Raw genomic sequence first — 47,518 nt, 5'->3', positions numbered from 1 at the left:
ACTGACATTCATCGACACACTGTTGAGTTCTCAAAGAACACGCACACACCATCACTTCAACCAGGTTGAAAGCTCCGGGGCAAGGGTTACAATCTTAGCTTGTTCGCTCCAGGGAAGCAAGTTCCCGCTGAGCGTGAATGTCTCCGACTTCGTCCAACCGCGTTTCCCCGGCCTGTCGGTCGGGGTTGGTGTCCGTGTCGCTCTGACTTGGACAAAGTTACGCGAATGAAAACTGAGCGTCAAACGTGCAGGTCGCAGATGTTCGACAGGTTAAATCCGCTGGTAGCCCGCCCGGAGGCGGGCCACCATCGGCCACAGGAGCCCCGCAAGACAACTGTGACCCCACACACGTCAGTTTGGAAGGATTCTCACGCCGGCGAAGTTGCGCTTTCCGCGCCGGACGACCAACCAGCTGCCGTGAAGCAGATCGGATGCGGTGGGCTCCCAGTCGTCGGCCGACACCTTCTGGTTGTTCACCGAAGCACCGCCCTCTTTCACGGCGCGTCGAGCGGCCCCCTTGCTCTCGCACAAGCCGCTCGTCACGAGCAGATCGATGATCGTGCGCGGCTCCCCCGGTGCCAATTCGCTGACCGATGCTTCTTTCAGCGCCGCGGCTAGCGTCGACTCGTCGAGTTCCGCCAGCTCCGCCTTGCCGAACAACGCCTGACTGGCGAGCTCGACAGCACGGGTGTTGTGTTCCCCGTGAACCAAGGTCGTCATCTCCGCGGCAAGTCGCTTCTGCGCTTCTCGCGCATGCGGCCGCTCCGCTGTTGCAGTCTCCAGCTCCGCGAGTTCGTCCGCAGTCAGGAAGGTGAACCAGCGCAGGTACTTGATCACGTCGGCGTCGCCAGTGTTCACGAAGTACTGGTACCAGGCGTACGGGCTGGTCATCTCGGGGTCGAGCCACAAACTTCCGCCACCGGTCGACTTTCCGAACTTTTTGCCATCGGCCGAGGTCACCAGCGGAACCGTCATTGCATGAACGCTCTCACCGTCGACACGACGGTTGAGTTCGACGCCGGCAATGATGTTGCCCCACTGATCGGACCCGCCGACCTGCAGAGTGCAGCCGAGGTCGCGTCGCAAGTGCAGGTAGTCGTTGGCCTGGAGCAGCATGTAGCTGAACTCGGTGTACGACATCCCGTCCGACTCGAGACGACGCTTCACGGTGTCACGCGCAAGCATGACGTTCACGGAGAAGTGTTTGCCGACATCACGCAGGAAGTCGATGGCCGACATCTTGCCGGTCCAGTTCATGTTGTTCTCGATGACCGCGCTCGTCGGCGAATCGTCGAAATCCACGAATCGTTCGAGCTGACCACGGATGCGACCTGCCCAGTCCGCGACGGTATCGGCGGAGTTCATCGTCCGTTCCCCGACGTCACGGGGGTCTCCGATCAAGCCCGTTGCACCGCCGGCAAGAACGATCGGGCGGTTGCCGGCGCGCTGATACCGCTTGAGCGCGAGGAGCGGAACCAGGTGACCTGCGTGCAGGCTCGGTCCGGTCGGGTCGAAGCCCGCATACAACGTGACCGGTCCGGCCTCGAGATCTTTACGCAAAGCGTCGAGATCGGTTGATTGGGCGATCAGCCCGCGCCAGGTCAGTTCGTCGAGAATATTCTCAGTCACGGACTCGATCATCCCATCTTCACGAAATGACCGGCGCTCGCGGGCTTCGGCGATACGCGGACACCGCTCGCGAGTCCGGGATCCACAGGCGCCACGGAACCTCCGCCGCGGTACTGACCCCCACCCGCGGTCCACTGACCCATTCCTTCGACTCGCCCAATTCGAGCCGAATCCGCGAGGCAGGGTTGAACACGTCTGTTCCGTTGTCCGCCAACGTGATTGCGACAGAAGCACCGAGATTACCCGGCCCTCTGGCCCATTGGTGAGATGGTCGATCCGGCGATCTCCGAGCAGACACCACATCGTGACCGGCCTCGATTTCGGCCGCTCGGAGCAGAACACCACCCGCAACACCATCCGGGCCGTACGAGATGTTCATACAAAAGTGCATTCCATAGCTGCGGTAGACGTAGAGACGCCCCGCCCGCCCGAACATCACGCTGTTCCGCGGCGTTCTCCCCCGATACGAATGTGCTGCCGGATCCGGCCATGGCCCGTCCTTCTCCCCTCCGTACGCCTCGACCTCGACGATCCTCAGCGAGATGTCGTCGACGGTCAGGGTCGAGCCGAGAATTGTCAGGCCCGCTTCCAACGGGTTCTCCACATTTTCCAAGGTCTCGATGCTCACCCTTCGATTGTGCCCACGCCGTTGACTCATCGGTCGGCCGAGTCGCATAATTCAACAAGTGATGAATTATTGAAACGAGGCGAACCGTGACCACAACGCCGGCAATAGATATCCGCGGACTACGAGTCATTCGCGGCAAGCACGAAGTTCTTCACTCGCTTGACCTGCAGGTATCAGCAGGATCGATCACCGGACTGCTCGGCCCGTCCGGCTGCGGCAAGACAACCCTGATGCGCGCGATTGTCGGAACACAGATCGTCGAAAGTGGTGAGGTCAGAGTGCTGGGCGACCTCGCCGGTTCCGTTGCTCTTCGCCGCCGGGTCGGATATGTCACCCAATCCCCCAGCGTGTACGGCGACCTGACGGTCACTCGAAACGTCCAGTACTTCGGCGCTCTCTACGGCAAGTCCGGCGCCGACGTCGCAGCAGCGGTCGACGCCGTCGGATTGAGCCGATACGCCGACCAGACCGCCGGCGATCTGTCTGGTGGTCAACGCGGGCGAGTCTCGCTGGCTTGCGCGTTGGTGGCGTCACCTGATGTGTTGATCCTCGACGAACCCACCGTCGGCCTCGATCCGGTGCTTCGTGTCGAACTGTGGGAACGATTTGCCGACCTTGCCCGCAGCGGAACTACCCTGTTGGTCTCCAGCCACGTCATGGATGAGGCCGACCACTGCGCTGAACTGATCCTGATGCGAGACGGGCATCTCCTCGCTCAACTCACACCCGATGAATTGCGCGCCAAAACCAGATGTGAACGGCTAGAGGACGCCTTTCTCGAGCTGATTCGGACTTCACCCGTCGGAGGCGAAATATCATGAGCATCAGGATCTTCGGTGCTACGACCGTCCGCATTCTGCTTCAGCTCCGCCAGGACCATCGCACGGTGGCCATGATCTTGTTGGTCCCGTCGTTGTTGATGATCTTGCTGTATTTCCTCTACCAAGACGTACCCACGCCACCCGGCCAGGTTTCGCTCTTCCAACGAGTGGCGATCACGATGTTGGGAATCTTGCCGTTTGTGGTGATGTTCCTGGTCACGTCCATCGCCATGCAGCGCGAACGCAGTTCAGGAACCCTCGAACGCCTGCTCACCACTCCAATGGGCAAACTCGACCTTCTCGCCGGATACGGGGCGGCATTTTCGCTCTCCGCCGCCGCCCAGGCAGCCCTCGCGTGCGCGGTTGCTTTCGGATTCCTGGGACTCACCATCGCCGGCAGTCTTGCCTGGGTCATCGTCATTGCAGTTCTCGGCGCAATACTGGGCGTTGCGCTAGGCCTGTTGGCCAGAGCATTCGCGAAGACCGAGTTCCAAGCGGTGCAATTCATGCCGGTAGTTGTGGTTCCACAGCTCTTCCTCTGCGGACTCCTGGTGCCGCGCGACCAATTGCCGACCTGGCTCGAATGGATCAGCAACGTCCTCCCCTTGAGCTACGCCGTCGACGCACTTCAGCAAGTGTCAATGCATGCCGACGCGACGGGTCAGATGTGGCGTGATCTCGCCGTCATGGCGGGCTTCGCCGCCGCCGCGCTATCGCTGGCCGCGGCCACACTCGATCGCCGCACTCCATGACCGACAAGGACACGAGTCCGGTACCGATTCGTTCGGGGCGACGACCGGGCAAGTCGGAGACTCGCGCGCAGATCCTCGATTCGGCGCGACGGGCGTTCTCCCAGAACGGTTTTCGACGAACAACTGTTCGATCGATAGCTGCGGCCGCTGACGTCGATCCGGCCATGATTCATCATCATTTCGGAAGCAAGGAGCAGTTGTTCACCGCTGCGATCGCGCTACCGATCGATCCAGTCCAGGTATTGGGACCGGTTCACTCCTCTCCGACCGAAAATCTCGGCGAAAATCTACTCAGAGCAGTAATCGGGCTGTGGGAATCAGAACACCAGCCGGCGATTCTGGCGGCTTTTCGATCAGCCATTTCCGGCGACGGATCGCAGTTGATCCAGAGCTTTCTGCTCGATGTCGTATTGCGCGACATCATTCCGCGGGTGGACACACCACCTGGTACCGGCTTGATCAGAGCGGAATTGGTGGCCTCTCAGATGGCCGGACTGCTTGTCACGCGATATGTGCTCGGACTCGAACCGCTCGCATCATTGAGCGTTGACGCTTTGGTACCGCTGGTGGCTCCGAACCTCCAGCGGTACCTGACCGGTGAATTACCGATCTAGCCTTCAGCCCGCGCGAGCAACTTCTCGTGCTCGTCGTCCGCTACATCGCGTGCCTCGTCGATCAACAGAACGGGAATGCCGTTCTCGATCGGGTAGGCACGACGCAGGCGCGGGTTGTAGAGCAACTCGTCCCCGACCAGCAACAGCGGGCCTTTGTCCTGGGGGCAGGCCAAAATGCTGAGCAACGTCGAATCAATAGCCACGTGAGTCCTCTCGAACCGATCAAACAGAATGTCCTCAGGCTACCGTGCTCCGGTGCTCACCCTCGTCGGCATCAACTGCGCGGCGATTGCCTTGGTCAGCCGCTTGTACGACTGCGACTCGGAATCGAGGAACCAGGTCCGTGGCCCCGGCGCCGGCAATCCGGCCGCAGCCAACGCAGTGGAGCTCGGACGGTACGACGAACCCACCGGGATCTCGTCAACCACGTGCACGATATCCGGACGAGCGTCGAAAGCGATGCGCGAGAGGGCCTCTGCAAGCTCGGCAGAACGGAACTGCCGTCCCGGACGCCATGTCACGGCAGCGACCGCCAGCTGATGCGGCGCGTCACCGACTCCGTATGCGACGGCAAGATCCACCCGCGCCACACTCGACAACGCGTCGACGATCGGCTGGGTGAACACGGGACCGCGGAGCGTGGAAATGACCGTGTTCTTGTGGTCGATCAGCCAGTAGTCGCCGTCGGCGTCCCGGCGGAAGAGATTTTCGGTGGGAATCCACGAATCGCCGGCTTGGAAGAGACCTCGCATGGCTCCGCCCGAGAGATCGGCGGTGAATCCCGCGCGCCCGAGCAGCAATCCGACCTCGTCTTCGGCGCACTCACGGACAAATCCGTTTCCGTTCTCGAGGAGCCGACCACTCAGCGGGTCGTATGCCGCCAACCGCACCTGCGCGCTACCCGGCAGCGGGCGCCCCTTGGAACCAACTTTGGAGCCTGCAACATTGGCAAGAATCACGTCGCCTTCGGTCGACGCATAGAACTCGAGTACCTGCGCGGGGTCGAACGCCTCCGTTGTCCGCTTCCAGAGACCATGGGGCATGCCCGAACCGATGAACAGGCGGACCGGATGACTACCGTCGATGAGAAGAAGATCCTCGTCGAGTATCTCGCGCATCATCGACCACGTGTAACTCACGACCGTCACGCCGTAGCGGTGGATTTCCTCGACGAACCTCGCGGGGTTCAGTCCACGTGAGAGCGCAATGCGTGAGCCACCGGCCATGGCACCACCGATGGTCGCAAGCAGACTCGACGAATGATGGAGTGGCGCAAGGCAGTACACGGTGTCACCGCGATCGAGATCTGCCGCCGTAGCCGTGCCGAAGGCCGACAATGCCCACCGGTAGTTGGTGATCTGCTTGGCCTCGAGCACACCGCCGGATTCCGCAAAGATGATGAAGGCGAGTTCGCGGGCGACACCGGGATCCGGTCGGTACCACCCGGGCAGATTGACCTTCGTCGGATCGATTTGTTCGAGATCGATCACGTCGTGTGACGTATCCACCTCGAGGCCACGGGCATCGCCGCCGCCGAGCACCAGTACCGGCCGACCGGTAACCACTGCAGCATCGACGTTTTCCGGATCGGTGATGATCCGATCGACCGACCCCAGCTTGACCGCCGCCGTGATGTCGGAGCCTGGCGGAAGCATGACCGCGACGGCACCAAGTCGCGACAGGGCCGCGATGGCCGCGAGTGCGCTGGGACGGGTCTCCATCAGGACACCGACATGCGCTGCCGGACGCACTCCCACGGAGATCAATCCACGCACGACATTGTCGATACGCGCGTTGACCGCTTCATACGTGTGCACGCGATTGTCGAAGAGGAAGCACTCGCCGTTCGGCGCCTTTCGACGCTGCTCCGCCAGCAACTGGCTCAGCGAGATCTTGGTGTGCGGCTGAATCTGGTTGAGTCGAGCCAGACGTGGCAACGCTCGTGCCGCTTCTCCCGACAATTCGAAAGTGCCGCGCAACGCACCGGCGGCAAGGTCACTGATTCCCTTGGTGACTCCTGCACCTACTTCAGCGACCGAGGCGACGGTGTGGATGATCCGATTGCTGATCGACACACCGGTCTGGTCTTCGAGGTCGGCGCCGTAGACCATGTTCGCGATACGGTCCGGGAGGGGTCCACCCGTCTCGGTCCACTGTACGAATTCACCGGTGGTCGGCCAGGTGTGATTGGCCGCGGTGGAACCGACAACCAAACCGAAATGGCCTGCACGCAAGGTAGATTCGTAGACCTTCGCCCGCGGAGCGGCTTGACTGATGCCTCGAACCGCTTGCGGCTGGCCGATGTCGTCGACCTCACCGACGAATGCCAGGATGGGGCAGGTGATCTCGGCGAGCGAGACCAATTGATCCTTGATGACGAACCCACCTGTCATCATTCGGTTGTGCACGATGAACTGCTTGAGCAGTTCGGCTACCGCGGGCCCCGACCACGCGACCCAACCCTCGGTCGCGAGGAAGCGGCGTTGCTGCTCCCGCGGAAGCAACGCCTCACGGTCGTGCAGTTGAAGCAGAAAGTCGACGCGCATCTTCAGCGTCTTCACGGGATCGAGCAACTGGAACCCGGTACGGGCCATCCACCCGGTGACCGCCAGGCGATTGAAGACGTGATCGGCGAGGAAATCTGCACCCTTGGTTGCCAATCCCGCCGGGATGCCGAAGGGTAGCGCGGCGAGTGTGTCGACCGGACTGCCGAAGGTGATGACGCTGGCGATGTTTCGACTACGCCGATACGCGGCAGCCTGATAGGCGAACATGCCACCCTGCGAATAACCGGAGATGTGAACATCTTTTCCGGTGTGACGGTGGATGTGATCGACGATGTCGCTGAGAGCGATGATGTGATCGGCGAGGTTACGATCCCAACCGCCCTCTTCGGAGTCGGGCGAACCGAAATCGACGACCCAGGGATCAAGGCCCATCTCGTGCAGAATTCCCACAGCGCCCTGGTCACGGGTCACGTCGTACACGTTCGCCGACATCATCATCGGCGGGATCAGCAAGATCGGTGCGCCGACGGTTTCCGGGTCACTGTCCGGGAAGTAGCGCCGTAGCCGATACATCGCTGCGCGTTCGACGATCTCGAACGGCGACGTGGTCGCATCCGTTTCCAGCCCACCCAACCGGACGACCTCGAGGCCGTTTTGTGCTGTCGCAACCACCCGACGAATCGGGCCCAGCACAGACTTGGAATTCAATCCCACCATTTCACTCCCAAGTTACTCACCATGTGACGTCAGTCTCATTTTTCCCGCGCGCGACAAGCCTACTGACGGCGAATACGCGTACGCGGTCAGGGAGCAAATTCTGCTACCTGACCGCGTACGACCGAAGGACTACTGCCGAAAAGAGAGCGACAACACTCGTGACCGCGAGGTCACAGGGTCCATTCCCGCAGTGACTGCGCCACTGCTTTGACTCCGTCCAGCTGCTCGGCAACCCGCACCCCCGCAGTGCCGCCTCGCGCGTTGCGCGAAGCAATGGAACCCTCGACTGTCAGCACCTCACGAACAGCGGGTGTCAGCGCGCTGTCGACGCCGGCCAGTTCCTCGTCCGTGAGATCTTCGAGTCCGACGCCTCGCGCTTCGGCGACACGCACACACGCTCCAGCAGCCTCGTGTGCAACCCGGAACGGCACGCCCTGGCGCACCATCCACTCCGCGATGTCGGTGGCCAACGTGAACCCTGCCGGAGCAAGTTCCGCCATGCGCTCGGTGTGGAACTCGAGCGTCTGCACCAGACCGGTGATGGCCGGGAGCAGCATCTCGAGCTGCGCAACCGAGTCGAAAACCGGTTCCTTGTCCTCTTGCAGATCGCGGTTGTACGCCAGCGGCTGAGCCTTGAGCGTCGCCAGCAGGCCGGTGAGGTTACCGATCAAACGACCAGACTTACCGCGCGTGAGTTCCGAGACATCCGGATTCTTCTTCTGCGGCATGATCGACGAACCTGTCGACCACGCGTCGGCAAGCGTGATGTAGCCGAATTCCGGTGTGCTCCAGATAATGATCTCTTCCGCCATGCGTGAGAGATCGACACCGATCATCGCAAGCACGAACGCTGCCTCGGCCGCAAAATCACGCGAAGCGGTTGCGTCGATCGAGTTCTCGGCCGAGCTGTCGAACTTCAATTCCGCTGCAATGGCTTCGGGGTCGAGACCGAGCGAGGAACCGGCGAGTGCACCGGAACCGTACGGGGACACCGCAGCTCGCACGTCGAAGTCGCGAAGGCGCTGCACGTCCCGCAACAGTGGATGTGCGTGAGCGAGCAGGTGATGCGCCAACAGGACCGGCTGAGCCGCCTGCAGGTGCGTCTTGCCCGGCATCACGGCATCCGGATGCGCCCCGGCCTGAGTCGCCAATGCGTCGACCACGTCGAGAACTCCGGTGGAGATGCGGCGGACTGCATCGCGAAGCCACATGCGGAACAGCGTGGCCACCTGGTCGTTTCGCGAACGTCCAGCACGCAGGCGCCCACCGACCTCAGGCCCGACACGCTCGATCAGACCGCGCTCGAGTGCGCCGTGTACGTCCTCGTCCGACTCGCTGGGCCCGAAGGCGCCACTGGCAACATCTGCCGCCAGGCGGTCGAGACCGTCGAGCATTGTCACGAGGTCGGCTTCGCTGAGCAGGCCTGCCTTGTTCAGCACACGCGCATGCGCCTGCGACGCCCGCACGTCGTACGGAGCGAGGACCCAGTCGAAGTGAGTCGACTTGCTCAGCGCCGCCATGGCAGCGGCCGGTCCGGACTCGAACCGCCCGCCCCACAGCGCACCTTCGTTGGTGCCGTGTTTTTGAGCGTCTCCGTCACCGTGAGCCGTCATGGCTCAGAGTCCCAGATCGCGCTTCGCGGCGACCTTCGACGACAGACCGTGGATCTCGACGAAGCCCTTCGATGCGGACTGGTCGAAGCTGTCGCCCTCGTCGTACGTCGCGAGGTTGAAGTCGTAGAGCGACTCCGGGCTGCGACGACCGTTGACGGTGATGGCTCCACCGTGCAGGAAGAGACGGATGTCGCCGGTAACGCGTTCCTGCGTCTTGTTGACGAACGTGTCCAGTGCGTCCTTGAGGGGCGAGAACCAGAGGCCGTCGTAGACCAGCTCGGACCAACGCTGCTCCATCTGACGCTTGTAGCGACCGAGTTCGCGTTCGAGGGTGACGTGCTCGAGTTCCTGGTGTGCGGTGATGAGAACCATCGCGCCGGGAGCTTCGTAGATCTCACGGCTCTTGATGCCCACGAGACGGTCCTCGACGACGTCGAGACGGCCGACGCCCTGAGCGCCTGCGCGCTTGTTCAGTTCCTGAATGGCTTCGAGAACCGACACCGGGCGGCCGTCGATGGCGACCGGGCGGCCCTTGTCGAAGCTGATGATGAGCTCGTCGGGTGCGTTCCAGTTGACCGTCGGGTCCTGGGTGTAGTCGTAGACGTCCTTCGTCGGCGCGTTCCACAGATCCTCGAGGAATCCGGTCTCGACGGCGCGGCCCCAGACGTTCTGGTCGATCGAGAACGGCGACTTCTTGGAGACGTTGATCGGGATGTTGTTCTCTTCGGCGAAGGCGATGGCCTTCTCGCGGGTCCAGGCGTAGTCGCGGACCGGTGCGATGACCTGCAGGTCGGGTGCGAGGGCGCCGAATCCGACCTCGAAGCGAACCTGGTCGTTGCCCTTACCGGTGCAACCGTGCGAGACGATGGTGCCGCCGTGCGAGCGTGCAGCTTCGACGATGTGCTTGACGATCAGCGGACGGCTGATGGCCGAGACGAGCGGGTAGCGGTCCATGTACAGGGCGTTGGCCGCGATGGTCGGCAGGCAGTATTCGTCCGCGAACTCGTCGCGGGCGTCGACGACAACGGATTCGACTGCGCCGCAGTCGATCGCGCGCTGACGCACGACCTCCATGTCCTCGCCACCCTGCCCCAGATCGATGGCGACGGCGACAACTTCAGCGCCCGTCTCCTTACCGATCCAACTGATGGCAACAGAAGTGTCCAGCCCGCCCGAGTAGGCGAGTACGACGCGATCGGCCATGGTTTTTGTGCTCCTTCGGTTGAAAATCTCTATCAAAGAATAAGGGGTCAGGCGAGCGATTCGATCATGGCCGCGAGTTCCGCTCCGGAAAGCGGTTCCCGGGCCACTACGAAGATGGTGTCATCTCCGGCGATCGTGCCCACGATGTCCGGCATCGAGGACCGATCCAGTGCGCTCGCGAGGTAGTGCGCGGCTCCCGGCGGTGTCCGGAGGATCGCCATGTTGCCGCTGAAATCGGTGGAGACCAACAACTCACCCAACAGCCGTGAGAGGCGGTCGGTACCGCCGGCCACACCGCGTACCGGGTTCCCGTCCTCCGGCACCACGTAAACACCGGCGCCGCCGTCGGCGGCACGCAGTTTCACCGCTCCCAGCTCTTCGAGGTCACGCGAGAGCGTCGCCTGCGTTGCTTCGATGCCCTCGGCACCGAGCAAGGCCGCCAGCTCCGTCTGACTTCGGACAGGGTGAGCCGCCAGAAGCGCGATGATGCGCGACTGGCGACCAGCCCGAGTGGGAGCGACGCTCACGCCGGGTCCAGTTGGGTTCGCTGTTCCAGCAGCCACACGAGCAATGCCTTCTGGGCGTGCAGACGGTTCTCCGCCTCGTCCCAGACAACACTCTGCGGCCCGTCGAGAACCTCGTCGGTGACTTCTTCGCCGCGATGCGCGGGCAGGCAGTGCAGGACGACGGCCTTCGGATCTGCCTTTGCGAGCAGCTCCTTGTTGATCTGGAACGGACGGAAAGGTCCGACCCGATCGAGCCCGTCGTTCTCCTGACCCATCGAGGTCCAGGTGTCGGTGACCAACGCGTCGGCGCCGACGACGCCGGCCTGTGGGTCCTGCGTCAGGGTGATGGTCGCGCCGGTTTCCTCGGCGCGTTTGCGTGCTGCTGCCACGACCCAGTCCGCCGGTTCGAAGCCGGCGGGGCTTGCGATGGTGACGTCGATGCCTGCGGTCACTCCGCCGAGCATCAGCGAGTGAGCCATGTTGTTGGCGCCGTCGCCCAGGTAGGTCAGCTTCAGCCCCTTGAGCTCACCCTTCTGTTCGATCAGCGTTTGCAGATCGGCCAGAACCTGACAGGGATGAAATTCGTCGGACAATGCATTGACGATGGGAATCGTTGCGCCCGTAGCCATTTGCTCCAGGCGCTTCTGGCCGAACGTGCGCCACACGACGGCGTCGACGTAGCGGGAGAGAACGCGTCCGGTGTCCGCCAAGGTCTCTTCACGACCGAGTTGAGTGCTGCGCCCGTCGACGACGACAGCGTGACCGCCCATCTGTGCGATGCCCATCTCGAACGAGAAACGTGTACGCGTCGAGTTCTTCTCGAAGATGACACCGACTCCGCGGGGACCCTCGAGCGGACGCCGAGCGAACGGGTCCTTCTTGAGAATCGCAGCGAGTTCCAGAACTTCGGCCTGCTGCGCCGGAGTCAGATCGTCGTCCCTGAGAAAGTGTTTCACCACGGTAGTCACTTCTCCCCCGGCTGGTCAGCCGATAGTGCACTGTCGAAGATGGCAGGTAGTGCTGCCACGAAGGTTTCGGCCTGCTCGTCCGTGAGGATGAGCGGCGGCGCCAACCGGATCACTCCGGGTTGCGCTGCATTCACAAGGTACCCGGCTTCGCGCGCTGCGTTTTCCACCGCCGGCGCGACGTCCTCGGTCAGCACGACACCCAGCAACAGTCCTGATCCCCGTACGTAGTCGACCAACGGATGGCCCAGATCTTCGATGCCCGCCGAGATCGACTTACCCAAGCTGTCGGCGCGTGAGATCAGGTCTTCCGCTGCAATGGTTTTCAGCACGGCAAGTGCCGCCGCAGCACACACCGGATTGCCACCGAACGTCGTACCGTGCTTACCCGGTCCGAACAACTCGGCCGTTGCCCCGGTCGCGATGCAGGCGCCGATCGGCATTCCGCCACCGAGTCCCTTCGCGAGGGTGATGACGTCCGGAACGATGCCGACTGCCTGATGGGCGTAGAACCAGCCGGTCCGGCCGATGCCGGTCTGCACTTCGTCGAGCACGAGAAGTGCACCGCGCTCGGCGGTGATCCGCCGAGCCTCGACGAGGTATCCCTCGGGTGGCACCACGACGCCGCCCTCACCCATTATCGGTTCGAGGAACACAGCGGCGGTGTCGGAATCGACGGCCTGCTCGAGTGCCTCGACGTCGCCGTACGGCACGAACTCGACACCGGCGGGCATCGGTTCGAACGGCGCCCGCTTGGCCGGCTGACCCGTCAGAGCGAGTGCCCCCATCGTGCGACCGTGGAAGGAGCCTTCGGCTGCGATGATCTTCTTCCGGCCGGTGGCGCGAGCGAGCTTGAAGGCAGCCTCGTTCGCCTCGGTACCGGAGTTGCAGAAGAACGCGCGCCCGGTGACGTTGCCGAGATGAGCGAGCAACTGCTCCGCCAACTCGACGACCGGCTCGCTGGCGTACAGGTTGGAAACATGGCCGAGTGTCGACAACTGAGTAGTGACGGCTTCGACGACGGCCGGATGTCCGTGTCCGAGGATGTTGACCGCGATTCCTGCCAGGAAGTCGACGTACTGCTTGCCGTCGGCGTCGGTGAGTACGGCGCCGTCACCGCGGACGAGAGCAACCCGGGGTACGCCGTAATTGTTCATCAGCGAAGCGGACCACCGCTGCTGCAGATCGATCGTGCTCATGAGATAGCTCCCTGCTGGGGACCGGCGACCGAGGAACCCGGCACGACCATCGTGCCGATTCCTTCACCGGTGAAAAGTTCGAGTAGGACTGAATGTTCGAGCCGACCGTCGATCACGTGCGCCGACGGCACACCTCCGCGCACCGCGCGAAGGCAGGCCTCCATCTTGGGCACCATGCCGGCGTCGAGACTCGGCAACAACTGGGCCAGGGCGTCGGTGTCGATTTCGGTGGCCAGTGAGGCTCGGTCCGGCCAATCGGTGTACAGGCCCTCGACGTCGGTGAGGACAACGAGCTTCTCGGCACCGATCGCCTCGGCCAGTGCTGCAGCAGCGGTATCGGCGTTGATGTTGTGGACGACACCGTCGGCGTCGGGTGCGATGGTCGAGACGACCGGAATACGTCCTGCCGCAATGAGATCGAGTACCGCGTCTGGGTTCACGGTGGTGACGTCCCCGACCAGCCCGATGTCGGTCTGCTCCCCCTCGACCGCAACAGTGCGTCGAGTAGCGGTGAACAGGTGCGCATCTTCACCGGAGATACCGACCGCGTAAGGACCGTGCGCGTTGATCAAGCCGACGAGTTCACGGCCGACCTGACCGAAAAGCACCATCCGCACGACGTCCATCACCTCGGGCGTCGTGACCCGGAAACCACCGCGGAACTCACCCTTCATGCCAAGGCGTGCCAGCATCGCGTTGATCTGCGGGCCACCGCCGTGCACGACGACGGGATGGATGCCGACAGTCCGCAGGAACGCCATGTCGGCGGCAAATGCCGTTTTGAGCGTCTCGTCGATCATGGCGTTTCCGCCGTACTTGACCACGACCACCTTGTCGCGGAATCGCTGCAGCCACGGCAGCGCGTCGGCAAGGACATGCGCTTTCTGATGCTCGCTGATCACGGGATACGTCTCGGTCATGACGAATACGCCGAGTTCTCTTCGACGTAAGCATGCGAGAGGTCCGTGGTGCGAATGCTCACGGACTCGTTGCCGATTCCCAGATCGATGTCGAGTTCGATGTCGATCCCACTCAGGTCCACCTCACGCGCCCCCGGAGCACCGACGCCGTCGATGCAGACGGGACTCCCGTTGAAGGACACACTGATTCGATCGGGATCGAGCTCGATGGGAGCGATACCCACTGCGGCGAGAACGCGGCCCCAATTGGGATCGGAACCGAAAAGCGCTGTCTTGACCAGGCTGTCGCGGGCGATCGTCCGGGCGCCGATCAACGCATCCGACTCGGACGCTGCGCCGCGAACCGTCACCTTGACCCGCTTGGTGACGCCCTCGGCGTCTGCCATCAACTGATCCGCGAGATCATCACACACGGCCAGCACTGCGGCGTTCAGTTCGTCCTGCGTCGGCGTGACACCGCTGGCGCCGGAGGCCAACAGGAGCACTGTGTCGTTGGTGGACGTGGCGCCGTCGACGTCGAGGCGATCGAAGCTCAGGTGGGTGGCGGCGCGCAGAGCGGTATCGAGCTGATCCGCCGTTGCGACAGCATCGGTCGTGACGACGCACAGCATGGTGGCCAGCGCAGGCGCGAGCATGCCTGCGCCCTTGGCCATTCCGCCGACGTTCCATTTGTTCGCGTGGTGCAGCGACGCCTGCTTCGGCACGGTATCGGTGGTCATGATCGCGTATGCCGCGTCGGTGCCGCCGGAGATTCCGCCGGCCAGTTCGTGCACCACCTCGGTGACACCGGGGATCAGCTTGTCCATGGGCAAGCGGTCACCGATAAGTCCGGTCGAACAGACAGCGACCTCGATCGCGCCCGTCTCGGTGCCCCAATTACTCAGTGCCGAAGCAACTTCCTCGGCAGTCTTGTGTGCATCCTGGAATCCACCCGCGCCCGTGCAGGCGTTCGCGCCGCCCGAGTTGAGCACCACCGCGCGCAGCTTGCCCGTCGTCAGGACCTGCTGAGACCAGAGCACCGGAGCTGCCTTGACCTTGTTCAGGGTGAAGACGCCGGCAGCGGCCAGATCGGGTCCCTCGTTGAGCACCAATGCGAGGTCCGACTTGCCACTCTTCTTGATACCGGCAGCAATTCCGGCACCGCGGAATCCGGCAGGTGCGGTGACGCCCTGCGTGCGGAGCAGACGTCCCCCGGCGACGTGAACCACGTCTGCAACGGTCGCGTCAGGCTCGATTGCGTTGTCGATCTGCTGCGGATTGTCGGTGCTCACGGAGCTACTCCCACGGTAGAGAGACCTGCGGTCTCGGGTAGGCCAAGGGCGAGATTCATCGATTGCACCGCGCCACCGGCGGTGCCCTTGGTGAGATTGTCGATTGCCGAGATGACAACGAGCTGACCGGCGTCGGCGTCAACGGTGACCCCGATCTGCACGGCATTGGATCCGATCACGGCACCGGTCTGCGGGAAGACTCCGGCAGGCAGCACGTGGATGAACGGCTCGTCGTTGTATGCCTTTTCGTAGATTTCGCGCGCTTGCTCTTCGGTGGCCGTGGTGGCTGCCGTGCAGGTCGCGAGGATGCCGCGCGGCATGGGCGCGAGGACCGGAGTGAAGGAGACACTGATGTCCTTGCCGCCTGCGGCCGAGAGATTCTGAATGATCTCGGGGGTGTGGCGATGGACGCCGCCGACGCCGTACGCACGGACGGAGCCCATGACCTCGGAACCCAGCAGATCAGCCTTCGGTGCCCGGCCGGCGCCCGAAGTGCCACTGACCGCAACCACGTTCACGTGTGAGTCCACGATCCCCGCGGCAACGGCGGGGGCCAGCGCGAGGCTCGCTGCCGTCGGGTAGCAGCCCGGAACAGCGATGCGGGTTGCGCCTACCAATTTCTCACGGGCACCGGGCAATTCAGGAAGACCGTATGGCCAGGTACCGGCATGAGTGCTCTTGTAGTACTTCTCCCAGGCTGCGGGATCCTGCAGCCGGAAGTCCGCGCCGCAGTCGATGATGACCGTCGACTCGGGCAGCAACTTGGCGTACTGAGCCGAATTTCCGTGTGGGAGACCGAGGAAGACGACGTCGTGACCCGAGAGGATTTCGACAGTGGTCTCTTCGAGTACCCGCGAAGAGAGTGGAAGCAAGTGCGGATGATGCTCACCGAGCGTCGAACCGGCGTTGCCACCGGCGGTCAGCGAACCGATCACCAGACTGCCGTCGGCGTAGGACGGGTGCCCGAGGAGCAGACGCAGAACCTCACCACCGGCGTACCCACTGGCGCCGGCAACGGCGACTCTGATCGGCTTGCGTGCGTTCTCGGTCGTACCACCTTCAGTCATGTCACACAGTATGCATCATTGTGCATCGGTATGCATAATTACTTACCCATGGATCGCCGGATCTCCTCGAGCTTGGCCTTTGCGGCCTTCTGGCGCTCGTCCCACTGCTCGTCGACGGACTTTCCGGCAGGACTCTCGTGCGCCAGTTCGGACGAACCTATTGAAGTACCGAAGCGCCCCTCTATCTTCTCCCGAACGCGGTCGAAAGTGGGCACTCCCCCTTCGGTGTAGTCGGGTTCGGGAATTCTCGGATCGGTCGCAAGTACCACCGGGACGTCGATGATCTCGTCGACCTCCACAACGGTGTCGGGCAGTTCGACTTCTTCGGCGTCGGTGATCGTGTTGTCGTCCTCTACACGGTGCGGCTCGAGGCTCGCGGCAGCGGTGTCCACCACGGAAAGAAGGACCGACAAGCTCGGACGACGCTCGACCACTGCGCGAACGACCGCGAGGAAGTCCTTGTCGTCGAGTGCACTGGCGGCCTCGACTACCTGGCGCACGGAACCATCGTGCTCGGACCCATCATGTTCGGGCCCATCATTTCGTGACACTGTGAGTCCCTTCTCGAAACGCCGACGGACAACTCCGATCCTTCCACGACTGTCTGCCGAAGGGGTCAGCGTGAGGCGAGGTACGCGGCAAACGCGTCCTCGCTCGAGTATTCGGGGACGTACCCGAACTGTTCCTTGAGCCGCCGATTGTCGAGAACCGGTCGGTACTGGAGAAATCCGACGCGCTCCGGACCGTGTTCCGTTACGCCCAATCGCCGTCCGACGCGTAGAACGCCTCGCAACAACCATGCAGGAAGCGTCACCGTGCTCTTGCCCATCCGGGAAGCCAACTCGTCGACGGTCAGCGCGCCGTCGCCCGCGACATTGAAGATGCCCACTTGGTTTCCGGTCACGGCCTCCGCAAAAGCGCCCGCGACATCGGTGTGCCAGACGAAGACGAAGGGGCTGTCGCTCCCGGCAACCTTGAGCAGCTTGCGGCGATCGAACAACGCGGTGATCTGATTGTCGACGCTCTCACCCAAGATCGTGCCGATCCGGAAGACAACCTGTTCCAACTCCGGGTGTTCGACGCGATATTCGACGAGCATCTCTTCGACCAGGCGTTTGTGGCGACTGTATGTGAATTCGTCGTTGCCTCGGACAGGTACGTCCTCGGTGATCCACGGTGGGCTGTCGGAGTGGTAGCCGTACGCCGCTCCGGACGAAGACACGACGATCCGTCCAACCCCGTGTTCGACGCAGGCCGCGAGCACGTTTCGTGTCCCGTCGACGTCGACGCGGTACTCCTGCTCTGCTGTCGTGTTCTTGCCGGGATTCACGATGGACGCAAGGTGGATCACGACGTTCGGTCGGTACTGACCGAACACCCGCCCCAATTCTGTGGGGTCGCAGACGTCCGCCCTGACGCGGCGGATGCGATCGTCCGGCGTGTCCTTGACCGTGAGGTCGACACAGACGACGGTGATGCCCTGCGCGATCAGTGCGTCGATGACAGCGGTACCCAGGAACCCGTTTCCGCCCGTGACGAGTGCGACGGTCATGCCGGTACCGCCTTTCGGGCGCGTCGCTTGGACCAGATCGTCGCCAGAGCCAACCCGGCGATGATGTCCCAGATCCCCCACCAGCCGGCCACGACGGCCATGCCACCGAGACCGTCGAAGAACGTGAACACCAGGCCAAGCCCCAGCCCGGCATTGCGGATGCCGACCTCGAAAGAGACGGCGCGACGGCTGTATTCGTTCAACCCGGTGACGGCGCCGCAGAAGTATCCCAGTGCGAGGGCAACCGTGTCGTGCAGGAAGACCGCGAGCAGTACCACCCCGATGTAGTCGACGAAGTACGACGCATTCCCCGACACCCCCGCGACGATGAAGATCAACAACGCCACCAACGAACCGTTTTTCACCCAAGGCTGCGCTTTCGCGGCGATCTCCGGAAACCTTCGTGCCGCCCAGATGCCGAGAACGAACGGCACACCGATGATCAGGGTGATTTGCGCGACCATCTCGAGCGCATTCAGGTTCACGGACTGCAACAGAGCGTCGGTCTCCGGGCGTCGGCTCCCCCAGAACGCAAGATTGAGCGGCATGAGGAAGATCGCGAGGACGTTCGACACCGCCGTCATGGACACCGAGAGTGCGACGTCGCCGCCCGCCCGGTGAGTCAGGACGTTCGAGATGTTCCCTGGCGGGCAGCACGCCACCAGGATCATGCCGAGTGCTACCGACGGAGCCGGCGAGAGAATCAGCGTCAGGAGAAAAGTCACTGCCGGCAACAACACGAACTGCGCAGCAATACCCACCGCCATCGCCTTGGGTTTGGTGAGCGCACGACGAAAGTCGTCGACCGAAGTGTCGAGGGCGATCCCCAGCATGATCGCGGCCAGCACCACGTTGAGGATAATCAACGATCCCGGGTTGAAGTTGAGCACCACGTCGTCGATCGGCATCACTGTCCTCCCTTCGTCAGAGCGGCATCAAGCAGTCCGATGTGTCGCTTGATCGCCGATCGGTAGGCGTCCTTGTTCACGTAGTAGGCCATTCGTCCCAACTTCAGGTACTTGTATCCCCCGGACAGATCGGGAGGAGGACCGGCCGCCGCCGCCGAGAATTCCCGCGCCGCGGCGGGGGCTTCGGTACGTGCGGTGATCAATTTGGCCACCAACTCGGCCTGCTCGAAACGGCCCTGCCACCCGAGACCGGATGCTTCGACCATGCCGAGAACAAAGAGATTGTCGTGGCGGCGACTCGCGACGTTGAGGAACAGGTCCGGGGCAGCGCCCGACCAGTCCAAGTCCTCGCGCGCGATGAAGGGATAGTCGAGGTGATACCCCGTGGCGCAGAGAACGAGGTCGTAGTCGGCAGACGATCCGTCGACAAACCGCACCGTCTTCCCCTCGAACCGGTCGACGTCGGCGCGCACGTGCACATCACCGTGCCCGATGTGGTGCAGGATCAACGAGTTCACGACCGGATGCGATTCGTAGATCTTGTAGTCCGGTGCCGGAAATCCGAACCGCACCGGATCACCCGTGAACTGCTTGAGTACCAAGGTGTCGACGCGTTGTTTGATCCACGGCGGCAACGGCTTTCCCTGATTCAAGGTGTCCGAGGGTCGGCCGAACAGATACTTGGGGACGAAGTAGTAGCCTCGCCGAACGCTCAGGTCGACGCACTCGGCCTGGTGGACGGCATCGACGGCGATGTCGCATCCACTGTTGCCCGCTCCGATGACCAGTACCTTCTTCCCGCGGAAGATCTCGGCGCTGCGGTACTGGCTCGTGTGCATCAACGTGCCGGTGAAGTCGCCCCGGAAAGTCGGCATGTTCGGCTTCGACAGCGTTCCGTTCGCGATGATCACGCCTCGATACCGCGCGACTGTTGTCTCACCGCTGCGACTGCGCGTGGTGACCTGCCATAGCGAATCGACCGGCGAAACGTCGACGACGGTAATGCCGAAGGCAAAGTGCCTGCGAAGATCGTGAGTATCGGCGTAGTCGCGGAAATAATCGGCAAGTTCGACGTGGCTCGGGTAGTCGGCCACCGAATCAGCCATCGGGAACTCCGCGAATGCGGTGGTGCCCTTCGAAGAGATGAGGTGCGCCGACTCGTAGACGGTGCTGTGCGGGTTGTCGATGTCCCAGAGCCCACCGACGTCGTCGTGGCTCTCGAAGCCGTCGAACGCTATCCCGGCCCGATCGAGGTTTCGCGCGCCGGCCAATCCAGACGGGCCCGCTCCGATCAGCGCGTACTTCTCCTCTGTGATCATCCGTCGAGCGTCGCAGATAGTCCGAATCTTGCAGCAATATGCCGGATAATGACGTTATGAGTGCACCAGATGCCGGCAACGGTCGCAGGATAGATGAAATCGATCTGAGGATAATCAATGCGCTCCAGCTCGCACCGCGATCGAAGTGGCTTTCGTTGGCCGAACCACTCGAACTCGACGCCGCGACTCTCGCCCGTCGTTGGAATCGACTCTCCGAATCGTCGTTGGCCTGGGTCACGGTCACTCCAGGGCCACAGGTGCTGGGCAGCATCGTCACAGCGATCATCGAAATCGATTGCTCACCTGCTCTTCTCGACACCATCGCGGCACGGCTGACTCGCTCGGCCCACGCCGTGACCATCGAAGCATCAACGGGCAGAGCAGATCTGCTCGTCACAGCCGGTACCGCGGATCTGGCGTCGATGTCGCGCTTCATCTCGGAAGACGTCGCAACGATCGACGGTGTACTGGCGACACGAACCTCGATCATCACACGCTGGTTCACCGAAGGTGGGCGATGGAGACTCAATGCGCTGGCACCGTCCGAGAAGGGTGTGCTGACCACCAGCGAAAACCGTCCTGCCGTGCGCGCTCGGCCGACCGGCATTTCCGAACAGGATCGCAAGGTTCTCACGATGCTCGCCTACGACGGGCGCACTCCCATGAAGGAACTGGCCGACGCGATCGGTGTCAGTCCCGCTGCGTGCAAACGCCAGATCGACCGGCTCACGTCTTCGGGGTTGGTGGCGCTGCGGTGTGAATTCGCGCGGCCGCTGGCCGGGCTTCCCGTGCTCGCCACTTTGTGGTGCCGCGTCGAAGCCGAGATTCTCGATACGGCGGGACGAGTGCTGAGCCGAGCGCCGGAAGTCCGAAACTGCTTCGCTGTGGTCGGCGCCGACAACCTGGTGGTTCAGTTGTGGCTGCATTCTCCTGCAGAACTCGATGCATTCGAAACTCGTCTGCGCAAGGAGATTCCGGGTCTTTGCGTCACGGAACGATCCATCGTGCTGTATTTGCGCAAACTGCTCGGCCACGTGCTCGACCAGCAAGGGCGACGGACGGACACCGTTGCGCCAGATGTGTGGCTTTCCGATTCACCTCAGTCGAAAAGCCGATAACACGACAGAGCCCACGACCACCGGCAACGGTCGTGGGCTCTGTGATCAGTTGAGGAAATCAGCCACGCATCTGCGCACCGACAGCCTTGGACGCCGCCTCCACTGCTGCATCGCGCGCGGCACTGGCCTCGTCCTCGGTCAGCGTCCGGTCGACACCACGGAATCGCAATGCGAACGCGAGCGACTTGCGGCCTTCACCGACCTGCTCGCCCTCGAAGACGTCGAAGAGGCGGATGTCTTCGAGAAGCTCACCGCCGCCGGAACGCAGAGCTTCCTGCACCTTGGCTGCCGGAATGTCGCGATCGACAACAACTGCCACGTCCTGGAGCACTGCGGGGAACGGCGAAATGCGCGGAGCGGGCAGATTCTCGACCAATGGCAAAGCGTCGAGATCGATTTCCAGTGCGCAGGTGCGCGCGGGCAGTCCCGCGCGCTCGAGAACAGCCGGATGCAGTTCGCCCGCATGACCGACTACGTTGCCGTCAACGACAACCTCGGCGCAACGGCCGGGATGCCACGGCAGGTACTGCGCCGCACGCAGTTCCACCTCGACGCCTGCTGCAGCTGCAATGACCCGCACGGCTGCAAAAGTGTCCGAAGCCTCGGCCTGACGGCCAGGACCCCAGGGGCCGCTCGGCTCACGCAAACCACTCAACACTGCAGCGATGTGCACGGGCTGAGCCGGCAACGACGCGATCAGGTTCGCGATCTGCTCGTCCGTCGGACGACGATCCACCGGCAATGCATCCACCGGCTTGGTGTCGGGGCCCGGCAGGACGACCTGCGCGATGCCGTACAGCGACAGATCACGCTGACCGCGAGAAGCGTTGCGAGCCAGGATCTCCAGCAGACCCGGGAGCAGCGTGGTCGCCAACTCCGGACGATCGGCTTCGAGCGGGTTGAGGACCTTGCTGGTGTTGCGGCGCGGATCATCCGCGTCGAGGCCCCAGACGTCGAAGACGTTCGTCGGCAGGAAGACCGGAGGAAGGACCTCGACGTAACCGGCGTGAGCCACGGCCTTCGAGACCGTGCGCTTTCGCCGCTGCGACGGAGTCAACCCACGTCCGGCCGGAGCGGCGGGAAGCACAGACGGGATCTGCTCGAGACCTTCGAGGCGAAGAACTTCCTCGACGAGGTCCGCAGGCTGCACCAGGTCCGGACGCCACGACGGCGGCGTCGCGACCAACTGGCCGTGTCCATCTTCGCTGACGCCGACCTCGACGTTGCAGCCAACCTGGGTGAGGCGGCGAGCTGCGGTGCCGTTGGGGTACGTGACTCCGGCGACACGGTCGGGCAGGTCGATATCCATGCGAATGGCAGCGCGAGGGGCAACATCGCCCACGTCGGTCAGGACCGGTTCGATCCGTCCGCCGGCAATCTCGACCAGCAGAGCGGCTGCGCGGTCGACGGCCGCGAGCGGAATCGCCGGATCGACGACGCGCTCGAAACGCTTGCTCGCCTCACTCGGCAGCTTGTGCCGGCGCGCCGTCTTGAAGACTGCGAGCGGATCCCAAGTAGCTCCTTCGAGGAGGATGTCCGTCGTTGCCGTTCCCACCTCGGTGGTTGCGCCGCCCATGACGGCAGCCAGCGAGATGACTCCGGAATCGTCGGCGATGACAACGTCTTCGGGATCGAGCGTGCGTTCGACGTCGTCGAGCGTCGTCAGCTTCTCCCCCGCCTTGGCGCGACGGACCACCAGGTCGCCCTGCACCGAGGTCGCATCGAACGCGTGCAGAGGCTGACCGAGTTCGAGCATCACGTAGTTGGTGACGTCGACGGCCGGCGAGATCGGGCGAACACCCGAGAGCAGAAGTCGACGCTGCAGCCACCACGGGCTCACTGCCTGCGGATCGATACCCGTGATCTTCCGCATCACGAAACGCGAAGCCTTGGACTCCGGTTCGAGGCGCACCGGCCAGGCTTCACCCTCAGCCGGGTGCGCGGGAACCGAAGCGGGATCGGCATATTCGAGATCGAAGCCGCACGCGAGCTCTCGCGTGAGACCGCGGACCGAGAAGCAGTAGCCACGGTCCGGGGTGATGTTCAGTTCGATGATCGTGTCACCGAGACCGAGCAACTCGTTGCCATCTGCGCCGGGTTCGGCGGTACCAGGCTCGAGCACCAAGATGCCCGAATGGTCTTTGCCGATACCGAGTTCCGAGACGGAGCAGATCATGCCGTCGGACACCTGGCCGTACGTCTTGCGAGTGGCGATTTCGAATCCGCCGGGCAGCACCGCGCCGGGCAACGCAACGACGACGAGGTCACCCTCGTTGAAATTGCGCGCGCCACAGACGATGCCACGGGGCTCGGGTTCGCCGACCTCGACCTGGCAGAAGCGGATCGGCTTCTTGAACTCGGTCAGTTCGGTGATGGAGACGACCTTGCCGACGACCAACGGGCCGTCGATCGCCTCGAGTGTGTCGAGTTCCTCGACTTCGAGTCCCACCCGGACGAACCCGGCGTCCAGCTCTTCCGGGGTCACCTCCCAGTTGGGAGTTGCCCGCTGCAGGATCTCGGTCAGCCAGGATTGCGCTACTCGCACGTCTGCTCAGCTCTCTCGTTTGTCGATAAGTCTTTGTGAAGGTTCCGCGGACCGGATCGGTCAGCCTGCGACACCGAAGGGCAGCGTGAAACGCACGTCACCTTCGACGATGTCGCGCATGTCCGGGATACCGTTGCGGAACTGCAGGGTCCGCTCGAGGCCCATGCCGAATGCGAAACCCGAGTACTCGTCGGGATCGATACCGCTGGCGCGCAGAACGTTCGGGTTGACCATGCCGCAGCCGCCCCACTCGACCCAGCCTGCGCCGCCCTTCTTGTTCGCGAACCAGACGTCGACCTCGGCCGACGGTTCCGTGAACGGGAAGTAATTGGGGCGCATACGGGTACGCGTCTCGGGGCCGAAAAGGGCACGAGCGAACGCGTCGAGAGTCCCGCGCAGGTTGGCCATGGTCAGGCCCTTGTCGACGGCCAGGCCCTCGACCTGCGAGAAGACAGGGGTGTGGGTCGCATCGAGTTCATCGGTGCGGAACGTGCGGCCCGGGCACACCACGTAGATCGGCACCTCACGCGAGAGCATGGTGCGGACCTGCACCGGCGAGGTGTGGGTACGCAGCACCTGGCGAGAGTTCTCGGGTGCCAGGTGGAAGGTGTCCTGCATCGTGCGCGCAGGGTGATCCGGCAAGAAGTTGAGTGCGTCGAAGTTGAAGTGCTCGGTCTCCACCTCCGGACCCTCGGCAACTTCCCAACCCATCGCGACGAATACGTCGGCGACCTGCTCGGAAATCAGGCTGATCGGGTGACGCGCCCCGACGGGGTGACGATCGGAAGGCAGAGTGACGTCGATTGCCTCGGCAACCAACACCGCGGCGTCACGCTCGGCGAGGAGGACCTCACGACGAGCGTCGTACGCGTTGTTGATCCGAGTGCGGAAGATGTTGACGCGCTTACCGGCGTCCGCCTTTTCCTTGCCCGGAAGGCTGCCGAGTCCCCGGCGAGCGAGGGCGATCGGGGACTTGTCCCCCAGGTGCTCCACCTTGACGTGCGCCAGCGCATCCAGGTCAGCGGCGTCCGCCAGCGCCTTCTCGGCGTTCTCAGCCGCAGCGGTCAACGCCTCTTCGGTGAGTACACTCGCGTCGACCTCCGGCGGTGTCGCGCCCTCATTTTTGGCCACGGCTGTGACGCTCCTGTCGCTTCTCGGTTTACTTCTCGTACTGCGTGCTTCTTGTACTGCTTACTTCTTGTACTGCGAGCGAGCATTCGAACTCGCTCGAGCATTGTCTCTGCTCTTGTATTGTCTCAGGCTTCCGCAAATGGGATTCCGTGAGGTCTTCGCGTGCGTTTTCAGCCGTGATCGGTGGCGCGATTTTGCACCCGCGCGCTTGCGTACAGGCAAATTGCCGCCGCTGTCGCGAGGTTCAAGCTCTCGGCGCGGCCATGGATCGGAATCCTGACCCGATGATCAGCCTGCGCGGCGATCGCCGGATCGAGACCGTGCGCTTCGTTACCGAACAGCCAGGCCGTCGGCTTGCTCAGCAACTCGTCGGCCTCGTCGAGATCGACCTCGCCGTCAGCTGCAGTCGCGAGAATCTGAATGCCGGCTGCGCGAATCTGCTCGATCACCGACACTGTGTCTCGATCGCGGACGACTGGCAGGTGAAACAGGCTGCCCGCCGACGAACGAACGACCTTGCCGTTATGCGGATCGACGCTGTCGCCGGCGAGGATTGCCGCGTCGGCACCCACTGCGTCTGCGATGCGAATGACGGTGCCCGCGTTACCTGGTTCGTTGACCTCGACCGGCACTGCGAGCAGGCGGGTCTCCTGATGGACGGCTGCGCTCAGCGGTACATCCAGTAGATCGCTGACGGCAACGAGTCCGGGCGGCGTGACGGTATCGCTGAGAGCTTTGATGGCTCGATCGGTCACAAGAGCAACACGAACTCCAGCGGTCAGCGCCCGATCGATGACGTGCTGATAGCGCTCGGCTGCGTCCTCGGTGTAGAAGAGGTCGTGCACCGGGCGGGCCTCGCCATTCGAGAGTGCACCGTTCAACAGTTCGGTGACCGAGTTCTCGCCCTCGACGAGGAAACGTCCTGCTTTGCGTCGTTCTGCTGTGCGCAGGAGCTTGACAGCAGAAACGACCCGCGGAGTCCGCTCGGTGAGCGGGTCCACGGGCCGTTGCTGTGATGCGTGAATCAGGCTGCTTCTCCGGCAGGAGCGTTCACGTCAGCCGGCAGAGCGGCCTTCGCGAGTGCGACCAGGCCGGCAAAGGCCTCGGCATCGGAGACAGCGAGCTCGGCCAGGATCTTGCGGTCGACGTCGACCTCTGCCAGACGCAGGCCCTGGATGAGGCGGTTGTACGTGATGTCGTTTGCACGAGCTGCAGCGTTGATACGCGTGATCCACAGCTTGCGGAACTCGCCCTTGCGCGCACGACGGTCGCGGTACGCGTAGGTGAGCGAGTGGAGCTGCTGCTCCTTGGCCTTGGTGTACAGACGCGAACGCTGTCCACGGTAGCCGCTGGATGCAGCAAGAATTGAACGACGCTTCTTCTGGGCGTTGACCGCCCTCTTTACGCGTGCCACTTGAAAAATCCTGTCAATCTAGGGGCTGAAAGTACGGCCCCGGGTGGTCAGTAAGGGGGCGACTCAGATGCCGAGCATGCGCTTGATGCGCGGAGCGTCGTCAGGGCTGACAACAGCGACACCGTCGAGACGACGGGTAACCCTGCTGGACTTGTGCTCGAGAAGGTGGCGACGGCCGGCCTTCTGGCGCATGAGCTTTCCGCTGCCGGACACCTTGAATCGCTTCGAGGCGCCGCTGTGGCTCTTCATCTTGGGCATGGAGTCCTCAGTTCTTGTTACGTGGTGGATCTTGGGAAATCGACTAGCTGGCCGGAGCCTCGGGAGCGGCATCGCCGGTCGCCGGTGCTTCCGGAGCTGCTTCACTGGAAGCCGGTGCGGCCGGAGCCGGACGCGGAGCAGCCTGAGCCACTGGCGCCTGAGCGCTCTCCTGCGCCTTGACACGAGTCTTGGCGCCCTTGTGCGGTGCCAGGACCATCGTCATGTTTCGGCCGTCCTGCTTTGCCGAGGTTTCGACGAATCCGAGATCTGCGACGTCTGCTCCCAGACGCTGCAGAAGGCGGTAGCCGAGTTCGGGGCGTGACTGCTCACGTCCGCGGAACATGATCGTGACCTTGACCTTGGAACCGGCTTCGAGGAAGCGAACGACGTTGCGCTTCTTGGTCTCGTAGTCGTGGTCGTCGATCTTGGGTCGGAGCTTCTGCTCCTTGATGACCGTCAGCTGCTGGTTCTTACGTGACTCACGTGCCTTCTGTGCAGCCTCGTACTTGAACTTGCCGTAGTCCATGATCTTGCAGACCGGTGGACGGGCGTCAGGAGCTACCTCGACCAGGTCGAGGTCGGCCTCAAGGGCCAAGCGGAGTGCATCTTCAACACGCACGATGCCTACCTGTTCGCCGCCAGGTCCGACCAAACGAACCTCGGGAACGCGGATACGATCGTTGATGCGGGTCTCAGTGCTGATGGGGCCTCCTAGGTTGAACGGTGCGGTCTTCATGACCGCACGCAGCCCGTACCGCCCGCACCCCAACAAAAAAGCCCCGCTGTGATGATTGCTCATCCGCGGGGCCCGATGTCGACCGATCACATAAGATCCAGCTCACGCCGAAACCTATCTCCTCGACTGAGCGAGGAACCTGACGAAGAATGATCTCCGATAACAGGTGACCGGAACCACTGAACTGCAGTTTCACCTGCCGCGCAGAGGTGGGAGTCGGACTCCACTTGCTGCCCCCGAACAAGTCGGAGGCGGTCGTTGCAACAAGAGTAACAGGTCGCCACAGATGAAAGAAATCGGTGCCGCTCCCAGTACTGCCGGGAGAGGCCCGATTCAACACCGTCACGGCCTGATGGAATCCTTACATCCATGAGTGAGAACTTCGAGGCAGAACAGAACACCGACGGCGCGAACCCCGACGTCCGCGAACTCTCCGAAGTTCCCGCGGTCGAGGTCATCAGCCGTGCTGCAGTGATGCTGATGAGTTCGGCTGCCGAAAAACTCGGCCTCTCCGACGCCGATCCGTCTTCCAGCCCCTACCTGGACCTCGACGAAGCGCGTCGAGTCATCACGGCACTTGCCGGACTCGTGACTGCGTCGGTCGAATACCTCGGCCCTCATGCCGGACCCATCCGTGAAGGCCTCCAAGCCCTGCAGCGCGCATTCCGTGAGGCCTCCTCGCACCCGGACGAGCCAGGAAAGGGACCGGGCGAGAAGTTCACCGGTCCGGTCTACTGAATTGGCAACCGCCAACAAGACTCAACCGACGCCCGAGGACGTCGACGCATTCATTTCACGCGTCGACGACCGCAAACGCGCCGACGCCGTGGAGCTGATCTCCCTGCTGTCGGCCGCAACCGGCGAGCCTGCTGTCATGTGGGGCTCGAGCATCATCGGATTCGGGGCACGGCACTACCGATATGCGAGTGGCCACGAAGGTGACACCCCACTGATCGGGTTCTCCCCCAGGGCCACCGCGCTCACGTTGTACTTGTCGCTGAACTTCGACGACTACACCGACACGCTCGCTCGCCTCGGCAAGCACAAAATCGGCAAGGGCTGCCTGTACGTCAAACGGCTGAGCGACGTCGATATGACGACCCTGACCGAACTGATCACGGATTCCGTTGCCGCAGCCCGCAACATGATCGACTGAGTCACTCACCTACGGGGAGAAACAGGCCGAGCGTCTTCGGGCGGTTGCCCGAAGACGGTCGAATCGCGTGGTGTGAAGTGATCGTTCGTCAGCGTGGCCCGACGCATTCGATCGAGTCGAAACCACCGCACCGCGTCGCGCTGGCGACACCAGCCGATAAGAAACCACCGCCCACGGTCCTGCGCCAGAATGTGCGGCTCAACTGCCCGCACCGTCTCCGCACCGTCCCCATCCACGTAGTGCAACGACACGACGCGACTCTGCTCGAGACCCTGCTCGACGGCCTGCCGGTTCGCGCGCGAATCCGTCAGAGCCCCGCCGTCACCGCGAATCCACACGCGGCCGCCGAGCTCCGCGACCTTGCGACGACTCTCCTCGTCCATCACATCGAGCAGTTTCGCCAGCGCTGCTCGCCCATCCGGCGCAAACGGAGCATCACCCATCGCCGTCAAGGCCAACGCGATCGAAACTGCTTGCGGAACAGTGAAATTCACCGGCGGTAGCGTGGCGCGACCTACGAGTCGGTAACCACCCCCGGGGCCTGAGCGCGCTTCGATCGCCGCACCTGACATCATCAGCGTCTCGATATCCCTCTTGATCGTCCGGGTGGTGACACCGAATTCCTCGGACAATCGGGAGCACGTAGTCCCTCGATCGCCCTGTCGCCGAAGTTCCTCGACGAGAGCATGCAATCTCGCAGCTCGATTCACGTTCACCAGTGTCTCAGATTCCGATACCAAACGGTGACATAATTGGTGACACTCTGTTGTCACCAACCCGGGTGCACTGTGAGTACATGAAAACTCACATCGTTCTTGTTCCCGGATTCTGGCTCGGTTCATGGGCTTGGGACGCAGTCCTCCCCCACCTCGAACGTTCCGACACCCGCGTGACCAGCCTGACACTGCCCGGGCTCGACTCAGTAGACACAGATCGATCAGCGGTCACCTTCGACGCTCACGTCCGTGCAGTCGTCGACGCCGTATCGGACTCCGACGAGCGCACGGTCTTGGTCGTACACAGCGGCGCCGGCCCGGTGGGGTACGCCGTCACCGATCGCATCCCGGATCGCGTCGCTCGGATCGTCTACGTCGACTCGGGCCCCATGCCCGACGGCGCAGCGCTGCGACCGGATCTGGCTTCCGATGTCATCGAGATTCCGCTCCCCACGTGGGCAGAGCTCGAAGCGGACGGCAGCAGCCTCGAAGGACTCGACGAGAAAGCTCTGGAGACGTTCCGCGCCAACGCGGTACCCGAACCGGCTGGGCCCGCGCGTGAGCCGATTGTCCTGACGAACGAAAAGCGCTACCAGGTGCCGTCAACCGTCGTTTGCAGCACGTTCCCCTCCGCGGTGATCGCCCAGATGGCCGACGGAGGTCATCCGATGGCCGCCGAACTAGCGAAACTCCCCGTGACGTACGTCGACCTCCCGACCGGCCATTGGCCGATGTGGTCGCGCCCCGAAGACGTCGCCCAGGTGATCCTCGAGGCCGCCGCTTCCTGATCGACAAAGCAGTGATGCCGGATCGGATTCCGACCCGGCATCACTGACCGACTTCTACTTGCTCACGTTCTACTAGCTCACGGAAGCAGCTTTCTTCCGTGTCGCCGCCTTCTTTGCGGCAACTGCCTTCGTCGCACGCTTCTTGGTGATCGGCTTGGCCTTGACCGGCGCGTGCTGTGCGGTGAGAACCTCACTGAGGAACTTGCCCGTGTAGCTCTCGGGGACCGCGGCAACGTCCTCCGGAGTACCTTGCGCCACAACGGTTCCGCCGCCGGATCCACCCTCGGGCCCCATGTCGACGACCCAGTCCGACGTCTTGATCACGTCGAGATTGTGCTCGATCACGATCACGCTGTTGCCCTTGTCCACCAGACCGTTGATCACGATCAGGAGCTTTCGGATGTCCTCGAAATGCAGACCCGTGGTGGGCTCGTCGAGGATGTACACCGTGCGACCGGTGGCCCGCTTCTGCAATTCGGCGGCGAGCTTGACGCGCTGCGCTTCACCACCGGACAGAGTCGGAGCCGGCTGACCCAGTCGGACATAGCCCAGGCCGACGTCGACCAGCGTCTTGAGGTACCGGTGAATTGAGGTGACCGGCTGGAAGAACTCGGCTGCTTCCTCGATAGGCATGTCGAGTACCTCGGCGATCGACTTGCCCTTGTAGTGGACCTCGAGCGTTTCGCGGTTGTACCGGGCGCCGTGGCACACCTCGCAGGGCACGTACACATCCGGCAGGAAGTTCATCTCGATCTTCAGCGTTCCGTCGCCGGAGCACGCCTCGCAGCGTCCGCCCTTGACGTTGAACGAGAATCGGCCGGGCTGGTAACCGCGGACTTTCGCTTCCGTGGTGGCCGCGAACAGGGTTCGGATCTTGTCGAACACGCCGGTGTACGTCGCCGCGTTCGATCGTGGAGTCCGGCCGATCGGAGACTGATCGACCTGCACGAGCTTGTCCAGCTGATCGAGACCGTTGATTCGTGTGTGACGCCCAGGTACCTGGCGTGCACCGTTGAGCTTGTTCGCCATGACGGTCGCGAGAATGTCGTTGACCAACGTCGACTTGCCCGAACCGGAGACACCGGTGACAGCGGTGAGAACACCCAGCGGGAAACTCACGTCGATGCCGTCGAGATTGTGCTCGCGAGCTCCGACGACCGTGACCTGGCGTTTGCGGTCCACCGGTCGACGAATGGCCGGAACCTCGATGAAGCTACGACCTGACAGGTAGGCGCCGGTCAGAGATTCTTCACACGTCAGCAGTTCTTCGTATGGCCCGCTGTGGACGACCTTGCCGCCGTGCTCGCCGGCGTACGGTCCGATGTCGACTACCCAGTCGGACGTGCGGATCGTGTCTTCGTCGTGCTCGACGACGATCAGCGTGTTGCCGAGGTCGCGCAAGCGCGTCAGGGTTTCGATCAGTCGTCGATTGTCACGCTGATGCAGGCCGATGGACGGCTCGTCGAGTACATACAGCACGCCGACGAGTCCGGAACCGATCTGCGTTGCCAAGCGGATTCGCTGGGCCTCGCCACCGGACAACGTGCCAGCGGCACGCGAGAGGGAAAGGTATTCCAAGCCGACGTCGAGCAGGAACCCGAGTCGTGCCTGAACTTCCTTGAGGACCTGACCCGCAATCGCCTCTTCGCGCGAGCCGAGAGTGAGGCTGTTCAAGAAGTCCGCGCAATCGGAGATCGACAGTTCACAGACCTCGGCGATGGACTTACTGCCGAAGTCCCCAGCCGCGATAGTTACCGACAGGATTTCCGGGCGCAGGCGAGCACCACCACACGCCGGGCACGGGGTGTCGCGCATGTACCCGTCGTACCGTTCCTTCATCTGATCCGATTCGGTCTGCTCGAGCCGGCGATGCAGGAACGGCATCACACCTTCGAACTCCGCGTAGTAAGAACGGGTACGGCCGTACCGGTTCTTGTACCGGACGTGAACCTGCTCCTCGCTGCCTTCGAGGATTGCTTTACGGGCCTTCGCCGGCAACTTGTTCCACGGCGTCTTCATGTCGAATCCGAGAATGTCGCCGAGGCCGGACAGCAAACGTCCGAAGTACTCCGAACTCTGGCCCATCGACCACGGCGCGATTGCTCCGTCTTCGAGACTCAGGTCGGGATCGGGAACCACCAGATCCGGGTCGACCTCCTTGCGGATACCGAGGCCGGTGCATTCCGGGCAGGCGCCGTAGGGCGAGTTGAAGGAGAACGAGCGCGGTTCGAGATCGTCGATCGCGAGTGCGTGGCCATTCGGGCAGGCCAACTTCTCGGAGAAACGACGCTCACGATCAGGTGCAGTTTCTTCACGGTCGACGAAGTCGAGGACCACGATGCCTTCAGCCAAGCGAAGTGCGGTCTCGACCGAGTCGGTCAGGCGCTGCTTCGAACTCGCCTTGACCTGCAATCGGTCGACCACTACTTCGATGTCGTGCTTTTCCTGCTTCTTGAGCTTCGGCGGATCGGCCAGCGAATGGACGACACCGTCGACGCGCACTCGCGAGTAGCCCTGGGTGTTGAGCTGATCGAAGAGATCGACGAACTCGCCCTTACGAGTACGGACCACTGGTGCGAGGACCTGGAACTTGATGCCCTCCTCCATCTCGAGCACCTGGTCGACGATCTGCTGGGGCGTCTGACGTGCGATCTTCTCACCACACACCGGGCAGTGCGCCGAACCTGCGCGGGCATAGAGAAGTCGGAGGTAGTCGTAGACCTCGGTAATGGTGCCCACCGTCGAACGGGGGTTGCGGTTGGTCGACTTCTGGTCGATCGACACCGCAGGAGACAATCCCTCGATGAAGTCCACATCCGGCTTGTCCATCTGACCGAGGAACTGACGCGCGTATGCCGAGAGCGACTCGACGTAGCGGCGCTGACCTTCGGCGAAGATCGTGTCGAACGCGAGGCTGGACTTGCCGGAGCCGGACAACCCGGTGAAGACGATCAGGCTGTCTCGCGGGAGGTCGAGATCGACTCCTCGCAGATTGTGCTCACGCGCACCCCGCACGATCAGGCGATCCGCCACACCAATTCCCTTCATTGTCAATCGTCCGGGGCCGTCCCCCCGGAGAAGTCTCGAGTGGCCTCGCAAACGCGAGTCCTCGAGCGATCGTCATCGTAGGCCGAGCCACCGACACGTTTTTCTCACCAGGCGAGCCCATCGCTCTACCTGCCCCTATTCGAAGGTAGCCTGCGTTTCATGACGAATCAGCCCATCGTGATCGACGACTCCTACACCGGTCAGGTCTCCCCCGATTCTGCCCCTCAGCGGCGCACAGTCGAAGGCGCCGTCATCACGAAGATGTCGGTCGGCCCCATGGACAACAACACTTACCTCGTCGTCTGTTCCACGACCGGGAAATCTCTCCTGATCGATGCGGCCAACGAAGCCGAGAAGATCATCGCGCTTATCGCACAGGAAGCACCTGTTTTCGATTCCATCGTCACCACCCATCAACACGGCGATCACTGGTTGGCTTTGCAGGACGTCCACGCTGCCACCAAGGTGCCGACCGCCGCTCACCCCCTCGACGCAGAGGTCCTTCCCGTCACCCCGGACGTGCTCCTCGAAGACGGCGACAAGGTGACCGTTGGCAACTTGAGCCTCGATGTCATTCACCTGTCCGGCCACACGCCCGGCTCCATCGCGCTGGCTCTCACCGAACCGAGCGGACAGGTTCACCTCTTCACCGGCGACTCACTCTTCCCCGGCGGTCTTGGACGGACAACAAAGCCCGAGGAGTTCGAATCGCTCTTCCACGACGTGGCAACCAAGATTTTCGACGTGTACGGCGATCGCACGGTGGTTTACCCGGGCCATGGCAAGGACACCACACTCGGAATGGAGCGACCTCACTTGAGCGAATGGCGAGCGCGCGGTTGGTGAATCTGACCAACCATGACGGTCGGCTCGCGACAGCATTTTCGAACACTCACTTCCAACCCGAAAGTGGACAGTCCCTGTCCATCACCGGCTGAAATCACGAGGTAGCTCGCATGACAAACGCACGTACAAAGGTGTGTATCGTCCATTTCTACGAATTGGTCTTGTCACCTGACCAGAGGAAGATCCCCGGTCACCGTTGGCAGGACGAACTGGATCGACTCGCGCCCAGCGCGCACAAATGCGACTACAACGGCACAGAACTCGAAGGCATCGTGGTTGATCTTGGCAGCGAGAAAGCACTTTCGCTGGCAGTCGACCGCGCCACAACTCCCCGACAGCGAAACACCACTCGACCCGAACGCGCCGAGATGGAAACACGCGGCAACGAATGGGAGCCTGTAGAGGAGACATTTGTTCGGTTCTTTGCCAACAACATCATCGGACTGGTCCGATCGACGAATTCGGCACCGACCCACGCCGCACTCGCCCGATGGCTAAACAAAACGGCACGTCCGAGAGGTCACGGTCCGAACGCGACTTGGTTCGCGCTTCCAATCGTCGATGAAGATCGTTACCTCGCCCTTCGCGACATGGGAGAAGTAACAACATCGACCTTCGCTGTGAAGCCGAACACGATTCCTGACCGTCCGGGTCTACTTGGTGGCATTTTCGACCGATTCTTTGACTATGAAGACGGTCTACGAATCGAAGTCCACATCACTGCTGGCCGGGGACGCCCAGCGCAGCGAAACCGGGAACGAATGCTAGACATGGCCAGAGAGGCAGCAGCACTTCATGAGCAAGGCGTTCCGTTTGAACGAGCCGTCGTCAACGCCCGCCCCGCCGATGGAGGACTCGTCGAGGTAATTGACCTACTCGAGCACAAGCTCACGAAGAAGTTCGAGGTTACATTCGGCGGGGACGATGGTGTCCGATCGCTGTCCGAACAAGTTGTATTTTCTCAGATCCGATCGTCATACCTGGCCATGGAGGAGTCACTCCAGAACGCCATTGGCCTTCAATAGAACATATGTTCTAATCAGAGGCGAGGTGAACACACATGACGAGCAAACGAGCAAGCCCAACCATCCGAGCCTTCGCCAACTACATAGGTGCTCGGCTCCTCGTTGCGGGGGTGGGTGTGGCCCTCTATTTCTTGGCAAGGGGGCACATCACGATTGAACAGCAGGGTCAGATCAGCTCGGCATTTTTGACCGTCGCGACGGTAATTGGCGTTGTCGCGGGGTTTCTCGGAGCCGGAGTGTTTTTCGTGGCAGGGGCCTCGGGCCCCTCGATCGATCGCATCCGCACCCAACACGGGCAAAAACTCAATATGACACTTCTCGGCGCGATGGCACTTCTAATGGCGTCCGCGTTCGGGGCTGTCATCTGCGGCCTGTTCTCGAATGGGTTTGGTGCTAAGGCTGCAATGGCAGGCATCATGACCTTGGTTGCTTTTGAAACTTCGGCGCTAGGCATGACCCTTGCGGTTGCGCTCAAGTCGCAAAGTGAACCGCCAATTCCAAGGCGCGAAAACTACCCGTCCACTTAAGTTCTCGCCTTCACCAAGGATCGACGTGGACACACCCTGTCCCGACACTCGCCTTGGCCCATGCAGAGCCATGAATTTCCACGCAGCCCCAGCGAACTCATATTGCATCTCGACAAACGAGTGCACGACTACCTTCGAGATGACTTAACGCTGCCTTCCTCGCACCGCGGGACGAGACACCTAAGGATCTCGCCTCTTCCAGTCGTGATCAACCCCCGCGATCCCAGCGCTGAACCTCGAACCGACATCGTTCGACAAGGGCGTCACGGCTAGCCTCCCAGAGAGGCTCTCAGACCGCCCTTTCCCTATCCAGATTTCCGTCTCAGCGTCCTCACCTCAGTTAGGGGGTGAAGCCGATCGCGCACTGGATTCAGACCAGAGTCTCTGCACAGTTGCCAGAGCCCGCACTACCGAGCGCAGTTGCCAGAGCTCGCACTACCGAGCGCCCTGAGAGTAGCTCCGAGCACTAGAGAACGATTGAGCAGGCCGACTATCTGATTGGATAGGCAAATCCTGGTCACCATCTCCAACGCCGCGAACAATGTGGTCGTGCCGTAGCGGACGCAGTTGTGGGTTTTGCTTCTCGGAGATACCGATCCGCATCGGCAATGTGGGCGCGGCCCGATCCAACGCTTGGATTTGCGATTTCTCGTCCACGCACAGCACGAACGCGTTCTCCGGTGGCTCCGAGTACATCCGACGATGTCGGTGATCGTCGCGATCAACGCCGGGAAGGTGGAAATTTGAATGTTTGACTGCGCCAAGGCTGCACAACGTATTCACGCCATGCCTCCAAGAACCTTGGGACCGACTCGTGACACTCCCAGTCGCTCATAGCGCCCTTCGGCGTCGTGGTTCAGGCTCACACCGGGCTTCTTGACCGGGCCTCGTTCGTCTGCCCGGGAAAGTACGGCGGGCATAGCCCGCCTTTCGATCCCCAATCCTCGGTCAGGCGGATCCTCATACCGTCAGGAACAGCCTCTCCATCGGGCGAAGACACTGAATCCGTCCAGCTCAGCTGTTGTGTTCCTCCTACGGATATAGGTGCGGGTGGCGGGTCCCACCCCGACGTGATTTCCCTGTAGCTGTCACTCGGGATTCTTGTCAGCTCCCGCTCTGGATCCGAGGGACCCTGCGCTTTGGGCACCAGCGGGTGTTCAGATTCGAGCAAGTCCTCGATGGTGGTCTGCACTGCTCGATGGATCTGGATTCGCACTTCGAGCCCTCGCTGCGACGCGGCATCGAGCATCGATTTCTGAAGTACGTCCGCGTCTTTCTCCGGAACCAAGAACGAATCGTGCAACATCAGTGGAACTCGACCAGTCCGATCGAGTACGTCCAAGGCGACTTCTACCGCAATGTTCGAGTCGAGCTTCTGAAACCGCGCACCCGCGTCGGAATGGAAGAGGTGCCGGATCGCGTAGTGCTTGCTCTTAATTGCACAAAGTAAACCTTCTGCGAACGGTAAGTAGGCACCTTCCCGAGACGACAGGTTCGCTCTGTCGGAACGGGGCCGCAGATCGGCATCTTCCTGCAAGGCCTTTGCGATTGCCCACCGGGCCGACTCAGAATCCTTCGCATTCAGTGCAATCAGTGAGCCAACTTTGACCGCGCGCCTGTCATAGCCCGCAATCTCATAGAGGTCACCCGAAGGCAGCCTGGCTCCACACTCTGAATAGGCCAGCGCCAGATGCAGGGAGCTGTAGTCGATTTCAACTACCACCGAACCGTCGATCTCGAGATCCAGCCTCGCTCGCTTGGACATGCCCTGGACGGAGGACCCCCTGTAGTACAAGCGACCACCACGGTCGAAACTGCAATTGAAGATTCGACGTAGCGACGGCATAGTCGTACTTTTGCCGAGGTGACGTACATCGAGCTGTTTTGTGGCCTGATTAATGCGCTCAAGCTCGAAGCGGATTCGGACGGTCTCGGCCGTGTCCTTGTAGTCGATCGCGTGCCGGCTGACGTCTCTGAGCACCACCAACTCCTCGCCCGTCAGAAGCTCCCGAGGCTCTCCCACATCCACCAAGTGCCCAATCAGGTTGACGAGGTCACCGGTCGCCTCGGCGACGCTCTGCTCCCCCACACCCGTGACGTGGCACCGGAACCCCAGAGCGTGCCGCGCCAGCCCCGAACGCACCAGGGCATCCATAGACCGGGTGATGTGCCAATAGGAATCCCGTCCGTCCACACGGTATCTGTGAGGTAGAGATGCGTAGGCCGCCTTACGTCGGGAGTAGTGCACGCCACGCCCCGTGAGCTTTTCTTCGAGAACAAGCGACCTTGCGACAGACGCAAGAGCCAGGATATTCACGCCAGTCCCATACGGGGTGAGGACGCGCGCTATCCTGGAGACCTGTTGATCGCTCCAGCCGAGGACAAGTCTGGACGTGGTCCCCGCTCGCAAATGGTCAAATTGAAAGGTCATGGGCTTGCGAACCAGTTCGGATTTCAATACCATCAACCTCGTTAGTTTCATGCGTAAGTCCCGGTTTCGTCGCCTTGGACATTACCAATGAATAGCCCCCCGATCCATACGGTTCGGGGGGTTCTTTATGCGCCATATGTGCATTAGTACAGATTTGGTACACGTTTGGTACAAGCGTTACCTAACACAATTCGACCAACCTAATTCCTAACCCCGCTCCGCCGGACTAAATTACTGCCCCAAGGTCTGGCGATGCGGTACTCACGCCGATCTAGCGAGTTGCCAAGAAATTGATGTGGATCGGATCAGTGAGCAGGCGGGCCGCCAGGTCGGCGAATGTGTAACCTCGAGCGATTGCATGCGGCCTACACGACAAATGGTGTGGTGTGCCGTTGACCAGCGAAGAACCCGGTGCGGCTGCGAAATGGGTTCGTCGATCAATCACTGAGACGAACGGATTGCGCTCTATGCGTGCGCTTCCACCTCAATCCGCGACTGTCAGTGAAGGTCGGTGTCACTTCGACTGGATCCAAAGTTCGTGCAAAGAGGTTCTTTGCCCGTGACTCGCGGGCGGTGTGCGTGCAAGATTTACTGACTCCTGCCCTACGAAGACGTCAACCCAAGTATCAGATCCTTGGGTACGTTTAGTCTCGACCGGCACATCTACGATCAGCCCGCGGCGAAATCTAGTTTCTGCAACCCACGAAAAAGTCGCTGCTGGGTACGTGTGAAGGTCTGAAACCACCAACCTCGCTTGCCTTCGGTCACGATCGAGAAGATCGGCGCTGCGCTGCTTCGTATCGCGCCAGACCAGAACGTAGGGCGATGCCTTGAAGCGCAATACAGCGACGGGTGCGGTCACTAGCAAATAAACTTGTCGTCTGTTCGGCAAGCCCCTAGGTGAGGCACTGAAATTGCCGCCATACGGTCATCCTCGGGAGCTGAATGGAAAGCGGGCGGGGCGACCTATTCATTACCGAGACGGAAAACGTGCAACATTGTTACTCACCGCATCATGCCGTCAACGATTGCGGCGAAATCAATCAACCGCAACGGCCAATTTGCACGAGCATGTTCAGCGTTGTGAACTGGCTTGGGTACAGCGATGAACACAACGCCACTGCTCAGCGTGGTGAAAACGCGATTCGTTCGATCGAGGGTTGGTAGGCCTGCGATCGATCGAATTGCACGTACCGCTAGACCCTGTTGGACCTAACGCGACGGAAGCCGCCATCAGCGTGAGCGCGTCAATCCGGCTACTCGGGCGAGGGTTGATCTCGCAGCAAGTCCAAAGGATCCAGCCCCAGAGTCTCAGCTATTTGCTCGACCGATCGTAGGGTCAGATTCCGCTCACCGCGCTCAACCCCACCCATGTACGTCCGATGAACCGCTAGCACTTCGGCCATCTCTTCTTGGCTCAGCTGCCGCTCTTTTCGCCATCTGCGGAGGTTATTCCCTAGGGCGCGCTGCAGGTGACCGTCCATCGCTACTAACCGTGACGGGGCCGATTCCATCAGTCCACAGACTTATAAGTAGCATTTTGGATGAAAAGAACGGTCCGCCCGCCCAATCCTCGAAGCAAAAGGCGAAACCATGAACGTCCATCGTGATCAGCCGAGGCCCAGGAGTTCCGATTCGAGGGAAGCGGAAGCGCACCACCAAACGCTTGACCCCTCGACCAACTTCCAGCATCTGTGGACCGTGCCCGGCGGACCCATGCCAGATGCGGGAACGTCTTTCAGGGCGGAATCCGGGTCTTACTCCGGCGGTGAAGCCAGGGCGCTGGGATATCGGACCGAACCTGCCTCGTCGCAGCACACTGCACCGTTTGACGCCTCGACGAGTAGCCCACGAACGGATCGAGCGCCAGTAGAACGAGCACCAAGTCACAAACGGCCGGCTCTGGTCGCCATAATCGGAGCGACCGCCTTGATGACGTTGTTCCTTGCGGCAGTGTTCTCAGCGATAGGGCAGATCGCATCAGATGCGGGCACCACGGGCACCTTTATCAGGCTCGGCCTCTTCCCGCCCCTAGTCGCCGCTTCCGCGTTCTTCCTATACGTCAAGTCGCGAGCCAGAGCTCGACAGGATCCGCGAGGCCCAGACGTAGGTCGCCTTCGCCATCGGCGAGCCTCGATCCTAGTGTCGGTCGCCGTTGTAGCCGTGGCTCTCGGACTTGGTATCGCTAGCACCCTGATCAACTCCGCACGCGACGAGGCCTCGTACCAGGCGGGCCGGGAGAATGGCGAAATCCAGGGCCGAATTTACGCATCGCTGACTTCAGTGAGTGCGTCCGATCGAGAGATTCGCGGTCGGTGCAAGACCGCCGCTGAGATTACAACTGTCGGCCGGTATTGGGTCGGAGGTTACATCCCCGTAGCAGATCTGAATGTCGACGACTTTGCGGACGGCTGTTTTCAGACGTACCGCGCCTTGGCCCCAAAGTGATGTTCGCGCGGCAATGCAAGTTTCCGACCTCGCCACACACCACCATTCCCACCTCTGCGATCTTCATTCAAGGGAAACGAGTCTGATATGACCACTTCATCTCGCTCACTCATCGCAATTCTCTCTGTCGCCGCCATTGCAGGATGCGGAACCTCAACCGACCCGAAAGCTCCGGAGTCAGTTACTCCGACAGGGGGGCCGTCTGAACTCAACGTCGTTGCGGGCCCCGAAGACATGACTACGGCCGATCTTGACTTCGTCCGCTCGCTAGCGGCGAAAGCGACTGGCCTTTCAGGCACATCTGAATACATCGAGGCTGGATACCAGGTGTGCCAATACCAGCACGATGGCTTCACACAGACCGGTGCTGAAGCAGCGCTTGCCGAGAAGTATCCGCAGCTAACGTCAGGACAAGCCAAAGTCGTCGTACTCGATGTTTTGGCCTACTGGCTATGCACTCGCGGCGGCAGTGCGGGGCTCGTTCGCTGATACTGAGCCTTCGTCCGCAGCGGCTCGGAGCTGGCGATAGACGGTGGCACGGCTCACTCCGAGCATCTTCGCGATCTCGCCGGCAGTCAGTCCTTTGTCTAGAAGGTCTCGCGCCCGCACTACGTCGGCAGCACCCACCTTGCTGGGCCTTCCACCGGTTCTCCCTTTCTTCGCAGCCGCGGCAAGTCCTGCACGCGTTCGCTCGAGCATGATGTCGCGTTCCAGCTGCGCGAAGGCTGCCATGATCGTTAGCATCGCTCTGCCCATAGGGCCGTCGGTATGAAGCCCCTCCGTCACGCTCGTAAAGGAGATGTCCCGACCCGTGAGTTCGGAAATTACGTCGAGGACGTGGCGGGTGTCCCGACCCAATCGATCCAGCTTCCACACTGTGAGCGTGTCGCCCGCGCGCAGATGATCGAGGCACGCGTCGAGCTGAGGGCGGTCAGCCTTCGACCCACTAATCCCTCGGTCCGTAAACACTCGCACCGCTCCTGCATCGGCCAGCGCATCAAGTTGCAACTGTGGGTCCTGGTCGACCGTACTGACTCGTGCATATCCGATGATCGCCATGTCTTGACCTGTCTCATAATCCCGTTGTGTCGGAGGTTTTGAGACTACCAGTTATGCGACAGGTTTTTGAGACTAGAAAACCCTGGGACTACGGGACGAGTTGTGTCGCGTCCAGCGTGTGGGCGGCCGTCTCATCAATCCATCGTTTTCGAGACACGTTATGGCGGAACCAATCTTCGCTGAAGTTCACTCATCAAGGCGGATGTCCGTTATGTTCTATCCTTCGTGGTCCCTCTCCACGACCACTCCGCATCCCTGAGATCCCGCCGGAAAGGCACTACACCGTGACCACACCCCATTATCGTCGCGCAGCGGACCGAACTAACCTGAACCGCGCCGTCGGCTCGTTCAGCATTGCGGTTCTAGCTATGTTCACGATTCTGACCGCTGGCACTGGCAGCGCCGCCGCCACTCCTGCCGAGGTACTAGCCGCCGCGTGTGCGCAATATGAACCGAACCCGTCCATCTGGTCCGAGCCGCGGCTAGTTTCCAAATGCGCCGGCGCGAACCTGGACGGCGCGAACCTGGACGGAGTGAACCTGACCGGTGCAGACCTGACCGGCGCGAACCTGACAAACGCCGGCCTCATCGACGGGTATCTATACAGTGCGGACCTGACCGACGCGAACCTGACAAATGCGAACCTGACAAACGCGAACCTGACAAACGCGAACCTGACCAACGCCAACTTGACCAACGCGAACCTGGACGGAGTGAACCTCGACGGGGCGAAGCTGTATGGCGCGTCCTTGATCGGCGCGAACCTGTCCAACGCGAACCTATACGGCGCGGACCTGAGTGGCACGACATTGACCGGGGTGAACCTGTCCGGTGCGACCTTGACCGGTGCGAACCTCACCGGCACGACCTTGACTGGCGTCAACCTGTCCAACGCGAACCTGACCGGCGCGAAGCTGGACGGCACGAACCTGATGCGAGCGACTCTGTCCAGTGCGAACCTGACCGACGCAAACCTGACCGACGCGAACCTCACCGACGCAAACCTGTTCGCAGCACGCATGACCGGCACAAATCTCACCCGCACAAATCTGGCCGGCGCATACCTGACCACTGCGAACTTGGACGGCGTGGACCTGACCAAAACAACCCTGACCGGCACGACCCTGCGAGGCGCGGCTCTGCGCAGTGTGAACCTCACCGGCGCAAACCTGTCGGGCATGAATCTGAACCACACGAGTATGTACGCCACGAATCTAACCGACGCGAACCTGACCAACGCGGATCTGACGAGCGCGAACCTGTACAGCGCTAATCTCACCGATGCGAACCTCACTGGCGCGAGTTTGACCTACGTGGACCTTTACAACGCGAACCTGAATGGTGCGAACCTGACCAGCACGATCGCCGTCCCCGGCAACATCACGATCGCCGCGACATCACCGGCAGGAGCCTCCGTCACCTGGGTCACCCCCACAGTCCCTGCCGCACTCACCTTCGGTGACTGCTCGCCAAAATCGGGAACGCTGTTCTCCGTCGGTACCCACACCGTCACCTGCAGCCTCGGGAGCACCTCGAACACCAGCACCGGGATCGGAACATTCACAGTCACCATCACCGCGACGACGCCGACGACCCCCGAATCGCCCGCCACCGGTTCACTCGGTTCGCTCGGGCTTGGAAACTGACTCTTTCGCTCGCCGACATCCTGACCACGGTCCGTCCGCCCACTAGGGTCCAGCGGCACCATTGATTCGAGGACTTTTTCACCGAAGGGGTCCTCGAACTGGATAGTTTAGGAGACCAGCCCTCAAGGTGGTCCTATGAGGACGGGCCGACGAATTCCCGCATAGAAAGGATATTGAACGACATGCCCGACGACATGCCCGTTGCAGCGACGTGCGCACACAAACAATCAGACACTCGTTACAGGAAGGTCGTCGGGGAGCTACTTCCCGTACTCGAGCTGATGCTGAGTCGGCAGCCGATCCAGTGGTCGGACGTCGAGAAGAACATGTGTCTCATCGGTGCCCGGTTCGCACTGACGCGTCAATTTGAGTCATTGCGAGCAGCAGTGAAGTTATGCGACATCGATCTCGGCCATCTCGCCGTCGGCTTTGTGCGCCCCGCGTGCGAAGAACTGTTGTGGCTTCAATATCTAGCAACGCTTGACGAGTCGGACGCACATGATGTTTATCTGGCGCTTGGGAACAATGACACGATGCGCTCGGCTCAAGCTACGCAGGATTTCCTAGGTGTCGAGGCGATGACCGAAATTGGGTTTCCGCGCGGCTTCTCTGAATTTCTCGCACACGCGGTCCCCGCGCAACGGAAGTCCCTGAAGGCAGTTGGTCAGTCCTTAGGATGGCCGCCGCGCACACCGGTCCCATCGACACAGTGGATTTCTGAGCAAGTTGGACAACGCAAGCTCTACGACTACCTGTACGCAGCGAGTAGTCGAGCTGTCCATTTCTCGGCTGGCGAGGGACTCCGGCGTGCTTGGGGAGACCCGGGTGGATCGATCTCGGTTGAAGACGTCCACCACCGACTCTATCTCGCCGATTTCGCGCTGTGGCAGTTGACGAAACTGCTCCTTCAGACGATCTCGAACACCGAGCCTTGGCAGGGCGAGCTCGTGCCACGCGAGACGGACTGCAAGGACGACGCTGATGCGATGGACCGACTGTCAGCCTTCCAGGACCTTCCCGGGGTTCCCCTCGTTACGGCTCGCGAGTACGAGCTGATCTGGAAGAGCGATGGGACGAAGCACGGGAGCACCTGATGAGGACGTCATGCGAGCGGGCAGCAACTTGACCAATTTCATCGAACCTCCCAGTAAGACGGAGATCGACGGACGAGCGGTAGGCAACTTGTCTCGCTCCCTCGGAATACGTCAGCGGGCCGCCAGCCACTCCCCGTCCCAGAAACACGCCGAATCACCCGGCTTGCGAGAGGACCACCCTGGCGATCTCGTCGACAACCTCGGCTACAGGCTAGTGCTCCCAGAATCTCAGCACCGTCCAGCCACCCTCACGCAGCATCCTGTTCACGCGCAGATCGCGCTCACGGTTTCCATTGACCTTGGAGGACCAGTAGTTGCTGTTCGCCACGGGCGCTCTGTGATGCGCCGCGCAGCCGTGCCAGTAACACCCATCTATGAACACCGCCACTTTGGCGCGCGTGAACACGATGTCCGCGCGATTGCGCAGATGACTACGGTCCGGTGCATAGTCCACGCGGTACCGGAGCCCTCGCGCGTGAAGCAACTTCCTGACGGCAGTCTCAGGGGCAGTGTCGCGCCGCCGGTTCGACCTCATCGATTTGCGGATCGCTGGCGTTGAAGCCCAGCTCTCGATCTCCCCAGTCATCCGACTGCACGCCTGCGTCGTTTGTAGTCCCGCGACCTCCTGTTGTGTGATCCTCTACACAGGTCACATCGACACCCCGTGTCGTAAGCAAGCGCCGATCCGTGCTTCCCTAGGACTCGGCCAGCTGCGCGGCACCCCGCGAGGTACTCCTGATGCTTCGTGCGATTGGCTTCGCGGCACCGATCGCACCTGCACAGGTGGTTGTTGTAACCGTTCATCGTCCCGTGCCGGGGGTCCGCGGGGTCAGTGAGAGCCACGCAATGATGCTATCCGTAGGTTGGCGGCTGGTTGATACCACGTGTGAGCGGATGCGGGTGCGCGCGCGTCGCGCGGCGGTCTAATGTAATCACATGTCTGTGATTCAGCTCCGGTCGCGCCCTCAGGTCCTAGAGTTCTTTGCAGGCGTCGGCCTTGCACGGATGGGCCTCGACGCCGCCGGGTTTGAGACAGCTTGGGCCAACGACATCTCCCCTGACAAGGCGGAGATGTACCGCGCGCAGTTCGGCGACGATGTGATGGTCGTCGGAGATGTCAACGACGTCGATGCCGCAAAGCTACCCCGTGTGGACCTTGCCTGGGCGTCATCCCCGTGCACCGATCTTTCTCTGGCGGGCAACCGCACCGGGCTCGCCGGCACTGAATCTTCGGCGTTCTACGCCTTCACGGGCATCTTGCGGGCGATAGCGGAGGACGACCGACCCAAGGCCCTCGTGCTGGAGAACGTCATCGGTCTGTCCACCTCGCACGGAGGAGACGATCTGACCGCGGCGATCAAGGAGTTCAATGAACTCGGATATTCGGTGGACATCCTCGCCATCGATGCCCGCCGGTTCGTGCCGCAGTCACGCCCCAGGATGTTTCTGGTCGGCTCCCTCGAGCCAATTGAGACAGCTGAGGTAGAGCACCCTCTGCGCCCAGGTTGGACCGAGGCGTTCTTCGGCGATCCCACCCTCCTCATGCACCGCGCACCCCTACCAACGCCTCCTGCACACGTCACGGACGGACTTGGCGATACCCTCGAACGCTTGGATAACGACGACCCGCGATGGTGGGACGAGGACCGCGTGGCCGCTTTCCTCGGTTCGATGTCGGAAGTGCAGAGGAGCCGATTGGAGCAGCTGCGAAAGCAAAGCCGGCGCTACCAGTGGCGCACTGCATACCGGCGCACTCGTGGTGGCATTCCGGTCTGGGAAATGCGCCCCGACGCCGTCTCTGGCTGCCTGCGGACACCACGCGGCGGCTCTTCCAAACAGGCTGTCGTCCGAATGGGTTACGGAAAGCTCAGCATTCGGTGGATGACCGGTGCGGAGTACGCCTCGCTCATGGGAGCCGCTGAATACAAGATCGACGGCTTTCGCGACAGTCAAGTTCAGTTTGCGTTCGGTGACGCGGTGGCGGTGCCTGCGGTCGGGTGGCTCGCAGAGCATTATCTCAAACCGCTTGTGAGGGGAGAGCTGACCGCTCAATCAGACCGAGAGTCGAAGGCCCAGTGATGGCGAGCACGAGTAAACCGCGCACCACCGGCGCGGCCAAGGAAGTAAAACCGAAGAAGAAGGACCTTCCCGCCGACCTCGTCCGCGAGTTCCGCAGCCTCTTTGACGAGGCCAAGAAAGCAACCGACAGTGCGAACCGTCAAATCGCATCCGCGAAATGGGGCGTCTATGCCTTTTACGACTACGACGGAGAGCCCATCTATGTCGGGCAAACCAAGGAAAGTCTCGCGACGCGGCTCAACCGGCACCTGACCAATCAGCGCACCGATGCGGTTGCGATGCGAATCCTAGACGTGTTCGAGGTCGCAGAACTCGAAGTCTGGCCGATCTGGGCACTAGAGGGCACTCCCAAGAAGGGTGAGGACCTTGATGCCTACAAAGCCGCGCAGACGGTGCTGGACGCCCACGAGTACTCGGCCTATCTGAAGGCCATTGAGAACAGCAAGTTCGGCGCGATCCTCAATGAGAAGATCCCTCCCGTGTCCAACCCGATCGAACTACCCGAGTCGCACAGGTTCGCCCTTGTGTCAAAGCAGACTCGCGCCGAACGGGACCATCCAGACGTACGTATCGCTCGCCGGGCTGAGACGCTTGCACGCCTCGCCGCTGTTGCTCACGAGCGCGGCGAGGTATCCGCCGGTCTTCGGCGGGTGCTGGTGATTCAAGCCGTCCGACTCGCATTCAAGGCCGCAGAGAGGTTCAACTACGCCGAGGGCGAACCTGCCCCCAATCCTGAAGCGATCTCCGTCGAGGGGCTTATCGGCTCCGTGCTGTACCCCACTGATGACGAGGGCGCTGGCGACTAGCCTTCGTTCGCCACCAGTGGTGGCCTGATAGCGACCACCCCTACATCTGCGCGCTTCGTGCGAAGAGTCTCCCGGCGGTACCCGGCCTTCACCACCGACGCCGTCGATTCCCAGCGCCAGCGTTGTGCGACCGACCGCGGGACCCTGGGGGACGCAGGTAACTTCGCGCGACGTACTGAAGTTGATCATCAAGGTCACCCGTGGAGAAACGGTGCACCCCCTCAAGACCACCGCCGTTGCCTCGGACGAGAAAACGAGTCGGAACTAGAATCTCGGTGAGATCGGCTGACGCTCAATTGAGACGACTGCGAAGCCAGCCCCCTCACCCTAACGGCATCGAGTTCAGTGCCCGTGCAACCGTCCCTCCGTCTCAATCGCAATCCGGAGTGACTATGCGCGACTGGTAGGACCCCATTTGGTGAGCCACTCGCTATCAGAGAATCAATGCGTGTGAAT

General features: G+C 61.9%; 42 protein-coding genes and 1 pseudogene. 14 read left to right on the top strand and 29 right to left on the bottom strand.

Annotated features, from left to right (window positions below; all coding sequences use genetic code 11):
- Nucleotides 1-351: 351 nt before the first annotated feature.
- Nucleotides 352-1,629: a tyrosine--tRNA ligase gene (gene tyrS / locus QM609_RS26690; protein ID WP_050656538.1), complete on the bottom strand. Its 1,278-nt coding sequence runs from the start codon at nucleotides 1,627-1,629 to the stop codon at nucleotides 352-354.
- Between the two features lie 19 nt (nucleotides 1,630-1,648).
- On the bottom strand, nucleotides 1,649-2,257 hold the full coding sequence (locus QM609_RS26685) for a DNA-3-methyladenine glycosylase (protein WP_003944023.1): 609 nt from the start codon (nucleotides 2,255-2,257) through the stop codon (nucleotides 1,649-1,651).
- A gap of 86 nt (nucleotides 2,258-2,343) precedes the next feature.
- Here QM609_RS26685 and QM609_RS26680 point away from each other — a divergent pair, with 86 nt between their 5' ends.
- From QM609_RS26680 to QM609_RS26670, 3 genes are read left to right on the top strand one after another with little or no spacing between them, the layout of a single operon-like run.
- Nucleotides 2,344-3,078, top strand: a complete 735-nt coding sequence (locus QM609_RS26680) for an ABC transporter ATP-binding protein (protein ID WP_050656529.1) — start codon at nucleotides 2,344-2,346, stop codon at nucleotides 3,076-3,078.
- Nucleotides 3,075-3,830, top strand: a complete 756-nt coding sequence (locus QM609_RS26675; RefSeq protein WP_283337615.1) for an ABC transporter permease — start codon at nucleotides 3,075-3,077, stop codon at nucleotides 3,828-3,830. Before QM609_RS26680 ends, QM609_RS26675 begins: the two co-directional genes overlap by 4 nt.
- Nucleotides 3,827-4,444, top strand: a complete 618-nt coding sequence (locus QM609_RS26670; RefSeq protein WP_003944108.1) for a TetR/AcrR family transcriptional regulator — start codon at nucleotides 3,827-3,829, stop codon at nucleotides 4,442-4,444. Before QM609_RS26675 ends, QM609_RS26670 begins: the two co-directional genes overlap by 4 nt.
- Here QM609_RS26670 and QM609_RS26665 read toward each other — a convergent pair.
- From QM609_RS26665 to QM609_RS26600, 14 genes are all read right to left on the bottom strand, one after another.
- Nucleotides 4,441-4,647, bottom strand: a complete 207-nt coding sequence (locus QM609_RS26665) for a Trm112 family protein (RefSeq protein ID WP_003944045.1) — start codon at nucleotides 4,645-4,647, stop codon at nucleotides 4,441-4,443. The two genes, QM609_RS26670 and QM609_RS26665, sit on opposite strands and share 4 nt — an antisense overlap.
- 39 nt (nucleotides 4,648-4,686) lie before the next feature.
- Nucleotides 4,687-7,668: an acyl-CoA synthetase gene (locus QM609_RS26660; RefSeq protein WP_050656528.1), complete on the bottom strand. Its 2,982-nt coding sequence runs from the start codon at nucleotides 7,666-7,668 to the stop codon at nucleotides 4,687-4,689.
- A gap of 170 nt (nucleotides 7,669-7,838) precedes the next feature.
- A complete protein-coding gene (argH, locus tag QM609_RS26655; protein WP_003944092.1) occupies nucleotides 7,839-9,281 on the bottom strand; it encodes an argininosuccinate lyase in 1,443 nt (480 codons plus the stop codon).
- 3 nt (nucleotides 9,282-9,284) lie between these two features.
- The gene (locus QM609_RS26650; RefSeq protein WP_007736221.1) at nucleotides 9,285-10,484 is read right to left on the bottom strand and encodes an argininosuccinate synthase; all 1,200 of its coding nucleotides are present in this window, start codon (nucleotides 10,482-10,484) and stop codon (nucleotides 9,285-9,287) included.
- 47 nt (nucleotides 10,485-10,531) lie between these two features.
- Nucleotides 10,532-11,011: an arginine repressor gene (locus QM609_RS26645; RefSeq protein WP_007736224.1), complete on the bottom strand. Its 480-nt coding sequence runs from the start codon at nucleotides 11,009-11,011 to the stop codon at nucleotides 10,532-10,534.
- Complete coding sequence (gene argF, locus QM609_RS26640; RefSeq protein ID WP_021334039.1) at nucleotides 11,008-11,958, bottom strand: ornithine carbamoyltransferase; 951 nt, start codon at nucleotides 11,956-11,958, stop codon at nucleotides 11,008-11,010. Before argF ends, QM609_RS26645 begins: the two co-directional genes overlap by 4 nt.
- Nucleotides 11,955-13,154, bottom strand: coding sequence for an acetylornithine transaminase (locus QM609_RS26635; protein WP_007736227.1), 1,200 nt, complete (start codon nucleotides 13,152-13,154; stop codon nucleotides 11,955-11,957). Before QM609_RS26635 ends, argF begins: the two co-directional genes overlap by 4 nt.
- Nucleotides 13,151-14,074: an acetylglutamate kinase gene (gene argB, locus QM609_RS26630; RefSeq protein ID WP_007736229.1), complete on the bottom strand. Its 924-nt coding sequence runs from the start codon at nucleotides 14,072-14,074 to the stop codon at nucleotides 13,151-13,153. Before argB ends, QM609_RS26635 begins: the two co-directional genes overlap by 4 nt.
- On the bottom strand, nucleotides 14,071-15,309 hold the full coding sequence (argJ, locus tag QM609_RS26625; RefSeq protein ID WP_050656537.1) for a bifunctional glutamate N-acetyltransferase/amino-acid acetyltransferase ArgJ: 1,239 nt from the start codon (nucleotides 15,307-15,309) through the stop codon (nucleotides 14,071-14,073). Before argJ ends, argB begins: the two co-directional genes overlap by 4 nt.
- Nucleotides 15,310-15,341: 32 nt before the next feature.
- Nucleotides 15,342-16,412 carry an N-acetyl-gamma-glutamyl-phosphate reductase gene (gene argC, locus QM609_RS26620; protein WP_019748609.1) on the bottom strand — a complete coding sequence of 357 codons (1,071 nt, stop codon included), beginning with the start codon at nucleotides 16,410-16,412 and terminating at the stop codon, nucleotides 15,342-15,344.
- Between the two features lie 38 nt (nucleotides 16,413-16,450).
- On the bottom strand, nucleotides 16,451-16,912 hold the full coding sequence (locus tag QM609_RS26615) for a hypothetical protein (RefSeq protein ID WP_042925854.1): 462 nt from the start codon (nucleotides 16,910-16,912) through the stop codon (nucleotides 16,451-16,453).
- Between the two features lie 116 nt (nucleotides 16,913-17,028).
- On the bottom strand, nucleotides 17,029-17,964 hold the full coding sequence (locus tag QM609_RS26610) for an SDR family oxidoreductase (RefSeq protein ID WP_215515932.1): 936 nt from the start codon (nucleotides 17,962-17,964) through the stop codon (nucleotides 17,029-17,031).
- Nucleotides 17,961-18,872 (bottom strand): bile acid:sodium symporter family protein, encoded by a 912-nt coding sequence (locus QM609_RS26605; protein WP_042925863.1) that lies wholly within the window; start codon nucleotides 18,870-18,872, stop codon nucleotides 17,961-17,963. Before QM609_RS26605 ends, QM609_RS26610 begins: the two co-directional genes overlap by 4 nt.
- A complete protein-coding gene (locus tag QM609_RS26600) occupies nucleotides 18,872-20,191 on the bottom strand; it encodes a flavin-containing monooxygenase (protein ID WP_007736253.1) in 1,320 nt (439 codons plus the stop codon). The genes QM609_RS26605 and QM609_RS26600 overlap by 1 nt, the downstream gene beginning before the upstream one ends.
- Nucleotides 20,192-20,247: 56 nt before the next feature.
- Between QM609_RS26600 and QM609_RS26595 the strand changes: the two genes are divergently transcribed.
- The gene (locus tag QM609_RS26595) at nucleotides 20,248-21,309 is read left to right on the top strand and encodes an Lrp/AsnC family transcriptional regulator (RefSeq protein ID WP_050656526.1); all 1,062 of its coding nucleotides are present in this window, start codon (nucleotides 20,248-20,250) and stop codon (nucleotides 21,307-21,309) included.
- A 58-nt stretch (nucleotides 21,310-21,367) separates the two neighbouring features.
- Here QM609_RS26595 and pheT read toward each other — a convergent pair whose 3' ends face one another.
- The 6 genes from pheT to infC all read right to left on the bottom strand — a co-directional run bounded on the left by pheT (nucleotide 21,368) and on the right by infC (nucleotide 27,393).
- On the bottom strand, nucleotides 21,368-23,854 hold the full coding sequence (gene pheT / locus QM609_RS26590; protein WP_050656525.1) for a phenylalanine--tRNA ligase subunit beta: 2,487 nt from the start codon (nucleotides 23,852-23,854) through the stop codon (nucleotides 21,368-21,370).
- 60 nt (nucleotides 23,855-23,914) lie between these two features.
- Nucleotides 23,915-24,985 (bottom strand): phenylalanine--tRNA ligase subunit alpha, encoded by a 1,071-nt coding sequence (gene pheS / locus QM609_RS26585; RefSeq protein ID WP_003944109.1) that lies wholly within the window; start codon nucleotides 24,983-24,985, stop codon nucleotides 23,915-23,917.
- Nucleotides 24,986-25,155: 170 nt separating this feature from the next.
- Nucleotides 25,156-25,986: a TrmH family RNA methyltransferase gene (locus QM609_RS26580; protein ID WP_007736261.1), complete on the bottom strand. Its 831-nt coding sequence runs from the start codon at nucleotides 25,984-25,986 to the stop codon at nucleotides 25,156-25,158.
- 23 nt (nucleotides 25,987-26,009) lie between these two features.
- Nucleotides 26,010-26,399 carry a 50S ribosomal protein L20 gene (gene rplT, locus QM609_RS26575; RefSeq protein WP_003944011.1) on the bottom strand — a complete coding sequence of 130 codons (390 nt, stop codon included), beginning with the start codon at nucleotides 26,397-26,399 and terminating at the stop codon, nucleotides 26,010-26,012.
- Nucleotides 26,400-26,462: 63 nt separating this feature from the next.
- Nucleotides 26,463-26,657, bottom strand: coding sequence for a 50S ribosomal protein L35 (gene rpmI, locus QM609_RS26570; protein ID WP_003944043.1), 195 nt, complete (start codon nucleotides 26,655-26,657; stop codon nucleotides 26,463-26,465).
- A gap of 43 nt (nucleotides 26,658-26,700) precedes the next feature.
- On the bottom strand, nucleotides 26,701-27,393 hold the full coding sequence (gene infC, locus QM609_RS26565) for a translation initiation factor IF-3 (protein WP_003944008.1): 693 nt from the start codon (nucleotides 27,391-27,393) through the stop codon (nucleotides 26,701-26,703).
- A gap of 369 nt (nucleotides 27,394-27,762) precedes the next feature.
- Between infC and QM609_RS26560 the strand changes: the two genes are divergently transcribed.
- Together QM609_RS26560 and QM609_RS26555 are read left to right on the top strand one after the other, a co-directional pair.
- Complete coding sequence (locus tag QM609_RS26560; protein WP_007736262.1) at nucleotides 27,763-28,131, top strand: DUF1844 domain-containing protein; 369 nt, start codon at nucleotides 27,763-27,765, stop codon at nucleotides 28,129-28,131.
- Between the two features lies 1 nt (nucleotide 28,132).
- Nucleotides 28,133-28,549, top strand: a complete 417-nt coding sequence (locus tag QM609_RS26555) for a DUF1801 domain-containing protein (RefSeq protein WP_007736263.1) — start codon at nucleotides 28,133-28,135, stop codon at nucleotides 28,547-28,549.
- A gap of 5 nt (nucleotides 28,550-28,554) precedes the next feature.
- Here the strand turns inward: QM609_RS26555 and QM609_RS26550 are convergent, their stop codons facing one another.
- Nucleotides 28,555-29,265 carry a helix-turn-helix transcriptional regulator gene (locus QM609_RS26550; RefSeq protein WP_007736264.1) on the bottom strand — a complete coding sequence of 237 codons (711 nt, stop codon included), beginning with the start codon at nucleotides 29,263-29,265 and terminating at the stop codon, nucleotides 28,555-28,557.
- A gap of 80 nt (nucleotides 29,266-29,345) precedes the next feature.
- On the opposite strand from QM609_RS26550, the gene QM609_RS26545 reads away from it, so the two are divergent.
- Nucleotides 29,346-30,053: an alpha/beta fold hydrolase gene (locus tag QM609_RS26545; RefSeq protein WP_007736265.1), complete on the top strand. Its 708-nt coding sequence runs from the start codon at nucleotides 29,346-29,348 to the stop codon at nucleotides 30,051-30,053.
- A 72-nt stretch (nucleotides 30,054-30,125) separates the two neighbouring features.
- Here QM609_RS26545 and uvrA read toward each other — a convergent pair whose 3' ends face one another.
- Nucleotides 30,126-33,086, bottom strand: coding sequence for an excinuclease ABC subunit UvrA (uvrA, locus tag QM609_RS26540; protein ID WP_283337616.1), 2,961 nt, complete (start codon nucleotides 33,084-33,086; stop codon nucleotides 30,126-30,128).
- Between the two features lie 174 nt (nucleotides 33,087-33,260).
- Here uvrA and QM609_RS26535 point away from each other — a divergent pair, with 174 nt between their 5' ends.
- The 3 genes from QM609_RS26535 to QM609_RS26525 all read left to right on the top strand — a co-directional run bounded on the left by QM609_RS26535 (nucleotide 33,261) and on the right by QM609_RS26525 (nucleotide 35,499).
- A complete protein-coding gene (locus QM609_RS26535; protein ID WP_283337614.1) occupies nucleotides 33,261-33,947 on the top strand; it encodes an MBL fold metallo-hydrolase in 687 nt (228 codons plus the stop codon).
- A 110-nt stretch (nucleotides 33,948-34,057) separates the two neighbouring features.
- Entirely contained in the window at nucleotides 34,058-34,972 is a 915-nt protein-coding gene (locus QM609_RS26530; protein ID WP_283337613.1) for a hypothetical protein, read from the top strand.
- Nucleotides 34,973-35,007: 35 nt separating this feature from the next.
- Nucleotides 35,008-35,499 (top strand): hypothetical protein, encoded by a 492-nt coding sequence (locus QM609_RS26525; RefSeq protein WP_283337612.1) that lies wholly within the window; start codon nucleotides 35,008-35,010, stop codon nucleotides 35,497-35,499.
- 515 nt (nucleotides 35,500-36,014) lie between these two features.
- On the opposite strand, the pseudogene QM609_RS26520 reads toward QM609_RS26525, so the two are convergent.
- From QM609_RS26520 to QM609_RS26505, 4 genes and pseudogenes are all read right to left on the bottom strand, one after another.
- Nucleotides 36,015-36,289 (bottom strand): annotated as a pseudogene (locus QM609_RS26520) (IS630 family transposase); the annotation flags it as partial.
- A 72-nt stretch (nucleotides 36,290-36,361) separates the two neighbouring features.
- The gene (locus tag QM609_RS26515; protein ID WP_283337611.1) at nucleotides 36,362-37,693 is read right to left on the bottom strand and encodes a hypothetical protein; all 1,332 of its coding nucleotides are present in this window, start codon (nucleotides 37,691-37,693) and stop codon (nucleotides 36,362-36,364) included.
- 1,493 nt (nucleotides 37,694-39,186) lie between these two features.
- Nucleotides 39,187-39,414 carry a helix-turn-helix domain-containing protein gene (locus QM609_RS26510; RefSeq protein WP_283337610.1) on the bottom strand — a complete coding sequence of 76 codons (228 nt, stop codon included), beginning with the start codon at nucleotides 39,412-39,414 and terminating at the stop codon, nucleotides 39,187-39,189.
- Between the two features lie 1,414 nt (nucleotides 39,415-40,828).
- Nucleotides 40,829-41,437: a recombinase family protein gene (locus QM609_RS26505; protein WP_283337609.1), complete on the bottom strand. Its 609-nt coding sequence runs from the start codon at nucleotides 41,435-41,437 to the stop codon at nucleotides 40,829-40,831.
- A 116-nt stretch (nucleotides 41,438-41,553) separates the two neighbouring features.
- On the opposite strand from QM609_RS26505, the gene QM609_RS26500 reads away from it, so the two are divergent.
- Both QM609_RS26500 and QM609_RS26495 read left to right on the top strand, forming a co-directional pair.
- A complete protein-coding gene (locus QM609_RS26500; protein ID WP_283337608.1) occupies nucleotides 41,554-43,083 on the top strand; it encodes a pentapeptide repeat-containing protein in 1,530 nt (509 codons plus the stop codon).
- Between the two features lie 182 nt (nucleotides 43,084-43,265).
- Nucleotides 43,266-44,177, top strand: coding sequence for a DUF5677 domain-containing protein (locus tag QM609_RS26495; RefSeq protein ID WP_283337607.1), 912 nt, complete (start codon nucleotides 43,266-43,268; stop codon nucleotides 44,175-44,177).
- A 211-nt stretch (nucleotides 44,178-44,388) separates the two neighbouring features.
- On the opposite strand, the gene QM609_RS26490 is transcribed toward QM609_RS26495, so the two are convergent.
- Nucleotides 44,389-44,763 (bottom strand): very short patch repair endonuclease, encoded by a 375-nt coding sequence (locus tag QM609_RS26490; protein ID WP_283337606.1) that lies wholly within the window; start codon nucleotides 44,761-44,763, stop codon nucleotides 44,389-44,391.
- Between the two features lie 350 nt (nucleotides 44,764-45,113).
- Here QM609_RS26490 and QM609_RS26485 point away from each other — a divergent pair, with 350 nt between their 5' ends.
- Nucleotides 45,114-46,256 (top strand): DNA cytosine methyltransferase, encoded by a 1,143-nt coding sequence (locus QM609_RS26485; protein WP_283337605.1) that lies wholly within the window; start codon nucleotides 45,114-45,116, stop codon nucleotides 46,254-46,256.
- On the top strand, nucleotides 46,256-47,062 hold the full coding sequence (locus QM609_RS26480; RefSeq protein WP_283337604.1) for a GIY-YIG nuclease family protein: 807 nt from the start codon (nucleotides 46,256-46,258) through the stop codon (nucleotides 47,060-47,062). The genes QM609_RS26485 and QM609_RS26480 overlap by 1 nt, the downstream gene beginning before the upstream one ends.
- Nucleotides 47,063-47,518: the final 456 nt, after the last annotated feature.

Source organism: Rhodococcus sp. IEGM 1302, assembly GCF_030056935.1.
Lineage (GTDB): Bacteria > Actinomycetota > Actinomycetes > Mycobacteriales > Mycobacteriaceae > Rhodococcus_F > Rhodococcus_F qingshengii.
The sequence above is the reverse complement of the archived record's forward strand: the minus strand, read 5'-3'. Positions and strand labels throughout refer to the sequence as shown.

Coding starts and splice junctions, on each gene's coding strand:
- QM609_RS26675 (WP_283337615.1), top strand. CDS start 3,075: ATGAGCATCAGGATCTTCGGTGCTACGACCGTCCGCATTCTGCTTCAG.
- QM609_RS26670 (WP_003944108.1), top strand. CDS start 3,827: ATGACCGACAAGGACACGAGTCCGGTACCGATTCGTTCGGGGCGACGA.
- QM609_RS26660 (WP_050656528.1), bottom strand. CDS start 7,668: ATGGTGGGATTGAATTCCAAGTCTGTGCTGGGCCCGATTCGTCGGGTG.
- argH (WP_003944092.1), bottom strand. CDS start 9,281: ATGACGGCTCACGGTGACGGAGACGCTCAAAAACACGGCACCAACGAA.
- QM609_RS26650 (WP_007736221.1), bottom strand. CDS start 10,484: ATGGCCGATCGCGTCGTACTCGCCTACTCGGGCGGGCTGGACACTTCT.
- QM609_RS26635 (WP_007736227.1), bottom strand. CDS start 13,154: ATGAGCACGATCGATCTGCAGCAGCGGTGGTCCGCTTCGCTGATGAAC.
- argB (WP_007736229.1), bottom strand. CDS start 14,074: ATGACCGAGACGTATCCCGTGATCAGCGAGCATCAGAAAGCGCATGTC.
- argC (WP_019748609.1), bottom strand. CDS start 16,412: ATGACTGAAGGTGGTACGACCGAGAACGCACGCAAGCCGATCAGAGTC.
- QM609_RS26610 (WP_215515932.1), bottom strand. CDS start 17,964: ATGACCGTCGCACTCGTCACGGGCGGAAACGGGTTCCTGGGTACCGCT.
- QM609_RS26605 (WP_042925863.1), bottom strand. CDS start 18,872: ATGCCGATCGACGACGTGGTGCTCAACTTCAACCCGGGATCGTTGATT.
- QM609_RS26600 (WP_007736253.1), bottom strand. CDS start 20,191: ATGATCACAGAGGAGAAGTACGCGCTGATCGGAGCGGGCCCGTCTGGA.
- QM609_RS26595 (WP_050656526.1), top strand. CDS start 20,248: ATGAGTGCACCAGATGCCGGCAACGGTCGCAGGATAGATGAAATCGAT.
- rpmI (WP_003944043.1), bottom strand. CDS start 26,657: ATGCCCAAGATGAAGAGCCACAGCGGCGCCTCGAAGCGATTCAAGGTG.
- infC (WP_003944008.1), bottom strand. CDS start 27,393: ATGAAGACCGCACCGTTCAACCTAGGAGGCCCCATCAGCACTGAGACC.
- QM609_RS26560 (WP_007736262.1), top strand. CDS start 27,763: ATGAGTGAGAACTTCGAGGCAGAACAGAACACCGACGGCGCGAACCCC.
- QM609_RS26545 (WP_007736265.1), top strand. CDS start 29,346: ATGAAAACTCACATCGTTCTTGTTCCCGGATTCTGGCTCGGTTCATGG.
- QM609_RS26535 (WP_283337614.1), top strand. CDS start 33,261: ATGACGAATCAGCCCATCGTGATCGACGACTCCTACACCGGTCAGGTC.
- QM609_RS26530 (WP_283337613.1), top strand. CDS start 34,058: ATGACAAACGCACGTACAAAGGTGTGTATCGTCCATTTCTACGAATTG.
- QM609_RS26525 (WP_283337612.1), top strand. CDS start 35,008: ATGACGAGCAAACGAGCAAGCCCAACCATCCGAGCCTTCGCCAACTAC.
- QM609_RS26510 (WP_283337610.1), bottom strand. CDS start 39,414: ATGGACGGTCACCTGCAGCGCGCCCTAGGGAATAACCTCCGCAGATGG.
- QM609_RS26505 (WP_283337609.1), bottom strand. CDS start 41,437: ATGGCGATCATCGGATATGCACGAGTCAGTACGGTCGACCAGGACCCA.
- QM609_RS26495 (WP_283337607.1), top strand. CDS start 43,266: ATGCCCGACGACATGCCCGTTGCAGCGACGTGCGCACACAAACAATCA.
- QM609_RS26490 (WP_283337606.1), bottom strand. CDS start 44,763: ATGACTGGGGAGATCGAGAGCTGGGCTTCAACGCCAGCGATCCGCAAA.
- QM609_RS26485 (WP_283337605.1), top strand. CDS start 45,114: ATGTCTGTGATTCAGCTCCGGTCGCGCCCTCAGGTCCTAGAGTTCTTT.
- QM609_RS26480 (WP_283337604.1), top strand. CDS start 46,256: ATGGCGAGCACGAGTAAACCGCGCACCACCGGCGCGGCCAAGGAAGTA.